The sequence below is a fragment of the Mesorhizobium sp. C089B genome (assembly GCF_030323125.1).
Taxonomy (GTDB): Bacteria; Pseudomonadota; Alphaproteobacteria; order Rhizobiales; family Rhizobiaceae; genus Mesorhizobium.
In genome coordinates this window covers 3548971-3603651 of record NZ_CP100469.1, presented here as the reverse complement: position 1 = coordinate 3603651, position 54681 = coordinate 3548971, and the positions used below count along the sequence as shown (strand labels likewise).

Below are 54681 nucleotides of genomic sequence, written 5' to 3'. Positions count from 1 at the left end.
CCGACTGCCGCAAGGCCGCCGAATGGCTGGTGGCGGACCTCAAGCTGATCGGCTTCGACGCTTCGGTGCGCGACACGCCGGGACACCCGATGGTGGTTGCGCACCATGAAGGCCCCGCCGGTTCGCCGCATGTGCTGTTTTACGGCCATTACGACGTGCAGCCGGTCGATCCGATCGAGCTTTGGGAGAACGACCCGTTTGCGCCGGCGGTCAAGGAGATCGAGCCCGGTCACAAGGTAATCACCGGCCGTGGCTCGGCCGACGACAAGGGGCAGCTGATGACCTTCGTCGAGGCCTGCCGCGCCTGGAAGCAGGTGCATGGCAATCTGCCCTGCCGCATCACCATCCTGTTCGAGGGCGAGGAGGAGTCCGGTTCGCCGTCGCTGAAGCCGTTCCTCGAGGCCAATGCCGATGAGCTGAAGGCCGATTTCGCGCTGGTCTGCGACACCGGCATGTGGGACCGCGAGACGCCGTCGATCTGCGTTTCGCTGCGCGGAATGGTCGGCGAGGAGGTCACCGTCAAGGCCGCCGATCGCGACCTGCATTCGGGCCTCTATGGCGGCGCCGCCGCCAACCCGATTCGCATCCTGGCGAAAATCCTCGCTGACATCCATGACGAGAACGGCCACATCACCATTCCCGGCTTCTATGACGGGGTCGAGGAGACGCCGTCGCAGATCCTGAAATCCTGGGAGACATTGGGCGAGACAGCCGAGACCTTCCTCGGACCGATCGGCCTCTCGATCCCGTCGGGCGAAAAAGGCCGCTCGGTGATGGAACTGACCTGGGCGCGGCCGACGGCCGAGTTCAACGGCATCATCGGCGGCTATACCGGCAAGGGGTTCAAGACGGTGATCGCCGCGGAAGCATCATCGAAAATCTCCTTCCGTCTTGTCCACAAGCAGGACCCCGAGAAGATCCGCGCCGCGTTCCGGGAATTCGTCGAGGCGCGCATTCCCAGGGACTGTTCGGTCGAATTCCACCCGCATGGCGGCGGGCCGGCAATTCAGCTTTCCTACGACTCGCCATTCCTGGCCAAGGCCAAGACTGCGCTGTCGGATGAATGGCCGAAGCCAGCGGTGACGACGGGCAGCGGAGGCTCGATACCGGTGGTCGGCGACTTCCAGACCTATCTCGGCATGGAATCGCTGCTGGTCGGGTTCGGCCTCGACGACGACCGCATCCACTCGCCCAACGAGAAATACGAGCTGACCTCCTTCCACAAGGGCCAGCGCTCGTGGGCGCGCATTCTCGATGCGCTGACGCGCTGAGGAGGCTGGGAAGTTTTCTTGTTGATTTTTCAGCGGATCGCGGCGAGGACGAGTTACGCCGCGATCCGGAGACAACCATGGCCGACATCCGCTTCCACAAGAACGATCTGCCCGACCTCGCCCACTACAATGTCGACGCGGTGGCCATCGATACCGAGACGCTGGGGTTGAACCCGCACCGCGACCGGCTGTGCGTGGTGCAGATCTCGCCCGGCGATGGCTCGGCCGACGTGATCCAGATCGCGCCCGGCCAGAAGAAAGCGCCGAACCTCGTCAGCCTGCTCCGCAACCGCGGCATATCGAAACTGTTCCACTACGGCCGTTTCGACCTCGCCGTGCTCTACAACGCCTTCGGCGTCATGCCGGAGCCGGTGTTCTGCACCAAGATCGCCTCGCGGCTGACCCGCACTTATACCGACCGGCACGGCTTGAAGGACATCTGCTTCGAACTGCTTGGCGTCGGCCTGTCGAAGGCGCAGCAATCGTCGGACTGGGCGGCCGAGACCCTGTCGCCCGAACAGCTCGAATATGCCGCTTCCGACGTTCTCTATCTGCACCGTCTGCGGGAGGTGCTGGCTGGACGCCTGGCGCGGGACGGGCGCACCAAGGAAGCCGACGCCTGCTTCCGCTTCCTGCCGACGCGTGCCAAGCTCGATTTGATGGGTTGGGACGAAGAGGATATTTTTGCCCACAGCTGATGGCCTTCGGATAACGCTTCCGGCAGCCTTGCAACCAGACACGCGTCGTGGCGTTCTGTCGACTCAATGAGGGGGATGACGTGGCAGACCGCAAACCGATAGCGACCGCCCCGACGGATGGATCCAAGGTCACTGTTCTGTGGAAGGACGGCGCCGGCGTCGTCAGCGAATCCGTCGGGCAATATCGCGACGGCGCCTGGTGGGTCTACACCGACAGCGATACCCAGAAAAAGGTCGACCCGACCAGCTGGCGGCCAGTCTCCAGCGACGATGACGACGATCAATGAGCGCCGCTGGCGGGTGCAACTGCTTTCGCATAGCCTGAAGTCGTTGATATCGAGGCCGATTCGGGGCCTTCCGCTCCGTAGCCTCTCTTCCTGGAGGAACGCGTCATGGGCATCGAAAGCCTTCTCATCTTCATCATAATCGGCGCCATTGCCGGCTGGCTCGCCGGCCTCATCGTCTCGGGCTTCGGCTTCGGCCTCATCGGCAACATCATCGTCGGCATTATCGGCGCCCTGATCGCCGGCTGGCTATTTCCAAGGCTCGGTTTCGCTATCGGCGGCGGCATTCTGGCTGCCATCATCAACGCCACGATCGGCGCCGTCATCCTGCTGGTGCTGGTCAAGGTTCTGAAGCGAGCTTGACGCTCTAAGTTCATTCAACGCAATTCCTCAGGAGAAAGCCTGTGCTTTCCTGGAATTGCTGCCAAAGGAGCGCGCCGTGAAACAGAACACTCTCTATCTCCTTGTCGGCGCGCTCGTTGTCGTGGTCATCGCGCTCGGTGCATATGTCTATCACGAACAGACCAAGCCCAAGGGCGTCGAACTGAAGATCGACGACAAGGGCATTTCGATCCAGCAGAATTGAAATATTCGGGGTAGCCAGGGCCTCTGCCTTTTGCGGCAGACAGGCCGCGAGGATGCGGCTTTCGGACCCAGTTGGCGGCAGCGGATTTTAGAAATTCTTAAGGAATTTCAGAAGGGTGCATAAACCCTGCTTTAACGCGCCCTTAAACCGCCGCATCTACCCTCCAACCCGAGCGCCATTGACACCGGGAAGACAGCGCAACGCATGGCGAACCGCAGAGACAGTCGCATCGAACCCAGCTTCGAGGGATCGCCAAAGGCGAAATCCGCGGCCGGTTTTTCGGTGAACGAGGAGGATCGGGTCGTGCCGGCCAATCGCAAATCATCTTCGGCGCGCAAAACCTCCAAGGCAAAATCATCGTCACGCGGCAAGCGCGGCAAACCGCGGCGCGGGCTGTTCGGCGTGATGGCGCGGATGTTCTACTGGTGCTTCGTGCTCTGCATCTGGGGCGGCATCGCCGTGGCCGGCATCGTCGTCTATTACGGCGCCAAGATGCCGGCGGCCACCACCTGGTCGATCCCCGACCGCGCGCCCAACATCAAGATCGTCTCGGTCGACGGGCAACTGCTTGCCAACCGCGGCATGAGCGGCGGGGAGGCGGTCGGCCTGCACGAAATGTCGCCCTACATTCCGGAAGCCGTCATCGCCATCGAGGATCGCCGCTTTTATTCGCATTTCGGCATCGACCCGATCGGCCTATCGCGCGCCATGGTGACCAACGTTCTGGGCCGGCGTTTCTCGCAGGGCGGCTCGACGCTGACCCAGCAGCTGGCCAAGAACCTGTTCCTGAAGCCCGACCGCACGCTGGAGCGCAAGGTGCAGGAAGTGCTGCTGTCGCTCTGGCTGGAGCACAAGCATACCAAGGACCAGATCCTCGAAATGTACCTCAACCGGGTTTATTTCGGCTCCGGCGCCTATGGCGTCGAGGCGGCCTCGCGTCGCTATTTCGGCAAGAGCGCGCGCGATGTCACTCTGTCGGAGGCGGCCCTTCTCGCCGGCCTCTTGAAGGCGCCGTCGCGACTGTCGCCGGCGCGGGATCCGAAGGCGGCGGAGGAGCGCTCGCAACTGGTGCTGGCCGCCATGCGCGACGAAGGCAAGATCAGCGCCAAGGAACTGGCCTCGGCGATGAGCGCGCCGGCAACGCGCGCGCCATCCTATTGGACCGGCTCGGAAAACTATGTCGCCGACACCATCATGGAAGAATTGCCCGATTTGATTGGTGACGTGCGCAGCGACATCGTCGTCGACACCACCGTCGACCTCAACCTGCAGAAGCTCGCCGAACAGTCGATCCGCCGGCTGATCGACGAGAGCGGCAAGAAGCTCAATGTCAGCCAAGGCGCGCTGGTCTCGATCGACAATTCCGGCGCCGTGCGCGCCATGGTCGGCGGCTACGACTATTCGACCAGCCAGTTCGACCGCGCCTCCGAAGCACGCCGCCAGCCGGGCTCGGCGTTCAAGCCGTTCGTCTATATGGCCGCGCTGGAAGCCGGCCGCACGCCCGACAGCGTGCGCAACGACGCACCGATCAAGATCGGCAAATGGACACCGGACAATTACGGCGGCAAATATTTCGGCAAGGTGACGTTGGCGACCGCGCTGGCGAAATCGCTGAATTCTGTCGCGGCACAGCTGACCATGGAGGTCGGCCCCGACGCGGTGGTCGAGGCGGCGCACCGCATGGGCATCCAGTCCGATCTGATCGCCAACACCTCGATCGCGCTCGGCACTTCGGAAGTGACGCCGCTGGAGCTGACATCGGCCTATGTGCCGTTCGCCAATGGCGGCTACAAGCCCGACATCCATTTCATCCGCCGCATCACCACGACCGAAGGCAAGGTGCTCTATGACGACAATGGCGGCAGCGCGCCGCGCGTCGTCAAGCAGAACATTGTCGGCATGATGAACTCGATGATGACTGGCACGGTCGAGATCGGCACGGCGAAGAAGGCGGCCTTCGCCTGGCCGTCTGCCGGCAAGACCGGAACCAGCCAGAATTCGCGCGACGCCTGGTTCGTCGGTTACACCGCAAACCTCACCACCGGCGTATGGTTCGGCAATGATGACGGCACGCCGATGAAGAAGGTCACCGGTGGCGCGTTGCCGGCACAGGCCTGGCACGAATTCATGGTGGCGGCGCATGAAGGCGTGCCGGTCAGGCCGCTGCCCGGGACCTGGAAATCGACGCCTCCAGATACCATCGTGCCCGACGATATTCCGTCAGTCGATAACAATCAGGCAGCGCCGTTGCCTGCCGTGGCCGTCAGCCGTTCTGAGCCTGCTGCCGCGCCGGCACCTGCTGCTGTACCCGCACAAGCACCGGTCCGCCGTCCGGCCGAAACCGTCGATGCCGACGGTTTCGACATGCCGGGCGACGGCGGCACCACGGCCTCGATCAAGCATCCGGTACCGCCGGGCAGCGTCGGCGGCCCGACCAAGAAGCGGAAAACCTCAATCCTGGATATTCTCGGCGGCGGCTGAGCGGCTCGTCATTCTAGCTTCGAATCAAATGCGAGCTGGCAATCCGTTCCTCATATGAGAGCTGCGGTGACAATTCGGCCTCTCGCCACCTTCGCGGCATTCGGCTACATCTCCGGCCGGAGTGACAGACATGGCTGAGACCGACATCAGAAAAACCATCGTGCTGACCGGAGCCAGCCGCGGCATCGGCCATGCCACGGTCAAGCGCTTTTCGCGTGAGGGCTGGCGGGTCATCACCTGTTCGCGCCAGGCTTTTGCCGAGGATTGCCCGTGGCCGGCCGGCCCGGAGGACCACATCAAGGTCGATCTCGCCGACCAGGAGGATGTCGGCATCGCCGTCTCGGAGATCCGTCACCGGCTGGAAGCGCATGGCGGGCAATTACACGCGCTGGTCAACAATGCCGGCATTTCGCCGAAGCTCAAGGACGGCAACAGCCGCATGGATTCGATCGACACGCCGATGCATGTCTGGCGCGATGTGTTCCAGGTAAATTTCTTCGCGCCGATCATGCTCGCGCGTGGTCTCTTCAAGGAGCTTGCGGCAGCAAAAGGTTCGATCGTCAACGTCACCTCGATCGCCGGCACGCGCGTGCATCCTTTCGCCGGCACCGCCTATGCGACCTCGAAGGCGGCACTCGGCTCGCTGACGCGCGAGATGGCGCATGATTTCGGCCCGCACGGCATCCGCGTCAATGCGATTGCGCCGGGCGAGATCGACACCGCGATCCTGTCGCCTGGCACCGACAAGATCGTCGAGACGATCCCACTCAGGCGCCTTGGCGCCACCTCGGAAGTCGCCGACATCATCTTCTTCCTGTGCTCGCAGCAGGCGTCCTATGTGACGGGCTCGGAAATCCACATCAATGGCGGCCAGCACGTCTGAGCGCTGACAGACTGCTCATTCGGCGATGGTGAGAACAGCCTTGCCGCTGAAGCTGCGCTGTCGCAGGGCGTCCAGAGCCTGGGCGATGTCTGTCCACGGCACGGTCATGGACACGCGGGTTTCCAGCCGGCCAGCCGCGACCAGAGCGCGCAGCGAGGCGATGTCCGCGCCAATGGCTGGACCGGATGTGTAGTAGGCGAAAGTCTGAAGCCTCGCTCCCTCATGGCCTGGAACGAATTGTCTGAAACCAACCGGCGTGAGTTCGCCGCTGCTCGAACCGAACATGACGATGGTGCCGCCGGGGGCGACGCGTTCGATGGCATGGGCGAGGCTTTGGCCGCCGACCGACTCGGTGATCAGAGAGAATGGCCCTTCGGCCAGTTCGATCGACTCGACGACTTCGTGAGCACCAAGACCGCGGAGATCCTCGGCGTGCCGGGCGGCGGCGATTGCAGTCACCGCGGCGCCTTGCTCGCGGGCGATCTGGATCTGGAAACCGCCGACCGCGCCGCTGGCGCCGGTGATCAACACCTGCTGTCCCGCGAGGTCGCCGCCATGGCGCAAGACCCTGAGCGCCGTCGTGCCCGCGACCGGAAGCGTGGCGGCGGACCCGAAGCTGACCTCGTCCGGGATGACTGCGAGACGGTCGGTCGGAACGGCGACCCGTTCGGCCCAGCCGGCCTCGTCCACCAAAGCCACAACCCGGGCGCCGACGGCAGGCCCGGAGCCATCGGCTGCCGCCCGCTTGATTACTCCAACCACGTCCTGGCCAGGTATCCAGCCTTCCGGGCGTATGGTGAGCAGGCGCAATTCACCGCGGTTCAACGAGGTTGCGTGGACGCAGACAAGCGCCTCGTTGGGAAGGGGCCGAGGGTCCTCGACCTCGGCGAGACTGATCCGGGTGATGCTCTCGGGAGAGATGACAAGCGCGCGCATGGGAAGCCTTCCTGCCGGTTTGTGACATGCCAGCCACGAACCAGAGTCTAGCGACTCCCCGCATCAAAGAATTTAGCTATCACGGCGAATAGTCGCTAAAAGCCATCAATCATGAGACAGCCGCTCCGCTACCCCTGGGTCAATTTCGATGTCGATGATGTGCAGGCACCTGCGATTGCCGTGCGCGTCGACGTTACCGAAACCAAAGCGGAAGTGGCTGCCCATTGGCATCGGAAGGGCCAGCTCGTCTTCGCGCTCGGCGGTGGCGTCACCTGCCGCGTCCAAAGCGGTCTGTGGATGGTGCCGCCGCATTGCGGGGTGTGGATTCCCGGTGGCATGGGACACAGCAATATCGCCACCGCCAATGCGCGGATTTTCTTCGTCTATATCGAGCCGGGAGCCGCCGATCTGCCGGACCGCTGCTGCACGCTGTCGATCTCGCCATTGTTGCGCGAACTGATCATCGAGCTGGCCGATCGCGTGGAGGAGGATGAGGCGAGGGACGTGCTGCTGACCACGATCCTGCTCTCCGAACTGCCGCGCATGCCGGTCCAGCAGCTGCATCTGCCGATCTCCGCCGAGCCGCGCTTGCGGCGGATCGCCGAAGCGTTGGCGCAGAACCCTGCCGATCGCAGCACGCTTGCCGAGTGGGCCAACCGTGTTGCGCTCTCAGAAAGCAGCCTCGCCCGTCTCATCGTGAAGCAGACCGGCCTGAGCTTCGGCCGCTGGCGCCAGCAATTCCACCTGATCGTCGCCATACGGGAGCTGGCCTCCGGTGCGAGTGTCCAGCAGGTTTCGGGCGATCTCGGTTACGGCTCCGTCACCGCCTTCATCACAATGTTCAAGAAGGCGCTTGGCAAGCCGCCGGCAAAATATCTCGCCAGCGTCGCGCGAAATGGCGGCTCCGCCTTCGTGGCGTGATGGGATCGGCGGTACAAGCCTCAGGCCGGAGAGGGTTCAATGGCTTCGTGGCGCGGCATTGGCTTTGGCCCCAGCACTTCTTCGACAATGCCGCGGGCGATTTCGCGTTCACCCATGATGACGGTGTCGGCGCCGAGCCCCTTCAGGTGCTCGACCTCGGCATCGGAATGGGCTCGCGCGATGACGTTGATGCCGGGGTTGGCGGCGCGTGCCCTGAGTACGATCTGCCCGGCCTCGAAGGCGTTGGGTATGGCAAGGATCAATCGCCTGGCGCCCTGCGGATTCGCGGCGGCGAATACACCTGCATTGGCCGCGTTGCCGGAGACGATTTCGGCGCCGTCGTCTCTCAGCCTCGCCAGCGTCTTGTCGGCGTCCTCGATGACCAGGAAGGGCAGCGATGCCTGTTTCAGCGCCGCACCTACCAGGCTGCCGACGCGGCCGTAGCCGATCAGGATGGTGTGGCCCGAAAGCGTTGTGCGTGGCGGTGGGCCATTCTCTTTTGCCGCGGCGGCCACCGAGGCCACTTGTCCGGGCTGCGTCGCCGGGCCGACCGGCTTGGCCTCTTCCGGTGGTGCTGCCTTGGCGGCGCGCGCGTCCAGCCACGGCTTCATCCAGTCGAGGGCAAGGAACATCAGCGGATTGACCAGGATCGACAGGATGGCGCCTGCCAGGATCAGGTCGCGTCCCTGTTCGGGCAACAGTTTCAGCCCGACGCCGAGCTCGGCCAGGATGAACGAAAACTCCCCGATCTGCGCGAGGCTGGCCGAGATCATCAAGGCGGTTCCCAGCGGATAGCGGAAGGCGATGACGATGACGAAGGCGGCCAGCGACTTGCCGATGACGATGATGGCCAGCGTCGCCAGGATCGGCCAGCCATTGCTCATCAGGCTGAACGGATCGAACAGCATGCCGACCGAGACGAAGAACAGCACCGAGAAGGCGTCGCGCAGCGGCAGTGATTCCTCCGCCGCGCGGTGGCTGAGCTCGGATTCGCTCATGATCATGCCGGCGAAGAAGGCACCGAGCGCCAGCGAGACGCCGAACAGTTTGGCGGCGCCGAAGGCGACGCCGAGCGCGATCGCCAGCACCGCCAGCCGGAACAGTTCGCGCGAGCCGGTATGGGCGACGTAATGCAGGATCCACGGAATGACGCGGCGGCCAACCACCAGCATGACGATGACGAAGGCGACGACCTTGGCCAGCGTGAGGCCGACGACGCCCCAGATGCCGAAGCTGGCCGGCAGCGACAAAAGGCTCGCATGGTCATCGACCTGCGGCTGGCCGCCGAGCACGCCGGCCAACGCCGGCAAAAGCACCAGCGCCAGCACCATGGCGAGGTCCTCGACGATCAGCCAGCCGACGGCGATGCGGCCGCGCTCGGTCTCGATCAGCCGTCGCTCCTGCAACGCGCGCAACAGCACCACTGTGGACGCGACGGAAAGCGCTAGGCCGAAGACGAGGCCTGCGCCCATCGACCAGCCGAGCATCCAGGCAAGGCCGGCGCCCAGCGCGGTGGCAAAGCCGATCTGGAAGATGGCGCCGGGTACGGCGATGGCGCGGACGGAGAGAAGATCCTTCAGGGAGAAATGCAGGCCGACGCCGAACATGAGCAGGATGACGCCGATTTCGGCCAACTCATTGGCAAGACTGGCATCGGCGACGAAACCCGGCGTGTTCGGTCCGACCAGCACGCCGGCGACGAGGTAGCCGACCAGCGGCGGGATGCGAAAACGGTTGGCGAGCGCCCCGAAGATGAATGCCAGCCCCAGACCGGCGACGATGGTGGCGATAAGGGGCGTGTCATGCGGCATTGTCTATGGAGCGCCTTTCGGGAAATGTCGGGTGTGCGCCGCCCGAAGCCGCCGCCTTTTTCAATATGGTGGAGGGGGTGCGGGCGACGCAACCCGCAAGACGTAAATTGGTGGCCAGAGGCACCGAAAACGAAAGGCACGCGCAGCAAAACCGCTGCGCGCGCCAATACCGAATGATCGATGAGCGTCACGCCGCGTGCAGCATGGCCTCGATGTCGATCAGCGGGCGGTTGGTCAGTGTCTTTGGGATCTCCGCCTGCACCTTGTCGGTGACTTCCTTGTGCAGTTTCTTGCGCATGGTGCCGAGCACCAGCGGTGGCGCGACCAGCACGATGTCGTCGAAGATGCCGTGATGGGCGAGCTTGTAGAGCCGGTCTGCGATCTCTTCGGCAAAGCGTTCCTTGCCCTGCCGGTGCCAGTCGGTTTCCTCAACCGCGCTGCGATGCACGGAGGGGCCGTCATTGTAGCGGCCGGGACTGTCGCTGCCTTGTTCGCGCGTTGCCGGATTGTCCTGTTTCATCTCCTGGAAGAGCTGCAGGTTCGGATAGAGATTGTCGCCCTCGTTCTTCAGGAACAGCGCTTTCTCGCCATCGGCCACCATGACCAAAAGGCCATGTTTCAGGTTGATCTTGCTCATTTGCGGGCTCCTGTTTGAAGGTTCAAATCCAGCCGACGATTGTCTGTTACGGCAGGGGCAGAACGCGTGGCGAAGCGGGAACGTTCCACTTCGTTCGCCGAGATCGCACGCAGCCATATCAAGCCCGATCTATCGTCCATCGGAGCAATGTCCGAGGTGACGGCTTTAATCTACTAGATTGGTAGAATTTAGAAAAAATAATTTTGCAGCTTGGCCGGCTCCCGGATAAAAGAGCCGCAGAACAAAGCCTGCGGCAGCAGCTTGAATCCGCCTGATATGCGGATGTGGAATATTTTTCTCTTGGCCCCTTGGCTTGCGGAAAACCGATTGCCTCCCGTCAGGGGATGCGCGAGTGGGTTCCTTCAGCTTTTTCGCGTCCGCGCCTAAAACTGCCGAATTGTTCCGGAATCTGTTCGTCATGCCGCACGCCAATCCCAAGCTCACCGCGTTCCCGGTCTTCATGCGGGTCGAAGGCGAAGCCGTGGCCATCGTCGGCGGCGGAGGCGAAGCATTGGCCAAGGCGCGGCTGCTCGATCAGTCAAGTGCTGTGCTTCGCATCATCGCCGATGTTGCCGACGCCGAATTGCTGAGCTTCATCGCCGCGACCGGCGCCATCCGTATCGACGCCCCCTACGACGCCGCGCATCTCGAAGGCGCGATCCTGGTGTTTGCCGCCAGCGGCGACGAGAGGCTCGACCGCCGCGTCGCCGACGATGCGCGCCGCCTTGGCATTCCGGTCAATGCCGTCGACCGGCCGGAGCTGTGCGATTTCTTCACCCCGGCGCTGGTCAACCGCGCCCCGGTCGCCATCGCCATCGGCACGGAAGGCGCGGGTCCGGTGCTGGCGCAGATGCTGCGCAGCCGCATCGACCGCATGCTGTCGCCGTCGCTCGGGCCGCTGGCAGCGCTTGCCGCCTCGTTCCGGGGTGCCGCCGAAAAGCTGCTGCCGAAAGGCAACGCCCGCCGCCAGTTCTGGAGCAGTTTTTTCCAGGGTGCACCGGCGCGCGCCGTCGAAGCCGGCGAGCTTTCGCAGGCGCATGACGCCGCCGCCGATCTGTTGCTGTCGAAGGCTCCGGCTTCGGGCCATATCGCCCTGGTCGGCGCCGGGCCAGGTGCTGAGGATCTTCTGACGCTGCGCGCGCATCGGCTTTTGATGGAAGCCGACGTCATCGTCTATGACGCGTTGGTGCCGGAGGCGATCGTCGCCATGGGCCGCCGCGACGCCGAGCGGCTGCCGGTCGGAAAACGCAAGGGATGCCACACCAAGAGCCAGGCCGAGATCAATGCGCTGCTGGTCGATCTCGGCAGGCAGGGCAAGCGCGTCGTGCGGCTGAAGTCGGGCGACCCGCTGGTGTTCGGCCGCGCCGGCGAGGAGATGGCCGCACTGCGCGATGCCGGCATCGCCTATGATGTCGTTCCCGGGGTCACCGCCGCCTTTGCCGCCGCCGCCGATTTCGAGCTGCCGCTGACGCTGCGCGGCGTCTCCTCGTCGATGGTGTTCACCACCGGCCATGATCTGAAGGGCAATTCGCTGCCGGATTGGGCCAAGCTCGCCATTTCCGGCGCCACCGTAGCCGTCTATATGGGCCGCTCGGTCGCCGCCGAAGTCGCCGGACGGCTGATCGAGGCCGGCCTGTCGCCGGACACGGCGGTTGCCGTGGTCGAGAATGCCAGCTTGCAGAACCGCCGCCGTTTCCACGGCACACTGGCCGATTTGCCGTCGCTGGAAGAGCGCGCCGATCTGGCCGGTCCGGTGATGACCATCATCGGCGACGCGGTTGCCGGCGCCAACTTTGAACGTTCCGAGCCGCTCGCGGCACATAACTATGAGGGCGCCGCCAACGCGGCCGACGCAGAGGTCGAGCCATGAAGATACTGACCGCAAACCGCCTCTCCGACGGCATCGCCGTCTGGTATGCCGATGGCGGCTGGGCCGAGACGGTCGACCATGCCGACCTTGCCCATGACCAAGCGGCAGAGGACAGGCTGGAAGCAATCGGCGCCAAGGCCAACGCCAACAATCAGGTTGTCGACGTGAATCTGATCGACGCTGAAGTCGTCAATGGCGTCGTCGTGCCGGTGCGGCTGCGCGAAAAGATCCGCGCCGCCGGCCCGACCATCCGGGAAGATCTGGGCAAGCAGGCTGCGCGGGCAGCTTAACAAAATACGGGCGGACGCGCCCTGAAAGACGAAACATGTACCGCTACGATGAGTTCGACCACGATTTTGTCCAGGCCCGCGTCGCCGAGTTCAGCGACCAGGTCGAACGCCGCCTGTCCGGCGAGATCACCGAGGATCAGTTCCGGCCGCTGCGGCTGATGAACGGCGTCTACCTGCAGCTGCACGCCTACATGCTGCGCATCGCGGTGCCCTATGGCACGCTGAACAGCGCGCAACTGCGCATGCTCGGCCACATCGCGCGCAAATACGACAAGGGCTACGGCCACTTCACCACGCGCCAGAACATCCAGTTCAACTGGCCGGCGCTGTCCGACATTCCGGCGATCCTGGCCGATCTCGCCAGCGTCGAGATGCATGCCATCCAGACCAGCGGCAATTGCATCCGCAACGTCACCGCCGACCATTTCGCCGGCGCCGCCGCCGACGAGGTCGCCGATCCGCGCCCCTATGCCGAGATCCTGCGGCAATGGTCGTCTGTGCATCCGGAATTCTCGTTCCTGCCGCGCAAGTTCAAGATCGCGGTGACCGGGGCCGAGCGCGACCGCGCCGCCATCCAGACGCATGATATCGGTCTGCATCTGAAGAAGAACGCCGCCGGCGAGCTCGGCTTTGCCGTCTATGTCGGTGGCGGCCAGGGCCGCACGCCGATGGTGGCGCGCAAGATCCGCGACTTCCTGCCGGAAGCCGACCTGCTTTCCTACTGCACGGCGATCCTGCGCGTGTACAACCTCTATGGCCGCCGCGACAACAAGTACAAGGCGCGCATCAAGATCCTCGTCCACGAGACAGGCGTCGAGGAAATCACCCGCCAGGTCGAGGCCGAATGGCAGGAGCTGAAGGACGCCGAGCTGAAGCTGCCGGAAGCCGACATCCGTGCCATCGACGCCTATTTCGCGCCGCCGGCACTGACCGCCCGGCCGGAAGGCGACGCGGCGATCAAGCTGGCGCGGCTCGATTCCAAAAGCTTCTCGGATTGGCTCGACCAGAATGTCGTGACGCATCGCCATCCTGACTATGCCGCGGTGACGATCTCGCTGAAAGGCATCGGCGAGGTGCCGGGCGATGCCACCGACAGCCAGATGGAAGCGGTCGCCGACATCGCCGAGAAATACGCGTTCGACGAACTGCGCGTCAGCCATGAGCAGAACCTGATCCTGCCGCATGTGGCGCGCGCCGATCTCAAGGCTGTCTATGATGCGCTGGTCGATATTGGTCTGGCGACGGCCAATTCCAACCTGATCAGCGATATTATCGCGTGCCCTGGCCTCGACTATTGCGCGCTGGCGACGGCGCGCTCGATCCCGATCGCGCAGGAGATTTCGCTTCGCTTCGCCTCGCTGGAGCGGCAGCGCGAGATCGGCGAATTGAAGCTGAAGATTTCCGGCTGCATCAATGCCTGCGGACATCACCATGTCGGCCATATCGGTATCCTCGGCGTCGAGAAGAAAGGCTCCGAACTCTACCAGGTGACGCTTGGCGGATCGGCCGACGAGAACACCTCGGTTGGCGAAATCATCGGCCGCGGCTTCTCATCGGAAGAGATCACGGACGCCATCGAGCAGATCGTCGACACCTATCTCGGCCTTCGGCTCGGTCCCAGTGAACGTTTTATCGACGCCTACCGCCGTGTCGGTCCCGCGCCGTTCAAGGAGGCGCTCTATGCTGGCGAAACCAAGGCCGCTTGACCGCATCGTCGACGTCGACGACAGCATCGCCGCCAAAGCGGCGGGCTTCGACGCGCTGTATGGACATCTGAGCCCGCTCGACATCATCGAACGCGCGGCGAGCGAATTGTTTCATGACGAGATCGCCGCCGTGTCGTCCTTCGGCGCGGATTCCGCCGTCCTGCTGCATATGATCGCCAAGGTCGACCGCACGCTGCCGGTCATCTTCCTGGACACCGGCAAGCATTTCGGAGAGACGCTGGGCTATCGCGATGCGCTGGTCGCCGATTTCGGGCTGACCAACATCAGGGTGATCAAGCCCGAAGACGCGGCGCTCGAGCGGGTCGATCCGACCGGCAATCTGCACCAGAGCAATACCGATGCCTGCTGCGACGTGCGCAAGGTCGAGCCGCTGGCGCGCGGCGTCGCCCCCTTCCGCGCCTGGCTGACCGGCCGGAAGCGCTTCCAGGCGGCGACGCGAGCCGCGCTGCCGGTGTTCGAGGCGGTCGGCCCGCGCGTACGCGTCAATCCGCTGGCGCACTGGACGACATCCGACCAGGCTGACTACATGCGCGCGCATGCGCTGCGCGAAAATCCGCTGGTTGCGTACGGCTATCTGTCGATCGGCTGCTTCCCATGCACGCAGCCGGTGCAGCCGGGCGAGGATGCGCGAAGCGGACGCTGGGCCGGTCATGCCAAGACCGAGTGCGGCATCCATCTGTCGGGACTGGAAGTATCGCTGACCGACGCATCCCTTTAAGCTATGGTGATATTCAGGTGAGGCTGGCCTGCAACGGCGGCTTCCGCTCGGAGGCCGCCGGTTTCGTGTGGACCGGCTTTCGCGGACTTTCGATTTTTAGGGCTTTAGGAATTTTCTATGACTGAACAGACCACAGCGGAGACCCGCCTCTGGACCCGGACGGGGTTTCGCGAAGACGAGTGGACACATGCCGAAAGTGCGGATGCACTGGCGGGCAATGGCCGCTTCATCCTGCCGTTGCAGGCATTTCTCGGCCTTGATGCCGAGGTGCGGCGCTCGGCCAAGGAGCGGCTGGGCGTCGCATTGCTGCCGGGCGACCAGCTGGAAAAGATCGTGGATCTGCTCGACCAGCTGTCGCTGGTGGCGCTGGCCTTTCCGGCCTTCAGCGACGGCCGCTCGTTTTCCAAGGGCGAATTGCTGCGCAGCCGCTACGATTTCGAGGGCGCGGTCCGCGCCACGGGCCAGGTGCTCGTCGACCAGCTGCCGCATATGCTGCGCCTCGGCTTCGACGAGTTCGAGATCTCCAACCCGGTTCTGCTGAAGCGCCTCGAAGAAGGCCGCACAGGCGGGCTGGGCCTTTACTATCAGCCGACCGAAGCGTCGGAGCCGAAGGGGCCGAAATACTCCTGGCGGCGCGTTCGCAACAGCTGACGCGACGGTAATTCCGCCTGTCTTTACAAAGACTGTGATCGGGCCTTCTCCTGGCTCTCCGGACGGAAATATCCGCCGGCCGCGAGGGAGGAATCGGCGCTCATCGGCGGCAACACCAATGCACCGTCCATCATGATCGCCGAAAAGGCGCCTGACATGATCAGGGCTGCAAGGTCTGGATGCGCGAGGAGCGCAAGGCTGCCTGAGCCGGTTTTTGGAAGATGCCGCCGCGCCTTCGGTGCGGCGGTTTTTTTCTTTGTCTTACGGCATTCCCAAGCGAAAGCCCGGAAAACCGCCTCACACTTTGCTGGAATTGCTTTTAGGCCAAGGCCCGCGCTTCGCGAAACGAGATCAGCTTGCGGCGGTTCTCGTCCCACAACGCCAGCTTGACGCAGCGCAGGCTGTCGAGAAGCGTGACGCGGCCGATGCCGCGCAGTTCGGGATAGTCGCGCAGCACTTCCTGCAGCCGGTAGCCCGGCACCTTGGCCGAGAGATGGTGCACGTGATGGACGCCGATATTGCCGGTGAACCAGTTCAGCACCGGCGGCAAATCATAATAGGACGAGCCGTGCAGGGCGGCACGCTGGAATTCCCACTCTTCGTCCTTCGCCCATTCCGTCTCCTCGAACTGGTGCTGGACGTAGAACAGCCAGATTCCGGCCGATCCGGCCAGGATCACGATCGGCAAATGGACGATCAGGAAAGCGCCGGGGCCGACCAGCCAGATAAGCAGCGCTGCCGCGACCGCGATGCCGAGATTGGTGGTCATCGACGACACCCAGGGCGTCAGGCCGCCGCGCATCATGCCGACCGGCAGCCTCTGCTCGAAGATGAACAGCCAGATCGGGCCAAGGCCGAACATCACCAGGGGATGGCGGTAGAGACGATAGGCAAGGCGTCCCCGCCAAGACAGCTGCCGGTATTCAGCAACCGTCAACGTCCTGATATCGCCCATGCCGCGCTCGTCAAGATTGCCGGCGCTGGCGTGATGGGTGGCGTGCGCGCGCCGCCAGCAATCGTAAGGGGTCAGCGTCAGCACGCCGAGCGCGCGGCCGATCCAGTCGTCGGCAGTGCGGTTGGCGAAGAAGGAGCCGTGGCCGCAATCGTGCTGGATCATGAAGATCCGCACCAGAAAACCGGCGGCGGGAAGGATCAGGATCAAGCCCCACCAGTGGCCATAGGAATAGGCTGCCGAAGACAGCGCCCACAGCGTAACGAAAGGAATAAGGGTGATGGCGAGTTCAAGAGTGCTGCGTCGCCGGTCGGGCTTCTTGTAGCGCGCCAGGATCTTCAACCAGGCGCGCTTGCTGTTGGCGGCCGTCTCGGGGGAAATCATGTTCATCAGGAAGCATAGGCGGGGCGTCCCGCTGCCGCAAGGAAAAGCTCACGCAAAATTACTGCGCGTAATTGTCGCGCGATAGCATCGCTATTGACGGCGTTGGCCGCCGGCCATGCTGGCTTCTATGCCGTCCAGCCGGTCGAGCAGGTCCCGGAAACGGGCGGGAATGTCGGCCTCGGTGCGGAAGGCCGGCAAGGTGCGCAAGAAGCGCGTCGTCGCCTCGGTGCCGAACTGGCGCCTGATGTCGGCGGCGAGCTCTTCGCTTCTGTTGGCAGTATTGCGGTCCATTGTCTCAAATCCTGTGTCGGTTTCAAAACTCCTCCAAGCTTTGAATGGTTCCCCATAGCGGGGTATTGGCAAGCAAAGGCTGCCGTTACGGTAAAGTTTGAATTAATTTTGAACGTCCTTGCGCCTCGCACCAAGTCCGACGGGCTGCCCGCAACATTGCCTGCTGTGGGGCGTCCTCCTGGGCTTGCCCCTTGATTTTTGGCCGCCAAACCTCGATATCGGGCGCAAATCCAAACCATTCGAATGACGGGAAATGGCGATGAGCGACCAGACAAAAGACGAACGCGCGCCCGAGGATATCGAAACGGCCGAGGCCGAGCGCACGCAAGGCGGCATCGACGGCGACTATGAAGCGCTGGTGCGGTTGCTGAAGGAAAACGAGGAGCTGAAGGACCGCGCGCTGCGCGTCGCAGCCGAGATGGAGAATCTGCGCCGCCGCACCGCCCGCGACGTGCATGATGCGCGCGCCTATGCGGTGGCCAATTTCGCCCGCGACATGCTGTCGGTGTCGGACAATCTGCGCCGCGCGCTCGATGCTATCCCCGCCGAGGCGAAAGCGGCCGGAGATGCCGGCTTCAAGGCGCTGATCGACGGCGTCGAGATCACCGAGCGCGCCATGCTGTCGACGCTGGAACGGCATGGGGTGAAGAAGCTTGAGCCAGAAGGTGAGAAGTTCGACCCGAATTTCCACCAGGCGATGTTCGAAGTGCCCAATCCCGATGTGCCGGCCAACACCGTCGTCCAGGTCGTGCAGCCGGGCTATTCGATCGGCGAGCGCGTGCTGCGGCCGGCCATGGTCGGGGTCGCCAAGGGCGGCCCCAAGATCGCGGCCACCGAAGCGCCGGTCGAGCCGGGGCCGGTGAACGAGCAGGCCGAGAAGGATGCGTGAGTAGGGTAGGCAGTAGGGAATAGGGAATAGGGAATAGGGAATAGGGAATAGGGAATAGGGAATAGGGAATAGGCAGGCGTATCAATCGCGCGGCTTCGTGTTATTCATACTTTCCCTAATTCCCAATCCCTACTACCTCATGTCCCTGACACCCATCGACCTCCTCGACTATGCCGGCGTCGCCGTCTTTGCCGCGACCGGGGCGTTGGCGGCTTCGCGCAAGCAGCTCGACATTATCGGCTTCCTGTTTCTGGCCAGCGTCACCGGCATTGGCGGCGGCACGCTTCGCGACGTCATCCTCAACCTGCCCGTCTTTTGGGTCGCCAACTCCGGCTATGTGCTGGTTTGCGCGGCGGTTGCGGTGCTGGTCTTCTTCATCGCCCACCGCGTCGAATCCCGCTGGAAATGGCTGCTCTGGCTCGACGCCATCGGATTGGCGGCCTTTTCCGTAATGGGCGCGGCCAAGGGGCTGGCCATCACCGGCTCGCCGGTCGTCTCCGTTGTTATGGGCGTGTTGACCGCCACATTTGGCGGCATCCTGCGCGATCTGCTGGCCGGCGAGCCATCGGTGCTGCTCAGGCCCGAAATCTACGTCACCGCCGCACTCGCGGGCGCCGGCCTCTACACACTTGGCGATCTTGCCGGCCTGCCGCCGCTCGCCTCGGATATCGCCGGCTTCGTCGCGGCTTTCCTGGTGCGCGGCGGCGCGCTGAAATTCGGCTGGACCTTTCCGTCCTACAAGAGCCGCCCGGGACGGCGACCGGAGGATATTCCGTAGGGAGAGGGATTAGGGAATAGGGAATAGGGAATAGGGAATAGGGAATAGGGAATAGTCGGTAGTCAGCAATTCGCGGCAGCCTTCACTACTGCCTACTGCCTACTGCCTACTGCCTACTGCCTACTGCCTCACGCCGCAAAGCGCTGCGCTTCCCCGCCATAATAGTTGACGTAGCGGGCGCCGATTTCCTTGACCGGCATCACCACGAACACATCGACGGTGGAGAACTCACGGTCGATGACGCAGCCGTCGCCGATGCGGGCGCCGACGCGCAGATAGCCCTTGACCAACGGCGGCATGGCCGCAATCGCCGCCTTGGCGTTGACCGCCTCGATCGGCATAAGGTCCATCGAGCAATAGCGCCCGGAGACCGCCCGCACATCCCAGGCGGAGTTGGTCCGGCAGTGATGGGCAAGGTAGGTGAGCGCCTCGGCATGCGCAGCCGGCACCGTGCCAGGGAACGAGGCACAACCGGTCATCACGCCGATCTCATAGTGGTTGATGTAGGCCCAGATGCCTTGCCACAGCGCCTCGATGGTGCGCTTCGAGCGGTATTCCGGCAGCACGCAGGAGCGGCCGAGCTCAAGGAAGCGCTGGCCGGGATGGCGGGCGATCAGCTTGGTCAGTTCGAACTCGCCTTCGGAATAGAAGCCGCCGGCGGTCGCCGCAATCTCTTGCCGCAGCAGGCGGTAAGTGCCGACGATGCGGCGATGCTCGGGGCCGGAGATCGAAGTGTCCAGCACGAGGAGATGGTCGCACAGCGGGTCGAAGCGGTCGGCGTCGCGCCGGTCCTGCGCCTGGAACAGGTCCTTCCTGGCGCCAAGCTCGTCATAAAACACCCGGTAGCGCACTTCCTGCGCGGCGGCGATCTCGGCCTCATTGCGGGCAAGCCGCACTTCGAGATTGCCGATACGGCCCAGCGGTGCGCCTGTTGCGACGGCATCGGCGTTCCGCGCGGCGAGCAAAGCGCCGCCTGCGCTGGGCCGAGTGTCACATTCCGGCATAACTGTATGCACGAGTGATTCTCCTTCGAGCCATCCCTCTTGGCACGGGGATACGGTGTAGGTGCAACAGGATTGTGACAGTACCGTGATACGGCGCGACGGGCAATACTTCGTCGGCTGGCGAAAACCCTCATTCGGCTACCTACGTGACGCGAGGATTGCGCCAGCGTCACCTTGAAGCGCGTCGCGCTGGGACGATTCACGCGACGCGCTTCAAGTCTTTGTTTTGTGCATGTCGTCTTCTCAAAACCGGGGCCATTTTCGAGCGACATGAATTCAGGCGGCCACCTGGCCCTCGACGGCATGGACCAGCGCGTCGGGATCGAGCGGCTTGGTGACAAAGCCGCTGGCGCCATGGGCGAGCACGGTGTGGCGGGTCTTTTCCTGGCTGTCGGCCGAAAGCACCATGATCGGAACCGGCGGCACAGCCATTTCCTCCTCGTGGCGGCGGATGGCGGCGATCGCGTCCAGCCCGTCCATGACCGGCATGTGCAGATCCATCAGCACCACATCGAAGCGGTTTTTCAGCCCGGCTTCGGTCACCGCCTCGACCGCGGCCTTGCCATTGCCGACCACTTTCACGCGATGTCCCGCCTTCAAAAGCGTGGCGCGGGCAAGCATGGCGTTGATGTCGTTGTCTTCGGCGATCAGCACCGACAAACCTTGCTGGCGCCCGCCATGGGCACGAAGCGAGGACGCGCCGGTCTTTTCCGGCTTGGGCGGCGGCAAGGCAGGGGCATGACTGGTCAGCAGCACGCGCAGCAGGGTTTCGCCGCGCACCGGCCTCGCCAAGAAGGTGGCGTAGCCGCTGGTGCGGAATTCGCCAAGCATGCCGCGGTCGGTCGGCGCGATCAGCGTGATCGCCTCGCAATCGGCAAAGCCACTCTGGCGCAGGCGCTTGAGCAGTCTGCCGTCGCCGTCCTCCAGGGCCGCGTCGATCAACAGCACATCGCAATGTTCGGCGAAGGGCGTCGCCTGGGAAGCGGTTGCGGCGACGTCGACGGCGCCGCCATGGGCGCGGATGGTGCGGGCGATGGCGTCCGCCTCGACGGCGTTCTTCGACACGATCACGGCGCGCCGGCCGGCCAGGATGTTCTGCCGGTTCTGCGGTGCTTCGGTTGCTCCTGCGGCCGGGATCTCGAAGACGAATTCCGATCCCTCGCCAAGCCGGCTCGACACCGAAATGGCACCGCCCATGGCGGCGACCAGGCGCCTCGATATGGCCAGACCGAGGCCGGCGCCGCCATGGGTGCGGGTCGAGGTGCCGTCGGACTGTTCGAACTCCTCGAAGATGCGCTCCATATCCTCTTCGCGCAGGCCAGGGCCGGTGTCGGCGACGGTGAAGCAGATGCGGTCGCTGGTCTCGGTGCGGGCCCGTGCAACCGAAACCAGCACGCCGCCGGTGTCGGTGAACTTGATCGCATTGCCGATCAGGTTGAGCAGCACCTGCCTGACTCTTCCCGGATCGGCCATGATCATCTGTGGCACGTCGGGCTCGACATGACAGCCGAGGCCGATGTTCTTGGCGAACGCTTTCGCCGCCATCAGTTCGATGATGTTGTCGGCAATTTCACGCAACGATGTCGGCTGCGGTTCCGGGTCGAAGCGGCCGGCCTCGATCTTGGAATAGTCGAGCAGGTCTTCGATGAGCGCCAAAAGCGCGCTGGCCGAGGTCGAGACGGCGCCGACATAGGTGCGCTGCTCGGGCGACAGATTGGTGTCGGCCAGTAGCTTGGCCATGCCCATGATGCCGTTCATCGGCGTGCGGATCTCATGGCTGACGGTGGCGAGGAAGCGCGACTTGGCCTGGCTGGCATATTCGGCGCGCTCGCGCGCGGTGATCAACGAGGATTCGGCGCGCTTGCGGGCGGTGATGTCACGGGCAATCGCCCGGTGCGAGACGGCGCCGCTATCCTTGTCGCGCACCGACAGTTCGATCCACGAGAACCAGCGCGGACCGTTCGGCGTGCGGATGGAGACGTCGGTGGAACTCAGGCATTCGTGATCCGAAAAGGCGGCGTCGGGAACGATACCGACATCGATGCCGAGGTCGGCCAGAGTCCTGCCGGCAAGGTCGCGCTGATCGGTTCCGACGAGGCCGGCGAAAACCATGTTGGCATAGACGATGTGGCCGTCGCGGTCGCGGTGGACGACGAGATCGCCGAGCGCATCGATCAGCCCGCGAAAACGCTCCTCGCTCTCCTGCATCTCCCACATGCGGTCGGCCAGCGTCTCGATCTCGGCGCGGCTGCGCGCGGCGGTTTCGTCGAGCAAGGCCGTCGCGCGGTGGACGGTGCGGCGGTTGCGCAGGTGCATGGCGACGCCGGCAACGCCTGTAGCCAGCAGGCCGAACGTGATGAAGATCGGCGCGCCGGTGAGGTGGGAGAGGCCCGCCAGCACGACACTGGCGACCACCGTCAGGAACGGCAGGCCCTCGGACGTGGGGCGCGGCAAATCCGGCGCCAGCGGCGGCGCGGCAACATGCTGCCGCTTGGGCGTCGCCGGGTTCGGCCCGTCGATGCTTTCGGCGCGGCTCTTCTCTTTCCTGGCGGACTCCGCGATCATGCGGAACTCCTTGCCAGATAGAGATTATGGAAAAGCGCGGCGGATCGTTCGAATTTTAGCGGTCATGCATTTTTGGCGGTTTTCCGCATCGCCTGATCTTTTCCGAAACCTGATTCCCTTTCGGGATCATGCTTCGGGAGCCTCACATATCGACAACCACGCGGCCCCTGATCTTGCCCTCGACGATGTCATGGGCGGCGGTGATGATGCCGTCGAAGCCGATCGTCGTCGACAGGCCGGCGAGCTTCTTGAGATCAAGATCGCTGCCGATGCGGCGCCAGGCTTCCAGCCGCACAGCCTTTGGCGCCATCACTGAATCGATGCCGAGCAGCGAGACGCCGCGCAGGATGAACGGGGCGACGCTCGACGGCAGATCCATGCCACCGGCCAGGCCGCAGGCGGCGACCGCGCCGCCATAGGCGGTCATCGACAGCACATTGGCCAGCGTGTGGCTGCCGACGGCATCGATGCCGCCGGCCCAGCGCTCCTTGGCCAGCGGCTTGGCCGGCTGGGAGAGTTCCTCGCGCGAAATCACTTCGGCGGCGCCGAGGCCGATCAGATAGGGGCTTTCGGCGTTGCGGCCGGTCGAGGCGATGACGTGATAGCCAAGGCTGGACAGGATCGAGACCGCGACCGACCCAACGCCGCCGGCCGCACCCGTCACTACCACCGGGCCGCGATCCGGCAGGATGCCGTGCCGCTCCAGCGCCATGACGCTGAGCATGGCCGTATAGCCGGCGGTGCCGACCGCCATCGCATCGTGCGCGCTGATGCCGTCGGGCAACGGCACCAGCCAGTCGCCGTTGACGCGCGCGCGCCCGGCATAGGCGCCGAAATGCGTCTCGCCGACGCCCCAGCCATTGAGGATGACCTTGTCGCCCTTGCGCCAGTCGGCATGCGATGAGGAGAGGACGGTTCCGGCGAAATCAATGCCCGGCACCAGCGGCCAGCGGCGGATCACTGGCGCTTTCCCAGTGATGGCCAGCCCGTCCTTGTAGTTGACCGTCGTCGCCTCGACCGCGACAGTTACATCGCCTTCCATCAGATCGGCTTCGCTGAAATCGACGATCTCGACCGATTGCTTCTTTTCGGCGTCGCGCGAAACGAGGATGGCTTTGAAGGTTTCAGGCATCTCTTCTCCTCGGCTTCGCAAAGGCTGGCGGTCGGCATTGGCTGGCTCTGGCCGAACTGTGCGGCGACCGTCCGGCGAGGTCAATTGGTCAAAAGAGTCGGGCCGTCAGGCTTCTGGGCCTTGCGGCTTGGCCTCGCGCCGCCAGCCGATGAACTCGTCGAAGACGACCAGCGCCGCGCCGACCGAAATGAAGGCATCGGCAAGGTTGAAGACGGCGAAGGACCATACCGGCGTGTGGAACAATATATAGTCGATGACGTGGCCGTAGACGGCGCGGTCGATCAGATTGCCGATCGCGCCGCCGATGATCAGGGCAAAGCCGATGCGGGCCAGCACATGGCCGGAGGGCGTGCGCGTCGCCAGATAAAGCACGAAGGCAACGACCACGACCGCGATGACGACCAGGCCGGTGTCGCCGAAGGACGAGAACATCGAGAAGGCGATCCCGGTATTGTAGGTGCGAAACAGCGCCAGGAATGGCACCAGGTCGAGCTTTTCCTGGAAGACGAGGCCGGTCTCGATCAGATGCTTTATCCACTGGTCGAGCGCGATTGCCACCACCACCAGCAGCGCATAGGGAGACCATGATTTCACGATGTGGCGTCCTCGGGGGCAAGTTTCAGCGCGCCGCGCCGGATCTCGAACAGCATGATTCCGGTGGCGACCGCCAAATTGAGTGAATCGGCGCGGCCGGCCTGCGGAATCCGCAGCAGCCGGTCGCAGCTTTCCGCCAGATAGTCGGGCAGGCCCTGCTGCTCATTGCCCATCATCAAGAGCACCGGTCCTCGGGAGAAATCGACCGAGCGGTAGTCGACCGCACCCTTCAGATGGGTGCCGACCACCAGGCCCGAGAAGCTGTTTCGCCAAGCCAGAAATGCTTCCGGCGTCGCCTTGGTCACCGGCACGGCGAAGATCGAGCCCATGGTGGCGCGCACGGTCTCGACAGAAAAAGGATCGGTAGTCTCGCCGACCAGGATGACGCCCTTGGCGCCGACGGCATCGACGGTGCGGATGACGGTGCCGAGATTGCCGGGATCGCGCACCCGGTCGAGCGCCACCCAGACGTCGCCGTCGTGAGCGCGGATGTCTCTTAGCGGCAGCAGTTTTTGCCGGAAGACGCCGACCACCATTTGCGGATTGTCGCGGCGGGTGATGGCGACCAGCACTTTTTCGGACACTTCCAGCACGGTGCCGCCGGCTGCGACCGTGCGCGCCGCCACCTTTTCGACCGCCGCATTGCCGCGTCCGGCCTTGGCGAAAACCAGCGTCCTGATCGACCAGCCGAGGTCGAGGGCGTCGATGACCAGCTTCAGCCCTTCGGCCATGAAGGCGTTCTGCTGGTCGCGGAATTTCTTCTGGGCGAGCGCCTTGATGTCCTTGATCAGCGGATTGGCAAGGCTGGTGACTTCCTTGACCTGCCCGGGCGCACCTGCGTGCCGCTCATTCATTCGGGACTCCCGGGCATTCAGGTCTCCCGGGCATTCAGGCCACCCAGCGCGAAAACAGCGATGTCGACAGCGCCCGGCCGGCGGATTGCTCGCGGATGATCAGTTCGCCTGATTCAACGGTGCCGCCCATGCCGGCAAAGGTGTCGCGCATCAAGGCATGGATGGCGAAGAAGGAGGCGCGGATGGAATAGGCGGTCAGCACCACGGTGAGCGGTTTCGGCGTCAGGATCGCGCGGCAAAGATCGGTCAGGCCCGGCAGGTCCTCGAACAACTGCCAGACCTCGCCCTTGGGGCCGCGGCCATAGGCGGGCGGGTCGAACAGGATGATGTCGTAGCGGCTGCCGCGGCGCTCTTCGCGCTCGGCGAATTTCACAGCATCGTCGACGATCCAGCGGATCGGCTTGCTGCCGAGACCGGCCATTTCCTGGTTTTCGCGCGCCCAGCCGATCGCCTTCTTGGAGGCATCGACATGGGTGACCTCGGCACCGGCGCGGGCGGCTACGAGAGACGCGAGCCCGGTATAGCCGAACAGGTTCAGCACCTTGACCGGGCGGTTGGCCGCCGCGATCAGGCTGGCCATATGGTCCCAGTGCGAAGCCTGCTCGGGGAAGACGCCGACATGGCGAAACGAGGTGAAGCGGCCGAGATAGTCGATGCCGTCATGCTTCATCGGCCAGGTCTCGCCCATCGCTACCTTCGGGAACCGCCAGCGGCCGATGCCTTCCTCGTCGGTGTCGCCGGTGAAGATGGCGTCGGCGCGGTCCCAGTCCCTGGCGGGCAAGGCCTTTTGCCAGATCGCCTGTCCCTCGGGCCGCACGATGCGGTAGGGGCCGTATTGTTCGAGCTTTTCGCCGGCGCCGCTGTCGAGCAGTGCATAATCCTGATTGGGCGCAACTTCGAGGATCACCGGCAGGCGCTCAGTGGGCAGGACGCCTTCGCGACGCGCCAGGATACGGGGGGCGGGCTTCGGATCAGACCGGTCGTCCGGTTTTGTTTCGCGGCGTGGCTGTCTGGCTTCGGGTCGGACTGGTACGGTGCCCGGCTGCGGCCGCGCGTGTTCGGTCCTGCCCTTTGAGGGCGGACGGTTGTCGCGGCGTTTGTCGCGAAAGGACTTCAAGCAGGAGCGTCTCCGGAGGCGGCAGGCCGCTTTTGACATAGGGTCACCGGCTGCGCAAACAAAATGGTCCAGCGTGCGAATGTCTGAGGTGGTGGACCTCGCTGAGGAAACAGGCAAATCTGGAATCATGTCCCGTTCCGAACGCCTGCTCGACTTGATCCAGATCCTGCGCCGGCATCGCCGGCCGGTGAGCGGTCGCACTCTTGCCGGCGAGATGGACGTTTCGATCCGAACGCTCTACCGCGACATTGCCACGCTGCAGGGGCAAGGCGCGCCGATCGAGGGCGAGGCTGGGCTGGGATATGTGCTGAAACCCGGCTTCATGCTGCCGCCGCTGATGTTCACCGACGAGGAGATCGAGGCCATCGTTCTGGGGTCGCGTTGGGTTGCCAGACAACCGGACACGCGGCTGTCGGCCGCCGCCACCGACGCGCTGGCCAAGATCGCCGCTGTGCTGCCGGACGATCTGCGCGAGGACCTCGATGCGACCGCGCTTTTGGTCGGGCCGCACGGCGATGCTGTCGAAAGCATCGACCTTGGTCTGGTGCGCCAGGCGATCCGCAACGAGAGAAAACTCGGCTTTCTTTACCGCGACGCCGGCGGCGCCGCCTCCGAGCGCTTGATCTGGCCATTCGCGCTCGGCTTTTTCGACAAGGTGCGGGTGGTGGTGGCCTGGTGCGAGACGCGGCAGGATTTCAGACATTTTCGCTCCGACCGGATGTCGGGGCTCAACACCACGGATATCCGCTATCCGCGTCGTCGGCAGGCGCTGCTGAAGGAATGGCGCGCGACGCTGGACGCACCGAAGCGCCAGCCTGGCGCTTAATGCTCCTTTCCACGCGCCCACAAGACGCTGCTGCCAGAATCTGACAGTGGGGTCACCTATGCTCCTCCAATCGAAACCCTGGAGAGCAGACATGAACACCCCCAATTTCGTCATCCTTTATGTCGACAGCCCCGAGCGGAGCGGCGCCTTCTACGGTGCGCTGCTGGGACACCAGCCGGTGGAGACGTCGCCGACCTTCGTGCTGTTCGTGCTCGACAATGGGTTCAAGCTCGGCCTGTGGTCGCGCCACACGGTGGAGCCGCCGCCCGCGGCCGCGGGCGGCGGTGCGGAGCTCGTCTTCGCGTTGGACCGGCCTGATGCGGTGGACGCCGCCTACACGGACTGGGCAGGACGCGGCTTGACCATCCTGCAGACGCCGACCGACATGGACTTCGGCCGCACCTTCGTTGCGCTCGATCCCGACAAGCACCGGCTGCGCGTCTACTGGCTGAACGACGGAGAACAGGCCAATGGGGAACAGGCCAATGGAGAACAGAAATGAGTGCGCACTGGATCGCGGTCGCTTCCGCCGAACATGTCCGGCGCGGCCGCGAGGCCGGCTTCATGCAGGTCAACCACGGCAAGGCGGCACCTTTGCGCCGCATCAAGCCCGGCGACGGCATCATCTACTACTCGCCGACCACAATTCTGCGCGAGAAGGACGGCCTGCAGGCCTTCACGGCAATCGGCACCGTGCGAGAAGGCGAGCCTTACCAGGGCGACATGGGCGGTGGCTTCACGCCGTTCCGCAGGGATGTCGAATGGGCCAAGGCCGAGGAAGCGCCGATCAAGCCGCTGCTCGAGCAGCTCGACTTCACCGCGGGCAAATCGAACTGGGGTTATCAACTGCGCTTTGGGCTGTTCGAAATTACGGCGCATGATTTCGCGCTGATCGCCGAGGCGATGGGCGCTGCCATGAAGGCAGGCTGAAGCATCCAGCCGCCGGATCGGCAAGGCACCGTGACAAGGCTGCTGACAGCAAGTTGTCAGCAGCCTTAGCCTTGTGCGACAAGCGATTGTCTTCAGATAGCGTCGCGCTTGCCCCAGGAGAATAAGATGGACTTCGTCTCGATCCGCATCATTACCGATCAGATCAAGCCCTTGGTGGCATTCTACGACACGATCACCGGGCTTACCGCAACCTGGTTCACAGACGATTTCGCCGAACTGGCAACGCCGTCCTGCACACTGGCGATCGGCAGCACCCGCACGCTGGCCCTGTTCGGAACTGATGTGGCGCAGCCGGCCGCCAATCGCTCAGCGATCATCGAGTTTCGCGTCGCCGATGTTGATGCTGAGTACAGCAGGCTGGCGAAAATCATCGGCGATTTCGTACAGACGCCGACGACGATGCCATGGGGTAACCGGTCGCTGCTGCTGCGCGATCCCGATGGCAATCTGGTGAACTTCTTCACCCCGGTCAGCGCGGAAGCGATCCGGAAGTTCGATCGCAGAACCGGCGCAGACGCTACTGCTTGAGCGCGTTGTAGACGGCAATGCCGGCGGCAAGGTCCTCAAGCGCGGCGCCGACCGACTTGAACAGCGTGACCTCAGTGGGGCTCTGCCGGCCCTGTTTTTCCCCGCGCGCCAGCTCATGCAGATCGGCGACGATGGCTTCCGGCTTCAGCACGCCGGAGGCGAGCGGCTGGACGATGTCGCCGGCTTCCTTGGTGGCGCCGGCGCGGGTGTCGACATAGACGCGGGCGCGCGCGATCGCGTCGTCGTCGCTCTCGCGCATGGTCGGCGTGAAGCCGCCGACCAGATCGACATGCGCGCCCGGCTTGAGCAGCGCACCCTTGACCAGCGGCGTCGTCGTGATCGTCGCCGATGAGACGATGTCGGCCTCGGCGAGTTCGGCGTCGAGATCGCTTGCCGCCTCGGCGTTGAAACCGTCCGCGCGCAAATCGGACGCGACCTTTTCGGCATTGATGGGCGTGCGGTTCCAGATGCGGATGGTCTTAATCGGCCGCACCGCGGAGTGCGCCTTGGCGAGGAACGGCGACAGCGCGCCGGCGCCGACCACCAGAAGCCGCGATGCGTCCTCGCGGGCGAGATAGGAGGCCGCCACCGCCGAGGCGCAAGCGGTGCGCCACTGTGTCAGCCGTTGGCCGTCGATCAGCGCTTCGGGCTCGCCGGTGGCGCCGTTGAGCAGGAGGTAGAGCCCCATTACCGCCGGTTTGCCGATGGCGTTGTTGTCGGGCGATACGGTGACGATCTTGACGCCGATATGACCCCCGACCGACGTGCCGGCCGCATGGAAGTCGGTCCACGCCGGCATCAAAAGCAGCGTGGATGTGGCACCGTCGGGCCGCTCGACCCCGTGATGATGGCGGACGGGTTGCACAGCACCCTCGCGGAAGGCCGCGCGCAATGTCTCGACCAGCCCGGGAAAGGTCAGCGCCTGGTCGACAGCGTCGGCCGAAATGGTCAGCATGCAAAACTCCGCGAAGATAAAAGCGCCGGCTTCAGGCCGTTGGCTTCGGCAGCGCCGGCCCCCGGCCCGAGCCTTGCGGTGCGGCGGGTACCCGGCTGACCGCCTGGCGCAAATTCTCGGCCTCGACGCCGCGCTGGCGCGCCAGCTTGCGGTAGCGGCCCTGCTTGACCCAGGTCGCCAGGCTGCCGACGACCATGCCGATGGCGAGCGCCACGAACAGGAAGATGAACAGCGGCAAGGTCAGCGTCAGTTTCGGATTGCCGGGGTTGAACGGGTCGAGCGTGAAGGCGACCAGCTCGCGGTTGGCGACGGCCAGCGCAATCAGGATGACGGCGAGCGGCACGAAGACCACGATAAGTATGAAGCGGTTCAACATAGAAATTCCCTGGAGAAGGCAGGCCTTGATAACGCCGGCGCGTTGGTCCGCGCCTACTTGCCGCCATTCAGCCTTTCACGCAATTCCTTGCCGGTCTTGAAGAACGGCACCCACTTCTCCTCGACCTCGACGGATTCGCCGGTGCGCGGGTTGCGGCCGGTGCGGGCAGGGCGATTTTTCACCGAAAAAGCGCCGAAGCCACGCAACTCGACCCGATTGCCTTCCGCCAGGGCATCGGTGATCTCGTCGAAGATCGCTCCCACGATGTTTTCGACGTCGCGCAGGAAAAGATGCGGGTTGCGCGTGGCAATGATCTGCACAAGCTCGGATTTGATCATCAGAAAGGTCCCCGTGAAAGCGCTGCGGTCAAATTATCAGGATGATTTTATTTGCTTTTTTACTCGCCCCAACCGGCAGATCAAGGGTGCCAGACGGAAACGAGACCGTCAAGAAACAAGCGATCCGCGCCAATTTCGTGAAGCACGTCGCTGCCGGCCTCCGACAGGCCGAGCGCGCTGCCGACGCTGCGCGCTATTGCTTTCGAGAACAGGAAGCCGCCACGCCGCTCGGTGTCCTTCCATTCCACCACCTTGAGCTTGGCGTCGACACCCTTGGTCGCCAGCCAGTCGATCGCCACGCTCTCGCCGCCGACAGCGTCGATCAGACCGTTGGCAAGGCCCTGGCGGCCGGTGAAGATCGAGCCGTCGGCAAGGGCCAGTGCCTGATCGCGGGTCATTTTGCGGCGCTCGGCGACGATGCCGACGAACCAGTCATAGCTGTCGAGGATGAGCTTGCGGACCATGGCTCGCTCGTCTTCATTGGTCGGCTTGAAGGGCGAGGGCGATGCCTTCAGCGGCGAGGATTTCACTTCCTCGAGCTTGATGCCGACCTTGTCCATCAGACCGCTGACATCGGGATACTGGATGAGCACACCGATCGAGCCGACGATCGACGTCTTGCGGGCAACGATATGGTCGCTGGCACTGGCGATCATGTAGCCGGCCGATGCGGCCAGCGTGCCGACCTCGGCCACCACCGGCTTGTCGGCGGCAAGCTTGCGCACCTCCTCGTAGATCGATTCGCCGCCGACCGTGGTGCCGCCGGGCGAATCGATCGCCAGGATGACGCCCTTGACCTGCGGGGATGTGCGGATGGTTTCCAGCCGCTTGATCAGTTCCTCGTCCTCGGTGATGGTGCCTTCGATCCTGACCTTGGCGATGTGGTCGACGGAAGAACCGCCGAGGTCGCCCCCATAGAACCAGCTTGCAAGCGCAATCACCCCAAGGGCCACGATGGCAATGGCGGCGCCGCGCCAGAAGGTCAGCTTGCGCCGCAAACGGCGGCGGTCGATCAGGTCGTCGGCTCTCAGTGCCATGGTCTGCCTCACAGTCGGTGGGAAGCGATGCTTTTAAAGCAAGCGTCCGCGCCCGGCTACCTCTTCCTCAAGAGCCTGCGACGAAGCGACCTTCACGACGGAGGCATTTCAGGAAAAAATGACGCGGCGCGTTCGTTTCTGCTATGAAGCGACGAAATTTGTGTCGCCTGAGTTCCGTCTGTAAAACAGCGGCCGTCACATTTTTGCGGTTTTCCTCCGCTTGTGCTTGCTTGCGGGGGCCGGCAACCCACCTATAGCAGGTGTTTTGGCGGACAAGGGTTTATTAGAAGTCAGTCATGCTTGCGCGATCGAACGAACCGACCAATGCCGATGCGGCCTTGGCGCCCACGGCGCCAGCGGGCACGCGCGGCGACGCCTTCGACCGCGCCCAGCGCCACTCGCGCCGCGTGCGCGTGCTTAAGTTTGCCGTGCCGGTGCTTGCCGCCGGGATCGCGGTTGCGTTTCCGGTCTATTCCTATCTGGCGGCGCCGATCAACATTTCGATACAGGCAGACGGCACCGCTTTCGCGGATGGCAAGCTGGTGATGGCCAATCCGAAGCTCAACGGCTTCACCAAGGACAAGCTGCCCTATTCGCTGACGGCCTTGCGCGCCATCCAGGATGTCGGCAAGCAGGACATCATCGAACTCGAAGGCATCCATGCCAAATTGCCGCTGACGGCCGACAATGTGGCGACCGTCGACGCCAAGCGCGGGATCTACAACAGAAACGCCAACACGATGGACATGACCAGCGACGTTACCGTCACCACCACCGACGGCGTCGCTGCCATCTTCAAATCGGTCTTCCTCGATATGGGCAAAGGCTCTATGAAGACAGGTGATGCGGTCGATGTCAGCCGTAACGGCTCGCGGATCACCGCGGGTTCAATGTCGGTCGAAGACAATGGCAAGGTCATCGTTTTCGAGAACAAGGTAAGCGTTCACATCGATCCGGCCACTATGAAGGCGGCAGAGGCAAAGAGCGGAGAAACGAATGCGTCCCAGTAATTCGGCACGGCTTGTCGCCGCAGCTTCGGCCTTGCTGTTGCTGGGTATGGCGCCGTCCTGGGCTCAGTCCAGCGCCAGCAGCCAGTCCGGGCTCAAACTGTCGGGCGACCAGCCGATCCAGATCGAGAGCGACAAACTTGAGGTCCGCCAGGCCGACAGCATGGCGCTGTTCAGCGGCAACGTCACCGTCACGCAAGGGCCAACGCTGCTCAAGGCCGGCAGCATGGAGGTCTACTACGTCAAGGACCCCAACGCCGCCAAAGGTGCTGCCGCCGCCGCTTCGGCGATGACCGGTTCGGCCAATATCGACCATCTGGTGGTCAAGAACAAAGTCTACATCAAGTCGAATGACCAGATCGCCACCGGCGACAACGCCACGTTCGACATGAAGACGCAGGTGCTAGTTCTGTCGGGCAAGGAGGTCGTCTTGTCCCAAGGACCCAACGTCCTCAAGGGCTGCAAGCTCACCGTGCAGATGAAAAGCGGCCTTGCTCAGGTCGATGGCTGCGGCGGGCGCGTCATCATGTCGATGACGCCGCCACCGAAATCCGAGGCCCCGAAGCCCGAATGACTGGCGTGTCTTCGCTGCTGACCCGCCTTCCGGGACGGGCGGCCAGTAAACTTGCAGCACCGGCCACAGTCACCGTTGATTCCTCGAAGTTCAAGGGCACCCTGATCGCCAAGGGTCTGACCAAGAGCTACAAGGGCCGCAAGGTGGTCAGCGGTGTCACCATCGGCGTGCGCGCCGGCGAGGCTGTCGGGCTGCTCGGGCCAAACGGCGCCGGCAAGACCACCTGTTTCTACATGGTCACCGGCTTGGTGCCGGTCGATGAGGGCACGATCGAGATCGACGGTTTCGACGTCACCTCGATGCCGATGTACCGCCGCGCCCGCCTCGGCATCGGCTATTTGCCGCAGGAAGCCTCGATCTTCCGCGGCCTGAATGTCGAGCAGAACATCCGCGCCGTGCTCGAAGTGGTTGAGAAGGACCGCAAGGTGCGCGAGCGCAATCTCGACGAACTGCTCGAGGAATTTCACATCAGCCACCTGCGGAAGTCGCCGTCCATGTCGCTGTCGGGTGGCGAGCGGCGGCGTCTTGAGATCGCCCGAGCTTTGGCGACGCGCCCGGCCTACATGCTGCTCGACGAGCCGTTCGCCGGCATCGACCCGATTGCCGTCGCCGACATCCAGCAGCTGGTTCGTCATCTAACGGCGCGCGGCATCGGCGTGCTGATTACCGACCACAATGTGCGCGAAACGCTCGGCCTCATCGACCGCGCCTACATCATCCATGCCGGCCAGGTGCTGACTCATGGCCGTGCCGACGAGGTGGTGGCGAACCCCGATGTGCGCCGGCTCTACCTCGGCGAAGGTTTCACGCTCTGAGCGTGAAATTTGTTTCCTGACGTGATTTTTGCCGCCCCGCCGGGCTTTTTTCTCCGATTTTGCGTGAGATAATGCTTCGGTAGGGGCCTTTTGCCATCGTTCGCCTTGACAAGCAAAAGCCGGGCCAGTTTCTATGGAAGGTCGGAAAAATTCATTTTCCGGCAGCTTCTGATGTGTAGGCTTCCGGGTGCAGAAGGGCGTTTGAAACCGAACCATGGCGTTGGCGGCGAAACTACAGCTACGACAATCCCAGTCGCTGGTGATGACGCCGCAGCTGATGCAGTCGATCAGGCTGTTGCAGCTCACCCATGTCGAGCTCGACCACTTCATCGACGACGAGATCGAGCGCAATCCGCTGCTGGAGCGCGCCGAGCCCCAGGATGACGCCGCAAGCGACCAGGTGCAGAAGGGCGATGCCGCTCCTGAGCCTGCCGCCGATGGCGACTGGTTCGAAAACGAGACGGCGTGGAGCGCCGAAGCGATCTCCGACAAGCTCGACAGCTCGCTGGAAAATCTGTTCCCCGACGATCCCGGCACCAGCGAGCGGCTCGGCCCGGACCTGACGGCGCAGTGGAAGTCGGCCACCGGCAATAGTTCGTCCGGTTCTTCCGAAGGCTTCGACGTCGGCGACATGGCAGCCGCGGCGATCACGCTGCGCCAGCATGTTGGCGAGCAGATCGCGCTTGCCTTTGCCGATCCGGCCGCAAGGCTGATCGCAGCCGAACTGGCCGACGGCCTGGACGAGGCCGGCTACCTGCGCGCCGATCCCGCCGAGATCGCCAAACGGCTCGGCGCCGATCAGGCGATGGTGGCCAATGTGCTGGCAGCCTGCCACACATTCGAGCCGGTCGGCCTGTTTGCGCGCGACCTTGCCGAATGCCTGTCGCTGCAGCTTGCCATGCGCGATCGTCTCGATCCGGCGATGAAGACGCTGATCGGCAACCTAGAACTGTTGGCGCGGCGCGATTTCCAGACGCTGAAGCGGCTTTGCGGGGTCGACGAGGAGGATCTCCTCGACATGCTGGCCGAAATCCGCGCGCTCGACCCGCGCCCGGGCATGGCGTTTTCGGGCGGCGCCAGCGACGCCATCGTCGCCGATGTCGAAGTCCGCGCCGCCAATGACGGCAGCTGGACGGTCGAGCTCAATGCCGAGACGCTGCCGCGCGTGCTTGTCGATCACATCTATTTCGCCCAGGTCTCGCCGCATGCGAAGAATCAGGCGGAGAAGGATTTCCTGGCCGAGTGCCTGCAGAATGCCAACTGGCTGACGCGCAGTCTCGACCAGCGGGCAAAGACGATCCTGAAAGTGGCGTCGGAAATCGTGCGCCAGCAGGACGCTTTTCTCGTCCATGGCGTGCGTCAGCTCAGGCCGCTCAACCTGCGCACGGTGGCCGATGCCATCGGCATGCATGAATCGACCGTCAGCCGGGTGACGGCCAACAAATACATGCTGACGCCGCGTGGCGTGTTCGAGCTGCGTTATTTCTTCACGGCTTCGATCGCGGCGTCGGGCGGCGGTGATGCGCATTCCTCGGAAGCGGTGCGCGACCGCATCAAGCAGCTGATCGACGAGGAAAAGCCCGCCGATGTGCTGTCCGATGACGCAATCGTCGATATGTTGAAGGAAAGCGGCGTCGATATTGCCCGGCGCACGGTGGCCAAGTACCGGGAGGGTATGAATATTCCCTCGTCGGTGCAGCGGCGGCGTGAAAAGCGCGCTCTGGCGAGCGCGGGGCGCTAGGTCTGCTTGCCCGGCAAGGCTTTTGCTATGGCTGGATTCCACAACTTTCCGACCTTAAAGCGCATCGCGCTGAAACGGATTCATACGACGCGCTTTAAGTCTTTGTTTTGATGCATGTCGTTGTCCCAGAACCGCAGCGCACTTCTGGGCGACATGCATTAATTGACAAGCTGCAATGAAGTGTCTAGAAGCCCGCCCGCATGAGACGGGCTCGCGGCCCGCATGCGGATGGTCCGTCACGATGAAGGCCACGGGACGGCCAAGAAGGCGGATTGTGATCAACCGGAAAGTTCGGATCTAAAATCGGCGCGAGTTGACGCCGCAAAGCTTGTGCGCACGGATCACGAGTATAAACTCTGGCCAGTTTGAAGCCTGAGCAAGGAAGGTCAGTTTTCAGATGAAATTGCGCATATCGGGTAAACACATGGATATCGGCGATGCGTTGCGTACGCGCATTACCGATCGTGTCGGCGAGGCGATTGGAAAATATTTCGATCGCGGTTTTTCAGGGCACGTCACGGTCATCAAATCGGGGTCGCGTTACTCGGCCGATTGCATGATCAGGCTGGATTCCGGCGCTTCGCTGCAGGCAACCGGCGATTCCCAGGATCCGACACTTGCCTTCGAGGCGGCCGCGGACCGCCTCGAAACCAGGCTGCGGCGCTACAAACGCCGTCTGAAATCGCACAATTCAGGCACTGGAAATGGTGAAATCACCGACATCGCCTATACGGTGATGGCGCCGCTGACCGATGATGATGAGGACATTCCGGAGGACTACGCCCCGGCCATCGTCGCCGAATCAACCATGACGCTGCAGACCATGTCGGTGGCGTCGGCGGTTATCGAACTCGACACCAAGGACAGCCCGGTTTTCGTATTCCGCAACGCCGGAAACGACCACCTCAACATCGTCTATCGGCGGCCGGACGGAAATATCGGCTGGATCGACCCGTCGACGACCAAAGTCGCACAGGCGTGACGACAACGACAATGGTCGCACAGGTGACGACAATGGTCGCACAGGGATAATAGCCAGCCGCGCGAGGGGCGAGGACTGGCGACGGCAGGCGAATAAGGGATTTCAAACATGGATCTGAGCGATCTTCTCAACGTTCCGGCGATCTTGCCGGCGTTGAAGGCGAACTCCAAAAAGCAGCTTTTGCAGTTGCTGTCCGAGAGAGCGGCGGCGATTTCCGGCATTCCGGAGCGCGAAGTGTTCGACACCATCCTGCAGCGCGAACGGCTGGGCTCCACCGGCGTCGGCAACGGCATCGCCATTCCGCACGGCAAGCTCGCCGGGGTGAAGCGCATCGCCGGCGTCTTTGCCCGGCTGGAGACGCCGGTCGATTTCGAGGCCCTGGATGACCAGCCGGTCGATCTGGTGTTCTTGCTGCTGGCCCCGGAAGGCGCCGGCGCCGATCACCTCAAGGCACTGTCGCGCATCGCCAGGGTTTTGCGCGACGCCGACACGGTGGCCAAGATCAGGGGCACGCGCGACGCGGTCGCCATCCACGCTCTGCTGTCGGACACGCAAGCCTCGCACGCCGCCTGAAGTTCTTTGGAATTAAGTCTTCCAGGGGCCGCCGAAGGCGGCCCTCTCCATTTCAACCGCCAGCAGTCGCCTTAGTGAATGGCGACAGTGGTCAGGTCGTTTTCCATGGCGCCGGCCAAAGCCCGGTCTTTCGCATCCGAAAGCAGGATCGGCTGGCCGTTGGCGGCAAACAGGGCCCACAGGACCATACCAGGCGCTATTTCGCCGAGGTTGGGGAAGCGCCCGAGCAGCTCGTCGCTCGAGACCTTCCGGAGATAAGCGACCGAGCCTTCGCCGAGATGGGCGAATTCGCCGCTGGTCATGGTGATGGTTTCGTCAGTTCTGGTCATTTCAAGCCTCCTTGGCGCGAGGACGCCGCTCAAGGCCATCCCGCATGAGAGCCATCGGTAAAGATCAGTCTTTCACCGATATATTTATTTTCCGTACCAGCCGTTCGGTATCCGGCCGATCGAGATCGATCGACAAAAGGCCGTTCTTCAGTTCCGCTGCGATCACCCGCATGCCGTCGGCCAGCACGAAACAGCGCTGGAATTGGCGCGCGGCGATGCCGCGATGGAGGAATTCGCGCTCGGTGTCGTCGGTTTGACGGCCGCGCACGACCAACTGGTTTTCCTCCGTGGTGACATCGAGATCGCTTTCGGCGAAACCCGCGACAGCCAGCGTAATGCGCAGCCTTTCGGCCTTGCCGTCAGCACCGCTGAGGCGCTCGATGTTGTAGGGAGGATAACTGTCACCGGATTTCGCCAGTCGTTCCAGGGTCTTTTCCATGGCATCGAAACCAAGGAGAAGCGGGCTGGAGAAGGGCGTCATTCGGCGCATGTTACACTGTCCTCTTTGGAGCGACATAAACTGGAAAAACCCGGATGGCATTTTTCCCGATGGTCTTGATATGGTCCGCGCCGCGGCCAAGTTCAAGCCGCCGAACACCCCCGCCAAAAAGACTCCCCCGCATAAGGAAATGAAATGCCCCAGACCCGCAAGATCATCATCGACACGGATCCCGGCCAGGACGATGCCGTCGCCATATTGCTGGCGCTCGGCAGCGCCGAGCTGGAGATCGTCGGCATCTCTGCTGTTGCCGGCAACGTGCCGCTGAAATTGACCGAAAAGAACGCCAGGAAAATCTGCGAACTGGCCGGCCGGCCCGACATCAAGGTCTATGCAGGCGCCATCCGCCCGTTGGCGCGCGAGCTGGTCACCGCCGAGGAAGTGCATGGCAAGACCGGCCTCAACGGCCCGCAACTGCCCGATCCGAAGATGAAGCTGCAGGGCCAGTATGCGGTCGACTTCATCGTCGAGACGCTGATGAAGGAAGAGGCCGGCACGATCACGCTGTGCGCGCTCGGCCCGCTCACCAATGTCGCGCTGGCGCTGATCCGTGAGCCGAAGATCGCGCCGCGCATCAAGGAAATCGTACTGATGGGCGGCGGTTTCTTCGAAGGCGGCAATGTCACGCCGACCGCAGAATTCAACATCTATGTCGATCCGCAAGCCGCCGACCTGGTGTTCAAATCCGGCATTCCGATCGTCATGATGCCGCTCGACGTTACCCACAAGGCGCTGACCACGGCCAAGCGCACGCAGGCCATCCGCCAGCTCGGCACCCGGGTCGGCACCGCGACGGCCGAGATGCTGGAGTTCTTCGAGCGCTTCGACGAGGAGAAATACGGCACCGATGGCGGCCCGCTGCACGACCCCTGCGTCATCGCCTATCTGTTGAAGCCGGAGCTGTTCAAGGGCCGCAACTGCAACGTCACCGTCGAAACCGCCTCCGAACTCACCATGGGCATGACCGTGATCGACTGGTGGGGCGTGACCAAGCGGCCGAAGAACGCCATGGTGATGCGCGACATCGACCATGACGCGTTCTTTGCGCTGCTGGTGGAGCGGTTGGCTCGGCTTTAAGCCTGCCTTGATACAGATCGTTCGCCCAGGGGCTTAGCGCTTCTGGGCGATACCTGTGCACTTATTCGCGAAGCAGGCGGTATGTTTCGGTATCGTTGCGGCGACGCTGCCGCTCGATCGAAACCTTGGAGCCAATGGCTCTCGGCACTGTCGTGTTGTCATATGCAAACACCAGGCCGTCATTTTCATCGAGGCGAATTCCATACAAGTAACGGAACCCGCTGCCGATCGCGACCTCGGGACTTGCAGGAGCGTTGAGAACGTTGACCACTGTACCGGTCAGGCGTTCGACATTGACGATGGGGCTGCTTTGCCTCGCAATCGGGATGCCAATTGCAAGGGCGCAAACGCCCACGACGAGGATGGTGATGAGGATGCCCCTGAGGTTCTCCTGCAGGGTCATCCAGGCAAGGGATGCCGAGCCTTGGCCAATGCGTATCACCTGACAGCAAGGACGCTGCGTTTCATTGGTATCGTGACCGGCGGTAGTTCAATTTGCGAACCTGTAGAAGGTCGATCCATTCTCGCGCGTGACGCGCTCCAATCTTGCCGGCGCGCCGATCAGATGCGGGAGGTCGTCTTCGACAAGAATGGACGAACCGGTTTCGAGTGCAACCAGATAAAGCGTGCGGCCGTTGTCTGAATGGGTACTTTTGACCGTTGCGTCGATTGGCTCGACCGACCGGATGGGGCTCGCATCATTCGTCCATTTGTAGAGAGCCGAAGGAACCATCACCGCAAACAGGACGACGATCAGGATCACGCCGGGCGCGTCCCTTTTTATGCCAGCGTAAGTCCATGACATCGACGTGAATCCCCCCACGCCGATTCATGTGGTGGCGTGAAGACTGACTTTCAATCAGCCTTCACGTACCGGCTCCGTTGGGAACGACCGTTGGCGGTCGTCACTTCGCCTTGGAAAACGCCAGCCACAGGCCGCCGCCGACCAGAAAGCTGCCGCTGATCCTGGACATCAGCTTGATGCGGCTGGCCGAGAGCAGGCGGCCGGCGCGGCTGGCGGCGAGCGCGTAGGTCGAGTCCGAGACGGCGGCAAAGATCATGGCGGTAAGGCCCATGACGACGATCTGCAGGGTGTAATTGCCCTGCGGGGCGATGAATTGCGGGAAGAAGGCGCCGAAGAACACCAGGGTCTTGGGGTTGCTCAGCGCCACGAGCAGGCCCTGCAGGAAGAAGCCGCCGCGCGGCTTTCTCGCGGTGCCGTCGGCATTCAGCGCGCCCTTGGAACGGAACATCTGCACCCCCATCCAGATCAGATAGGCGGCGCCGATCAGGCGTACCCATTCGAACCAGTGGCCCATGCCCGATATCAGCGTGTTGAGGCCGATGCCGACAATGGCGATCATCACGGCGAGCCCAGCCTGCGTGCCGGCGACATTGGCAAGGCCGGCGCGGTAGCCATGGCGGATGCTGTTGGCGATGATCAGCGTGACAGTCGGACCGGGCACCAGGATGATGACGATGCAGGCAAGGACATAGGCGGCGTAGAGTTCCAGCGACATGGGGATTTCCTCGAGGATGCGCTTAGGCGGCTGGCTGCAATCAATGCATGGCGGCGGGGCTGGTGCAAGCCGGTCGCAGACCGTGCCGCCCCTCGCGTCAGGACGCCCCCACCTGCCAAGGCAGGGTCGCCTCATAGGCCGCTCCGGCCCTGAGCGCGGCGAGGTCGCCGCGCGGCCGGCCGATCAGCTGCATGCCCAAGGGGCGGCCTTTGTCGTCGAAGCCGACGGGCACGTTGAGCGCCGGACAGCCGCCGAGCGTGGCGAAGGCCGAAACCTGCATCCAGCGATGGTAGCTGTCCATCGTCCGTCCGGCGACCTCACTTGGCCAATGCGTGCCGACTTCGAAAGGAAAGACCTGCGCCGTCGGCAGCGCGATGAGATCGAAGTGCTCGAACAGCGACAGCAGCGTCCGGTGCCAGGAGGTGCGGATGACCGAGGCCGCGCGGATCTGCGGCGCCGTCAGCCGCATGGCGTTCTCCACCTCCCAGACGGCTTCCGGCTTCAGCAGGGCGCGCTTGTGCGGGTCGTCATAATGGACTTTCAGCGCCGAGCCGCTGCTCGCCTGCCGCAGCGTCACGAAGGCTTGCCACAGTGCCTCGAAATCGAAATCCGGCAGCAAGGGCTCGGTCAGGAAGGATGCCTCCGCGAAGCGGCCGAGTGCGGCCTCGCACAGATCGAGGATGCCAGGCTCTACCGGCAGGTGACCGCCGAGATCACCGAGCCAGCCGACGCGGCCGCCGCTTGCCGGCGTTGCCAGCCCTTCGAGGAATGAACCAGGCTTTTCCCAGGACAAGGGCGCATGCGGATGGTAGCCCGCCTGCACGTCGAGCAGCAGCGCCATGTCGCTGATGCTGCGGCCCATCGGCCCGTCTATGCCCATCTGAGCATGAAAGACTTCCAGGTCCGGCCCTCCGGGGACAAGGCCCTGCGACGGGCGGAAGCCATAGACATTGTTCCACGCCGCCGGATTGCGCAGCGAGCCGCCGAAATCGCTGCCGTCGGCGACCGGAACCATGTCGAGTGCAAGGGCGACCGCAGCGCCGCCGCTCGACCCGCCTGCGGTGAGCGCCGGATCGAAGGCGTTCAGCGTCGGGCCGAACACGTTGTTGTAGGTGTTGGATCCCAGCCCGAATTCGGGAACATTGGTCTTGCCGATGATGATGGCGCCGGCCTTGCGGATGCGCTCGACGAAGAAATCGTCCTCCTGCGGCACGAAATCGGCAAAGATCGGCGAGCCGAAACTGGTCCTCAAGCCGCGCGTCATGGCGAGGTCTTTTATCGCCATCGGCAGGCCAAACAGCGAGCCGGCCGGCCCGCCTTGCGCTAGATGCGCGTCCGCCGCGTCGGCCTCGCGCAGGATGTCGGAGCGCTCGCGCAACGAGACGATGGCGTTGACCAGCGGGTTTACCGCGTCGATGCGGTCGAGGAATGCGGCGACCAACTCGCGCACGGACAGGCGGCGCAGCCGGATCGCCTCGGCCAGGTCGACAGCGGACATCCGGCAGATGTCGCCGGCGGGGGGCACGGCGTGCTTCGTTGTAGGGCGCAGGGCAGTCATCCGGCGTTGTTGCGCAGGGCGGTGTCCACATCCGCGGCCAGCGGGATGGCCGGCTGGGCGCCGGGCTTCAGGCAGGCGAGTGAGCCGGCGGCTGCGGCGCGGGTGAGAGCCTGCTCCAGCGGCAGGTTGGACGCCAGCCCGGCAGCGAGATAACCGCAAAAAGTATCGCCAGCCCCGACCGTGTCGACCGGCGTGATTTTCAGCGCCGGCACGGTCAGGAAATCCTCCGGGGTCGCCGCCAGCACGCCGTCGCCGCCGAGCGTGACGACGATGGTGCGGCCGGTTTTGCCGGCGAAGTCGCGCATGCGCGCCGGGCGGTCGCGGCCTTTCAGCGACAGCGCCTCGCCGTAAAGGTCGAATTCGGTTTCGTTGGCGACGGCGTAGTCGGCCTTGCCGAGCAACGCTGCCGCCTCGCTACGGAACGGCGCGGTGTTGAGCACGGTGACGGCGCCGGCGGCGCGTGCGGCGTCAAGCGCTGCATCGACGGTCTGCAGCGGGATCTCGTGCTGCAGCAGGACGACGTCGCCCTTCGCAAGGAAAGCCTTGGCGAGATCGCCGGGCAGCACCGAATCATTGGCGCCCGGCACCACGGCAATGACATTCTCGCCATCGGCGCCGACGAGGATCAGCGCCGTGCCGGTGGAGGCGAAGCTCTGGCCGACGCCGGAGAGATCGACCTTGCCGGCCACGAGCAAAGCCAGGGCTTCGGTTGCGAAATTGTCCTTGCCGACGGCGCCGACCATGCGCACCTTGGCGCCGGCGCGCGCCGCAGCCAGCGCCTGGTTGGCGCCCTTGCCGCCGGGCGCGGTGGTGAAGCCGGAGCCGCGGACCGTCTCGCCCGGCGAAGGCAGGCGGTCGACATTGGCGATAAGGTCGAGGTTGATCGAGCCGACAACGATGATCAAGAAAGCCTCCTGCGGAATGCGCGGGAAGCTAACCTGTAAGCCGGCGGCTTGCCAGAGCGTGCGGATGTTTTGCGCCGGGAGCTCGCAAAAAGAAAAACACCGGCGAAGGGATTTCGCCGGTGTTGTTTGATGCGGGCAGCTTCAGGACGCGGTCTGGCCCGCTTCCCAACCGAGGATGGCGCGTTTGCGGGTCAGGCCCCAGTGGTAGCCGGTGAGTGCGCCGGACTTGCCCAGCGCCCGATGGCAAGGGACGACGAAGGACAATGGGTTGGCGCCGACCGCCGCCCCCACCGCCCGGCTGGCGTTTGGCGCGCCGATCCTGGAGGCGATCGAGGAATAAGTGCAGGCCTTGCCCATCGGGATCCTGAGCAGCGCGTCCCAGACGCGCAGCTGGAAGTCGGAGCCGATCATCACCACGCGCAGCGGCTGGTCGGCGCGCCACAATGTCGGATCGAAGATGCGCGCCGCATAGGGCTGGGTGGCGCTCATGTCCTCGACATAGGTGGCGTTCGGCCAGCGGCCCGACATGTCGGCGAAAGCCGCCCGCTCGCCGCCCGGATCGTTGAAGGCGAGCCCCGCAAGGCCACGGTCGGTGACCATGATCAGGGCGATGCCGAAGGGCGAGATGTGGTAGCCGTAGCGGATGGTCAGGCCGGCGCCGCGCGTCTTGTAGTCGCCCGGCGACATCGCCTCGTGGGTGACGAACAAATCGTGCAGCCGGCCGGGCCGGACATGCCGAGTTCGAACGATGTTTCGAGGAGCGGCATGCCGGAATCGAGCAGTTTGCGGGCATGGTCGAGGGTGACCGCCTGCAGGAAGGCTTTTGGCGACAGGCCGGCCCAGCGGGTGAACAGTTTTTGCAGGCCCGTGGGTGTCTCGCCGACATCGGCTGCCAGGGCTTCCAGCGAGGGCTGGTCGCGATAGTCGAGGCTGATCTTCTCGATGGCGCGGCGCACGACCTCGTAGTCGCTGCCCTCGGGGGTGATGTCGTGCTGCAGGATCGCTGTCGGTTTCATCTGCGTATTCATGGTCATCTGGGCGTTCATGGCAATATCTCCTTGACCGCGAATGTCGGTCTTTCCGCCCCTTGCAACCACCCGAAACTTGCCTTGTTGCCGCCTGTTCCCAGATAAATACTGGATTGCGCCCCGGGAGATGCCAATGGCCGGCGAAAGGGTGAATCTGAGCGGAGCAAGGGAGACCTTGCTGATGACGCTTTATGGCAAGGCACTGGAAAGCCGGCTGCCGCATTCGCTGCTCGGGGATCGCTTCGCCGACGAGGCCGTGCGCAAGATCGACTATGATTTCTCGCGCCTCAAGGTCGACACCAATCTCGGCATCGGCCTGGCGATCCGGGCCAAGACGTATGATGTCCGCGTTCAGGACTTCATCGCCAAAAATCCCGGCGCCATCGTGCTGCATCTCGGCTGCGGGCTCGATACGCGCATTTTCCGTGTCGATCCACCCGAAGGCGTGGAGTGGTTCGATGTCGATTTTCCGGATGTCATCGCGCTCCGGCGCAAGCTTTACCCGTCCCGGGACCACTACCACCTCGTCGGCTCTTCGGTAACCGACCCAGACTGGCTGGCAGAAGTGCCGAGCAATCGTCCGGCCGTCGTGGTGATGGAGGGGTTGACGCCTTATCTCCCGGTAGAGGAGGGGCCACGGCTGCTGTCACGCCTTGTCGCGCATCTTGCCGGCGGCGAGCTGATGTTCGACGCCTACAGCCACTTCGGCCTGAAGATGCTGCGCCTCAATCCGACCATCAGGGCGACGGGCGCCGAGGTTCACTGGGCGATCGACGACCCGCAGGTACTGGAGCGTGCCGTTCCGAAGCTGCGCTTTGTCGACGATATCTCGGCCTACAGCGCGGAACGCACAGCGCATATGAGCTGGTCCGCAAAACTGTTCATCGGGCTCTGGAGACACATTCCCGCATTGCGCAAGGTCGGCAGGATTTTACGCTACCGGTTCTGACGCGCCGGCTCTAATGCGTCCTGGCTTTTGTCAGAGCACGTGAAAATGCAGTGGCAAAACTCTCGCGGGAGTCAGGGTCCAGGAATGACCCGATCGGCACATTCTGTCCTTGTGCTTCCACCGTCATCCTGGTGATGCCGATCTCGGCATGGCGAGCGACGGAAAAGCGCGCCCAGAACGGGTTGAAGCTATGCGCTTCCGACCGGCCCGAGGGCGCCGTCTTGCGGATGTCGAGGCTGGTGCGCGACACCGACACTTCCTCGCGGGCACGGGCGGCGCGATAGTTGGCGCGGAAGGCGACGTAGACGGCGATGACGTCGAGGCCGAAGAAGCCGAACACCGGCCAAGCGCCGCGCGACAGGAAAAACGCCCCGGTCACCACCCAGCCGAACAGCAGCGCGCCCATCAGCACGGCAAAGCCGGTGCGGCCCAGCGAGCGGTGCGGTGTCAGCAGCGCCTGGAAGAATGGCTCGTCGGCCTGAAACGAGGCGTTTGTGTCGCTCATCCCAGGATATTATAGGAGGGAAATGGCCAGCCCCAAGTCCAAAAATCTTTCCCTATCCAAAAGTGAACTGCCGCCCGGGCGGCGCGACGGCTCGAATGCCAAGCCGCGACCGCGGCCGGCGCGGCTCCGTTCGCTCTACAGCGCCGCCGAGGTGCATGAGATCTTCCGGCGGTTTTCGGTGCAGCGGCCCGAGCCGAAGGGCGAGCTCGAGCACGTCAACGCCTTCACGCTGCTGGTGGCCGTGGTGCTGTCGGCGCAGGCGACCGATGCCGGCGTCAACAAGGCGACGCGGGCGTTGTTCAAGGTCGCCGACACACCTGAAAAGATGCTGGCGCTGGGCGGAGCCAGGGTCGGCGAGTACATCCGCACCATCGGACTCTGGCGCAACAAGGCCAAGAATGTCGTGGCGCTCTCGGAGGCGCTGATACGCGATTACGGCGGCGAGGTGCCCAGCGAGCGCGATGAGTTGGTCAAGCTGCCGGGGGTCGGGCGCAAGACCGCCAATGTCGTGCTCAACATGGCGTTCGGCCAGCACACGATGGCGGTCGACACCCATATTTTCCGCATCGGCAACCGCCTCGGCCTGGCGCCAGGCAAGACGCCGGAGCAGGTCGAGCAAGGGCTGCTGCGGATCATTCCGGATGAGTATATGCGCCACGCGCATCACTGGCTGATCCTGCATGGCCGCTATGTCTGCAAGGCGCGCAAACCCGATTGCCCGGCCTGCGTCATCGCCGATCTCTGCAAGGCCGAAGTGAAGACGACCGATGTGCCGGCGCCGCTGGTGGAAATCGCGGCGCCCGGCGTCCCGACAACTAGCTTTCCTCCACGAACACCTCTTCGCGCTTCTTCTTGACCGACGGCAGGAAGACGACGACGAGCACGGCCAGTGCGACGAGCAGCAGGCCGGCGCTGATCGGCCGCGTCACGAAGGTCGAGGGGTCGCCGCGCGACAGGATCATGGCGCGGCGCAGGTTTTCCTCGAGCAGCGGGCCAAGCACGAAGCCGAGCAGCAGGGGTGCGGGTTCGCAGCGCAGCTTGGTCAGGATGTAGCCGAGCAGGCCGAAGAATGCGACCGCGTAGAGATCGAAGGCGTTGGTGTTGACGCTGTAAACGCCGATCGAGCAGAACGCCATGATGATCGGGAAGAGCACATAATAGGGGATCGTCAGCAGCTTCACCCACAGCCCGATCAGCGGCAGGTTCAGCACGATCAGCATCAGATTGCCGATCCACATCGAGGCGATGATGCCCCAGAACAGCGCCGGCTGCTCGATCGCGACATTGGGGCCGGGCACGATGCCCTGGATGATCATGGCGCCGATCATCAGCGCCATGACCGGATTGGCCGGAATGCCCAGCGTCAGCATCGGAATGAAGGAGGTCTGGGCGCCGGCATTGTTGGCCGATTCCGGGCCGGCGACGCCGGCGATGGCGCCCTTGCCGAACTCCTCCGGGTGTTTCGACACGCGCTTTTCGACCGTGTAGGAGGCAAAGGCCGCAAGCACCGCGCCGCCGCCGGGCAGGATGCCGAGCGCCGAACCGATGATCGTGCCGCGCACGATGGGCGCGGCCATCGCCTTGAAGTCGTCGCGGGTCGGCATCAGGCCGGAGACCTTTTTGATCATCACCGAGCGCTCGTGCTCGTTTTCGAGATTGCGCAGGATCTCGGCAACGCCGAAGACGCCGACCGCCACCGCGACGAAGTTCAGCCCGTCGGCATATTCGCGGATGCCGAGCGTGAAGCGCGGCGTGCCGGTGTAGATGTCGGTGCCGACAATGCCGAGCAGCAGGCCGAGCACGACCATCGCCAGCGCCTTGACGATCGAGCCGTGGGCGAGCGCGATGGACGAGACGAGGCCGACGATCATCAGCGAAAAATATTCGGCCGCGCCGAATTGCAGGGCTATTGCCGTCAGCGGCGGGGCAAAGACGGCGACGAGAAAGGTCGACACCGTGCCGGCGCAGAACGAGCCGATCGCGGCGATCGCCAGAGCCGCCCCGGCGCGACCGTTCCTGGCCATCTGGTAGCCGTCGATGGCGGTCACGGCCGAGGAGGATTCGCCGGGCATGTTGATGAGAATGGCGGTGGTCGAACCGCCATACTGGGCGCCGTAGTAGATGCCGGCCAGCATGATGAGGGACGAAACCGGGTCGCCGATCTGAAAGGTGATCGGCAGCAGCATGGCGATGGTTGCGGTGGCGCCGATGCCGGGCAGGACGCCGATCAGCGTGCCGAGCAGAACGCCGATGAGGCAAAAACCCAGATTGGCCGGCGTGGTGGCCGTCGAAAAGCCGAGTTCGAGGTTCCTGAGGAGGTCCATCTCAGCGCCTCACAATGCCAGCCATTGGGGCAACCAGGGGCCGAAGCGCTGGAATGGCAGCCCGAGCGCGTAGCTGAAGACCAGCACCGAAAACAGCGTCAGGCCGGCCGACAGCAGAAGTGCCGTCAGCGGCTTCATGCGGGCGCTGGCAAAAGAGGCGATCAGCGCCGTCAGGAAGATCGACGGGACGAAGCCGAGGCCGCGCACGGTCATGCCGAAAAAGATCGGCGCCGGCAGGATGAAGAGCATGCCGCGCCAGGCAATGGGGCCGATCGGCTCGCCCTCGACGCGCACCGCCTGGACGAGGATGATGGCGCCGAGCACGATCAGCACGATCGCAAGCACCAGCGGGAAATAGCCCGGTCCCATGCGGAAGGCGGTGCCGATTTCGAGGCCGAGCGATTGTATCGCGAAAAAGGCGCCGAAAAGATGAACAGCGCGGCGCACAGGCCGTTTGTCCTGTCGATGGCGAAAGGTTTCATGGCGGTCCTCCCCTGACCTTGCGACGGGCTGCCGTTGCAAATGTGAAACGGATGTCAAAGCGAAAACGGGCGCCGGCAGCGCCCCGTTCAAGCCTCAGTCGGCGTATTGGCCGGCGGCTTCGATGATCGGCTTCCAGCGCGTGATCTCGCCTTCCAGCTTGGCCTTCAGCGCTGCCGGCGTCGCGTCGGACTCGGACGACGGCTTGGTGCCGAGTTCGGCAAAGCGGGCGATGACGTTGGGGTCCTTCAGCGCGACCTGGAGCGATTTCGACAGTCGGCCGGTGATCTCGGCCGGCGTGCCCTTCGGCGCATAGAGGCCGTGCCAGATGCCGACCTGCACCGCGGGCAGGCCGGCTTCGATGGTCGTCGGCACGTCCTTCAGCACGTCGAGGCGCTCCGGCGTGGTGACGGCATAGGCCTTGATCGTGCCGCCCTGGATCTGCTTGGTGGTGTTGGTGGTCTGGTCGCACATAATGTCGACCTGGCCGCCGAGAAGGTCGGTCATGGCCGGACCGGTGCCCTTGTAGGGCACGGTGACCAGCGGCGTGCCGATGGCGCTCATGAACAGCATGCCGCACAGATGCGAGGCAGCGCCGATGCCGGCATTGGCGACGGTGATGGTGTCCTTGTTGGTCTTGGCGTATTCGACCAGCCCTTTCAGGTCGGCCGGCTCCAGGTCCTTGCGGGCGACGATCGCCATCGGCACCTCGGTGACGAGGCCGACATACTCGAAGGCGTTCAGCGTGTCGTAGGCGAGTTTTCTGTAGAGGGTCGCGCTGGTCGCCATGCCGATGTGATGGAGGAGCAGCGTGTAGCCATCCGGGTCGGCGTTGGCGACGCGGCCGGCGCCCAGCGTGCCGCCGGCGCCGCCGACATTTTCGACGATGATCTGCTGGCCGAGATCCTTCGACATGGCTTCGGCGACGAGCCGGGTAACCGTGTCGGTCGGACCGCCGGCCGCAAACGGCACGACGACGGTGATGGTGCGCTCGGGATAGGTCTGTGCGCTGGCGGTGAACGAATAAAGCGTGACGGCCGCGACGGCGGCCAGGGCGGCTACAATTTTCCTCATCGTAATTCTCCTCCCAGGATATCAATCTCCGATCGCTGTGCAGGTCAGGCAGCGAGGGTGCAACAAAGGCAAGCTAACAGATTGTCGCCTGACGCAAACTGCAAAATACAGTCGTGCGCAACCATGGCGATCAGTGGGGAGTATGCCCGGAGGAGATGGGTTTGGTGTTGGCGTTGCTTCAATAACCGTAGCCGCGCGCCATCGCCGCCGCGAAGATCGGGATCAGCAGGAAGATGAAGGCTTCGGCGCGCACATAGGTCTTCACCGAGGCGAGTTCCGCCACCGGCACCTGAAAGCCGGGATTTGCACTGGCCTGCCGGTTCCAGGAGATGAAGCGGATGGTCGGGATGATCGACAGCAGGCCAACGATGCCGAATGCCGCCATCTTGGCCCAGAACACCCAGTTGTAGACGTAGAATTCCCAGCCCTTCAGGCCGTAGATGACGCGGCAGATGCCGATGATGATGATCAGCATGGCGATGATGCCATAATGGCGGTCGATGCCGGCAAGCCGCTTGAGCGTGGCGGCGGAGAGGTCGCCGCGGATCAGGACAAATTCGGCGCCGACGATGCCGGCCAGCGAGAACACCAGCAGATGATGGAAAATGGCAAGCACGAGATCGGTGGTGTCCATGGCGTTCTCCTCCCATTGGCGGTATCGAGACCGGCCCTTGCCGGACCGGTTGCGAAAGGTAGCATCGTTCGGCAGAATTCCCAGAGGCGGACCTGGGTTGGACCATCGGCGTCGCCATCCTGACAGCTGGGGTTTTCTGAAATGACCGGACTGAAGCGCGCCCTGAACCCGATGCCGGACGACATCCGCATCGCCCTGACCGAAAAAGGACTGACAGCGGCCTACGAGGCGCGGCCGGACTACCAGAAGAACGATTATCTCGGCTGGGTCGCCCGCGCCAAACGCAGCGACACCAGGCAGAAGCGGCTCGACCAGATGCTGGACGAATTGCGGCGCGGTGGGCTCTACATGAAGATGGTCTGGCACGGCTGAAAGTAAGCCGACGCTGTTCGCTTCGACCGCCTGGTCGCGCCAGGCCGTTCGGAAGCTTCCCTGGCTGAATGATGATCCGGCTTGGCCCTTGTCCGGGCGCGCTGGTTTGCTAAGCGCTGACCGTCAACGGAGGCAGAGTTTCATGGGCAGTCCAAAAACAGCCGGCGTCCCGGTTCTCGAAACGGAACGGACCATCATGCGGGCGCACCGGATCGAAGATTTCGACGACTATGCTGTCATGTGGGCCGACCCCGTCACCACCCGTTTCATCGGCGGCAAGCCGCGGACGCGGGAGGAAAGCTGGATGCGGTTCCTGCGGCATGCCGGCCTGTGGTCGCTGCTCGGCTACGGCTTCTGGGCGGTCGAGGACAAGGCCAGCGGTCGCTTCATCGGCGAGGCCGGATTCCACGATCTGAAGCGCGACATCGAGCCGTCGCTCGAGGGCATTCCGGAAGCCGGCTGGGCGCTGGCGCCGCAAGCGCATGGCAAGGGTCTTGCCAGCGAAGTCGTCAGAAGGGCCCTGGCCTGGGGCGACGAAACCTTTGCCGGCGCGAGAACCGTCTGCATCATCGATCCGGAAAACACCGGTTCGTTGAACGTTGCGGCAAAGTGCGGCTACACCAAGGTCCTGGAAACCACCTATCACGACGGGCTGACGATCCTGCTCGAACGGCGGGTGTGAAGCGCTTCATCGACGCAATTTCCACGTTCTGCTAGGGTTGGCTATTCTAATCTAGCTACGCAATTCCTGTGGGAAAACCGCTCACACTTTTCCTGGAATTGCTCTTTGGGGGAGCCGACCATGCGTGCGATCAATGCGATATTTCTGAAGCTTTTCTGGGCGGGGCTGCTGCTCCTGGCGGCCGTGCAACTGGCGGGCGCCGATGCGACGGTGCCGACCGCCGACATCGAGGGCGGTGCCGACAATCATCTGGCCAAGCGCTACGAGGGGTCGTTCATCGTCTCCTACGAAAAATTCGCCTATACCGATTTTACAGTGCCGCTGTCGCCGCTGAAGCCGAGCGCCGATCCGGATGCCCGTGACACGATGAACAACCGTGTGTTCGCGCCGGACAAGAAGGCTGAGGTCGAAGGCGCGCTGACCCGCATCGCCTATGTGCTGCCGGCCGAGCGCTCCCCGCTCGAAGTGCTGCGCAACTACCAGGATGTGATCGCGGCCGCCGGCGGCGAAGTCCTGTTCGAATGCAAGAAGGAAGAGTGCGGCGGCGCCGCCGACCGGTCGTCGAGCGGTGGCGGCGGCGACATGAGCCTGATGATGTATTTCTTCCATGAAAGCGACGTCAAGGACGCGGCCTTTTCCAATGGCGCCTGTGCGGTAACCACCGGTATCAACGACCAGCGCTTCTTCGCTGCCAAGGTGCCGCAGGATGGCGGCGACGCCTATGTCACTGTTCAGGCCTATTCGCTGATCGACGACCTCTACTGCAAGGAACTCAACGGCCGCACCATCGCCGTCGTTCAGGTGCTGGAGCCCAAGGCGCGCGACAAGAAGATGGTGGTGGTCGAAGCGGCCAAGATGGCGGATTCGCTGTCGGCCACCGGCTCCATCTCGCTCTACGGCATCTTATTCGACACCGACAAGGCCGACATCAAGCCGGAATCGGAACCGACGCTGAAGGAGATCTCGACGCTTCTGACCAACGAGCCCGGTATGGCGGTGATCGTCGTCGGTCATACCGACAACCAGGGCGCCTTCGACTACAATATCGATCTGTCGTCGCGGCGGGCGCAGTCGGTGAAGGCGGCGCTGGTCTCGAAATACGGCATCGATGGCGGCCGGCTGACCGCCGCCGGCGCCGGCATGATGGCGCCCGTCGCCAGCAATGACGGCGAAACCGGCCGCGCCAAGAACCGCCGTGTGGTGCTGGTCAAGGCGAACTGAGGCCGATCACGGTTTCAGCGCCGGCTAGGCGCGCTGCCTGCTCCAGCATCGAGGCATCCTCGCCGAAGGCGCGGGTGGCGCGAGCGGCGGCCTCCAGCAGGTCCGGTGTCATGCGGCGCAGGAACGCCGTGTCGACGCGTGTCGACGGGCCGGCGAGCGTCAAGGCGCCGAGCAGAACGCGGCCCGGTCCGAACACCGGCACCGAGACGCCCGCCGTCTCAGGGTCGCGGTCGCCGATCGACAGATAGTGGCAGGCGTTGCGGATGGTCTCGTATGGTTCGCCCGGCTGGCCTGAAAACGCTGCCAGCACGCGGCCGCCAGAGCCGGTGAGCAACGGCAGCAGGTCGCCTTCCCGGATCGTGTAGCGGATCGGGTGCTTGGATTCGACGCGGTAGAGACAGGTGCGGGCGTCGCCCGAGCGGACATAGAACGCCACGCTTTCCCAGCTGCGTTCGGCAAGATCGCGCATGATCGGCAGCAAGATGTCGACCGCCACGACCGAGCGCTGGTAAAGCGCGCCAAGCCGGAAGGTGGCGGGTCCGATGCGGTAGCGGCCATCGTCGAGCCGCTCCAGCAACTGCCCACGCAGCAATGAGTTCGCTAGCCTCAAAATGGTGCTTTTGTAGAGCCCGGTGCGCGCCGCGATCTCGGCCAGGCTGAGCGAGCGGTCGGCGGTCGCGAACGCGTCGAGAATGGCGATCGCGCGGTCGAGCGCCGCAACACCATCGGCCGGCAACGGCTGGGATCGCGCTTCGGTCATCTCACGAACAGTTTCATTCCAGTTTACCTGCTCGGACAAAGGCCGGCCGAAGCGATTGTGCCGCACATCCATGGTTCTGTCTAGTAGAACAGCGTTCCTGTTGACAGAACGTACCGAAATCGGCATGAATTTTTGCCGAGCGGGTCTGTTTTCAGGCTACGTTTCTGGCAGGCACCGGAGGAGGTGTCGTGATTTGGAGGAATCCCATGCTGAACAGACGCAGATTTTTGATGAGCACCGCGGCCGCAGGCGCTGCCGGATTCGTTGCAACGCATTTGACGCCCGCCCTCGCTCAGGATGCACCGCAGATCCAGATCTTCGTGCCGGCCGCGCCCGGCGGCGGCTGGGACCAGACGGGGCGCACCATCGACCAGGTGCTGCGCAGTGAAAAACTGATCTCCGGCTCGCAGATCACCAATGTCGGCGGCGCCGGCGGCACGGTCGGCCTGCCGCAGTTCATCAGCCAATGGAAGGGCAAGGGCAATTCGCTGATGGTGGCCGGCATGGTCATGGTCGGCGCCATCATCGCCAACAAATCGGCCAACAACCTCTCCGAAGTGACGCCCATCGCTCGCCTCACCGGCGAGTTCGAGGCGCTGGTGGTGCCGGCGGATTCGCCGTTCAAGACGGCCGGCGATTTCGTCGCCGCGCTCAAAGCGGATCCGACCAAGGTTCCGGTGGCCGGCGGCTCGGCCGGTGGCTCCGACCACATCCTGTTCGGGCTGATCGCCAAGACGGTCGGCGTTCCGGCAACCAACCTCTCCTATGTGCCTTTCGCCGGCGGCGGCGAGGCGCTGTCGGCGCTGCTCGGCAACCAGGTGGCGGCCGGCATTTCCGGCTTCGGCGAGTTCTCCGAGCAGGTCAAGGCGGGCGCGCTTCGGCTGTTGGCGATCTCCGCCGACAAGCGCCAGGACGGCATCGACGCACCGACGATGAAGGAAGCCGGCATTGACGTCGAACTGTTCAACTGGCGCGGCGTATTCGCACCGCCAGGCGTCTCCGACGCCGACAAGGCGGCGATGGTCACGATGATCGAGACCATGGCCAAGAGCGATGCCTGGGCAGCCGAATGCAAGAACCGCAACTGGACCCCCATCCTTCTGACCGGCGACGATTATGCGAAATTCCTCGTCGACGACACCGCCCGCATCACCGCGATCCTCAAGGATCTCGGCCTCGCCTGATGTCTTCACCTGATGTCTTCAGGGGCGGCCACGGCCGCCCCTTCCGACATTAGCCTGCGGCATGGACATATCATGCGCTGGGAGTGAAACTGCGGATGCGGCCGGCGGGAGGATGCCGGCCATCTCGGGAGGACATCGATGAGCACCAGCGACCAGCAGCCGGCGCCCCCGCGCCTTGCCATGCCCGAATTGTTGATCGGCATCGGGCTTCTCGCCTGTGCCGCGGCCGTGGCGTGGCAGACCCTGGCCATCCCGGTTTCGCCGCTCTATTCCAAGGTCGGGCCGACCGTCTTCCCCTACATCACCATGACAGGCATGATCGTGCTTTCGCTGCTGCTCATCGTCGCCGCGCTGCGCGGCGGCTGGCAGCCGCAGGAGGAAAAGGAAACGCCGACCGACTGGAAGGCCATGGGCATCGTCGTTGCCGGCCTGGTCGCCAATCTGGTGCTGATCCAGCCGCTCGGCTTCACCGCCGCCTCGGTCATCATGTTCGTGCTCGTCTGTTATGGCTTCGGCAGCAAGCACACGCTGCGCGATGCGCTGACCGGCCTGA

General features: G+C 63.8%; 60 protein-coding genes and 2 pseudogenes (2 of these 62 cut by a window edge). 33 read left to right on the top strand and 29 right to left on the bottom strand.

Going from position 1 to position 54681, the window contains the following annotated elements; translation table 11 throughout:
- From NLY44_RS17880 to NLY44_RS17850, 7 genes are all read left to right on the top strand, one after another.
- On the top strand, positions 1-1271 hold the 3' portion of the coding sequence (locus NLY44_RS17880) for a M20/M25/M40 family metallo-hydrolase (RefSeq protein WP_023804607.1). It extends 115 nt beyond the left edge of the window; 1271 of the gene's 1386 nt are visible here — the last part of the coding sequence; its start codon lies off the left edge, out of view; it ends in the stop codon at positions 1269-1271.
- A 77-nt stretch (positions 1272-1348) separates the two neighbouring features.
- The gene (locus NLY44_RS17875; protein ID WP_031199652.1) at positions 1349-1969 is read left to right on the top strand and encodes a ribonuclease D; all 621 of its coding nucleotides are present in this window, start codon (positions 1349-1351) and stop codon (positions 1967-1969) included.
- 80 nt (positions 1970-2049) lie between these two features.
- Positions 2050-2256, top strand: coding sequence for a hypothetical protein (locus NLY44_RS17870; RefSeq protein WP_023683046.1), 207 nt, complete (start codon positions 2050-2052; stop codon positions 2254-2256).
- Positions 2257-2361: 105 nt separating this feature from the next.
- The gene (locus tag NLY44_RS17865) at positions 2362-2616 is read left to right on the top strand and encodes a GlsB/YeaQ/YmgE family stress response membrane protein (RefSeq protein WP_023704219.1); all 255 of its coding nucleotides are present in this window, start codon (positions 2362-2364) and stop codon (positions 2614-2616) included.
- A gap of 76 nt (positions 2617-2692) precedes the next feature.
- Positions 2693-2839, top strand: coding sequence for a hypothetical protein (locus NLY44_RS17860; RefSeq protein ID WP_023686592.1), 147 nt, complete (start codon positions 2693-2695; stop codon positions 2837-2839).
- A gap of 204 nt (positions 2840-3043) precedes the next feature.
- A complete protein-coding gene (locus NLY44_RS17855; protein ID WP_023804608.1) occupies positions 3044-5320 on the top strand; it encodes a transglycosylase domain-containing protein in 2277 nt (758 codons plus the stop codon).
- Positions 5321-5450: 130 nt separating this feature from the next.
- On the top strand, positions 5451-6203 hold the full coding sequence (locus tag NLY44_RS17850; RefSeq protein ID WP_023686590.1) for an SDR family NAD(P)-dependent oxidoreductase: 753 nt from the start codon (positions 5451-5453) through the stop codon (positions 6201-6203).
- A 15-nt stretch (positions 6204-6218) separates the two neighbouring features.
- Here the strand turns inward: NLY44_RS17850 and NLY44_RS17845 are convergent, their stop codons facing one another.
- Positions 6219-7139, bottom strand: coding sequence for a zinc-binding dehydrogenase (locus NLY44_RS17845; RefSeq protein WP_023804609.1), 921 nt, complete (start codon positions 7137-7139; stop codon positions 6219-6221).
- A gap of 111 nt (positions 7140-7250) precedes the next feature.
- Here NLY44_RS17845 and NLY44_RS17840 point away from each other — a divergent pair, with 111 nt between their 5' ends.
- Positions 7251-8060, top strand: a complete 810-nt coding sequence (locus NLY44_RS17840; RefSeq protein WP_023726451.1) for an AraC family transcriptional regulator — start codon at positions 7251-7253, stop codon at positions 8058-8060.
- Positions 8061-8080: 20 nt separating this feature from the next.
- Here the strand turns inward: NLY44_RS17840 and NLY44_RS17835 are convergent, their stop codons facing one another.
- Entirely contained in the window at positions 8081-9871 is a 1791-nt protein-coding gene (locus tag NLY44_RS17835; protein WP_023726452.1) for a cation:proton antiporter domain-containing protein, read from the bottom strand.
- Between the two features lie 187 nt (positions 9872-10058).
- Positions 10059-10508: a baeRF12 domain-containing protein gene (locus NLY44_RS17830; RefSeq protein ID WP_023726453.1), complete on the bottom strand. Its 450-nt coding sequence runs from the start codon at positions 10506-10508 to the stop codon at positions 10059-10061.
- A 418-nt stretch (positions 10509-10926) separates the two neighbouring features.
- Between NLY44_RS17830 and cysG the strand changes: the two genes are divergently transcribed.
- The 5 genes from cysG to NLY44_RS17805 all read left to right on the top strand — a co-directional run bounded on the left by cysG (position 10927) and on the right by NLY44_RS17805 (position 15764).
- The gene (gene cysG, locus NLY44_RS17825) at positions 10927-12378 is read left to right on the top strand and encodes a siroheme synthase CysG (protein WP_023804610.1); all 1452 of its coding nucleotides are present in this window, start codon (positions 10927-10929) and stop codon (positions 12376-12378) included.
- Positions 12375-12668 (top strand): DUF2849 domain-containing protein, encoded by a 294-nt coding sequence (locus NLY44_RS17820; protein ID WP_023737532.1) that lies wholly within the window; start codon positions 12375-12377, stop codon positions 12666-12668. Before cysG ends, NLY44_RS17820 begins: the two co-directional genes overlap by 4 nt.
- Positions 12669-12703: 35 nt before the next feature.
- Positions 12704-14374, top strand: coding sequence for a nitrite/sulfite reductase (locus tag NLY44_RS17815; protein WP_023683051.1), 1671 nt, complete (start codon positions 12704-12706; stop codon positions 14372-14374).
- Positions 14349-15113: a phosphoadenylyl-sulfate reductase gene (locus NLY44_RS17810; RefSeq protein WP_023669769.1), complete on the top strand. Its 765-nt coding sequence runs from the start codon at positions 14349-14351 to the stop codon at positions 15111-15113. Before NLY44_RS17815 ends, NLY44_RS17810 begins: the two co-directional genes overlap by 26 nt.
- 117 nt (positions 15114-15230) lie before the next feature.
- Positions 15231-15764, top strand: a complete 534-nt coding sequence (locus NLY44_RS17805; RefSeq protein ID WP_023669768.1) for a DUF934 domain-containing protein — start codon at positions 15231-15233, stop codon at positions 15762-15764.
- 319 nt (positions 15765-16083) lie between these two features.
- Here NLY44_RS17805 and NLY44_RS17800 read toward each other — a convergent pair whose 3' ends face one another.
- Both NLY44_RS17800 and NLY44_RS17795 read right to left on the bottom strand, forming a co-directional pair.
- Complete coding sequence (locus tag NLY44_RS17800) at positions 16084-17106, bottom strand: fatty acid desaturase (protein ID WP_023691976.1); 1023 nt, start codon at positions 17104-17106, stop codon at positions 16084-16086.
- An 84-nt stretch (positions 17107-17190) separates the two neighbouring features.
- On the bottom strand, positions 17191-17391 hold the full coding sequence (locus tag NLY44_RS17795) for a hypothetical protein (protein WP_023804611.1): 201 nt from the start codon (positions 17389-17391) through the stop codon (positions 17191-17193).
- Positions 17392-17650: 259 nt separating this feature from the next.
- Here NLY44_RS17795 and grpE point away from each other — a divergent pair, with 259 nt between their 5' ends.
- Together grpE and NLY44_RS17785 are read left to right on the top strand one after the other, a co-directional pair.
- Positions 17651-18280 (top strand): nucleotide exchange factor GrpE, encoded by a 630-nt coding sequence (gene grpE, locus NLY44_RS17790; protein ID WP_023691975.1) that lies wholly within the window; start codon positions 17651-17653, stop codon positions 18278-18280.
- A gap of 145 nt (positions 18281-18425) precedes the next feature.
- Positions 18426-19058 (top strand): trimeric intracellular cation channel family protein, encoded by a 633-nt coding sequence (locus NLY44_RS17785; protein ID WP_023683056.1) that lies wholly within the window; start codon positions 18426-18428, stop codon positions 19056-19058.
- Positions 19059-19186: 128 nt separating this feature from the next.
- Here NLY44_RS17785 and olsB read toward each other — a convergent pair whose 3' ends face one another.
- From olsB to NLY44_RS17755, 6 genes are all read right to left on the bottom strand, one after another.
- Complete coding sequence (olsB, locus tag NLY44_RS17780) at positions 19187-20062, bottom strand: l-ornithine N(alpha)-acyltransferase (RefSeq protein ID WP_023683057.1); 876 nt, start codon at positions 20060-20062, stop codon at positions 19187-19189.
- 276 nt (positions 20063-20338) lie between these two features.
- Complete coding sequence (locus NLY44_RS17775) at positions 20339-22627, bottom strand: response regulator (RefSeq protein ID WP_023804612.1); 2289 nt, start codon at positions 22625-22627, stop codon at positions 20339-20341.
- A gap of 142 nt (positions 22628-22769) precedes the next feature.
- On the bottom strand, positions 22770-23759 hold the full coding sequence (acuI, locus tag NLY44_RS17770) for an acrylyl-CoA reductase (NADPH) (protein WP_023804613.1): 990 nt from the start codon (positions 23757-23759) through the stop codon (positions 22770-22772).
- Between the two features lie 105 nt (positions 23760-23864).
- Complete coding sequence (lspA, locus tag NLY44_RS17765) at positions 23865-24353, bottom strand: signal peptidase II (protein ID WP_023669760.1); 489 nt, start codon at positions 24351-24353, stop codon at positions 23865-23867.
- Positions 24350-25207, bottom strand: coding sequence for a TrmH family RNA methyltransferase (locus NLY44_RS17760; protein WP_023669759.1), 858 nt, complete (start codon positions 25205-25207; stop codon positions 24350-24352). Before NLY44_RS17760 ends, lspA begins: the two co-directional genes overlap by 4 nt.
- Before the next feature lie 34 nt (positions 25208-25241).
- Entirely contained in the window at positions 25242-26324 is a 1083-nt protein-coding gene (locus NLY44_RS17755; RefSeq protein WP_023804614.1) for an RsmD family RNA methyltransferase, read from the bottom strand.
- A gap of 127 nt (positions 26325-26451) precedes the next feature.
- Here NLY44_RS17755 and NLY44_RS17750 point away from each other — a divergent pair, with 127 nt between their 5' ends.
- From NLY44_RS17750 to NLY44_RS17735, 4 genes are all read left to right on the top strand, one after another.
- Positions 26452-27150, top strand: coding sequence for a helix-turn-helix transcriptional regulator (locus NLY44_RS17750; RefSeq protein ID WP_023804615.1), 699 nt, complete (start codon positions 26452-26454; stop codon positions 27148-27150).
- Between the two features lie 91 nt (positions 27151-27241).
- A complete protein-coding gene (locus NLY44_RS17745; RefSeq protein WP_023804616.1) occupies positions 27242-27652 on the top strand; it encodes a VOC family protein in 411 nt (136 codons plus the stop codon).
- Positions 27649-28080, top strand: coding sequence for an EVE domain-containing protein (locus tag NLY44_RS17740; protein WP_023714121.1), 432 nt, complete (start codon positions 27649-27651; stop codon positions 28078-28080). The genes NLY44_RS17745 and NLY44_RS17740 overlap by 4 nt, the downstream gene beginning before the upstream one ends.
- A gap of 126 nt (positions 28081-28206) precedes the next feature.
- Positions 28207-28629: a VOC family protein gene (locus tag NLY44_RS17735; RefSeq protein WP_023714120.1), complete on the top strand. Its 423-nt coding sequence runs from the start codon at positions 28207-28209 to the stop codon at positions 28627-28629.
- Here NLY44_RS17735 and lhpI read toward each other — a convergent pair.
- The 4 genes from lhpI to sppA form a co-directional block, all read right to left on the bottom strand.
- A complete protein-coding gene (lhpI, locus tag NLY44_RS17730; RefSeq protein ID WP_023804617.1) occupies positions 28619-29584 on the bottom strand; it encodes a bifunctional Delta(1)-pyrroline-2-carboxylate/Delta(1)-piperideine-2-carboxylate reductase in 966 nt (321 codons plus the stop codon). The two genes, NLY44_RS17735 and lhpI, sit on opposite strands and share 11 nt — an antisense overlap.
- A gap of 31 nt (positions 29585-29615) precedes the next feature.
- Entirely contained in the window at positions 29616-29960 is a 345-nt protein-coding gene (locus NLY44_RS17725; protein WP_023804618.1) for a lipopolysaccharide assembly protein LapA domain-containing protein, read from the bottom strand.
- 53 nt (positions 29961-30013) lie between these two features.
- The gene (locus NLY44_RS17720) at positions 30014-30298 is read right to left on the bottom strand and encodes an integration host factor subunit beta (RefSeq protein WP_006200394.1); all 285 of its coding nucleotides are present in this window, start codon (positions 30296-30298) and stop codon (positions 30014-30016) included.
- An 80-nt stretch (positions 30299-30378) separates the two neighbouring features.
- A complete protein-coding gene (gene sppA / locus NLY44_RS17715; protein ID WP_023686570.1) occupies positions 30379-31335 on the bottom strand; it encodes a signal peptide peptidase SppA in 957 nt (318 codons plus the stop codon).
- 296 nt (positions 31336-31631) lie between these two features.
- Between sppA and lptC the strand changes: the two genes are divergently transcribed.
- The 6 genes from lptC (at position 31632) to ptsN (ending at position 37027) form a co-directional block, all read left to right on the top strand.
- Positions 31632-32345: an LPS export ABC transporter periplasmic protein LptC gene (lptC, locus tag NLY44_RS17710; RefSeq protein ID WP_023669748.1), complete on the top strand. Its 714-nt coding sequence runs from the start codon at positions 31632-31634 to the stop codon at positions 32343-32345.
- On the top strand, positions 32332-32916 hold the full coding sequence (locus tag NLY44_RS17705) for an LptA/OstA family protein (protein ID WP_023804619.1): 585 nt from the start codon (positions 32332-32334) through the stop codon (positions 32914-32916). Before lptC ends, NLY44_RS17705 begins: the two co-directional genes overlap by 14 nt.
- A complete protein-coding gene (gene lptB, locus NLY44_RS17700; protein ID WP_023669746.1) occupies positions 32913-33731 on the top strand; it encodes an LPS export ABC transporter ATP-binding protein in 819 nt (272 codons plus the stop codon). Before NLY44_RS17705 ends, lptB begins: the two co-directional genes overlap by 4 nt.
- 214 nt (positions 33732-33945) lie before the next feature.
- Positions 33946-35472: an RNA polymerase factor sigma-54 gene (gene rpoN, locus NLY44_RS17695; RefSeq protein WP_023683070.1), complete on the top strand. Its 1527-nt coding sequence runs from the start codon at positions 33946-33948 to the stop codon at positions 35470-35472.
- 397 nt (positions 35473-35869) lie between these two features.
- Positions 35870-36454 (top strand): ribosome hibernation-promoting factor, HPF/YfiA family, encoded by a 585-nt coding sequence (gene hpf / locus NLY44_RS17690; protein WP_023683071.1) that lies wholly within the window; start codon positions 35870-35872, stop codon positions 36452-36454.
- A 108-nt stretch (positions 36455-36562) separates the two neighbouring features.
- Positions 36563-37027: a PTS IIA-like nitrogen regulatory protein PtsN gene (ptsN, locus tag NLY44_RS17685; RefSeq protein WP_023669743.1), complete on the top strand. Its 465-nt coding sequence runs from the start codon at positions 36563-36565 to the stop codon at positions 37025-37027.
- Positions 37028-37098: 71 nt separating this feature from the next.
- Here the strand turns inward: ptsN and NLY44_RS17680 are convergent, their stop codons facing one another.
- Both NLY44_RS17680 and NLY44_RS17675 read right to left on the bottom strand, forming a co-directional pair.
- A complete protein-coding gene (locus NLY44_RS17680; protein ID WP_023683072.1) occupies positions 37099-37356 on the bottom strand; it encodes a BQ00720 family protein in 258 nt (85 codons plus the stop codon).
- A 64-nt stretch (positions 37357-37420) separates the two neighbouring features.
- On the bottom strand, positions 37421-37846 hold the full coding sequence (locus tag NLY44_RS17675) for an Hsp20 family protein (RefSeq protein WP_023804620.1): 426 nt from the start codon (positions 37844-37846) through the stop codon (positions 37421-37423).
- 144 nt (positions 37847-37990) lie between these two features.
- Here NLY44_RS17675 and NLY44_RS17670 point away from each other — a divergent pair, with 144 nt between their 5' ends.
- On the top strand, positions 37991-38932 hold the full coding sequence (locus NLY44_RS17670; protein ID WP_023669740.1) for a nucleoside hydrolase: 942 nt from the start codon (positions 37991-37993) through the stop codon (positions 38930-38932).
- 61 nt (positions 38933-38993) lie between these two features.
- Here NLY44_RS17670 and NLY44_RS17665 read toward each other — a convergent pair whose 3' ends face one another.
- From NLY44_RS17665 to NLY44_RS17640, 6 genes and pseudogenes are all read right to left on the bottom strand, one after another.
- Entirely contained in the window at positions 38994-39335 is a 342-nt protein-coding gene (locus NLY44_RS17665; RefSeq protein WP_023669739.1) for a hypothetical protein, read from the bottom strand.
- Between the two features lie 87 nt (positions 39336-39422).
- On the bottom strand, positions 39423-39695 hold the full coding sequence (locus tag NLY44_RS17660; protein ID WP_023712342.1) for a hypothetical protein: 273 nt from the start codon (positions 39693-39695) through the stop codon (positions 39423-39425).
- Positions 39696-39837: 142 nt separating this feature from the next.
- On the bottom strand, positions 39838-40452 hold the full coding sequence (locus NLY44_RS17655; protein WP_023669737.1) for a LysE family translocator: 615 nt from the start codon (positions 40450-40452) through the stop codon (positions 39838-39840).
- Positions 40453-40549: 97 nt separating this feature from the next.
- Positions 40550-42010, bottom strand: coding sequence for an amidase (locus tag NLY44_RS17650; protein WP_031201317.1), 1461 nt, complete (start codon positions 42008-42010; stop codon positions 40550-40552).
- Positions 42007-42915 carry a ribokinase gene (locus NLY44_RS17645; protein WP_023704197.1) on the bottom strand — a complete coding sequence of 303 codons (909 nt, stop codon included), beginning with the start codon at positions 42913-42915 and terminating at the stop codon, positions 42007-42009. The genes NLY44_RS17650 and NLY44_RS17645 overlap by 4 nt, the downstream gene beginning before the upstream one ends.
- A 141-nt stretch (positions 42916-43056) precedes the next feature.
- Positions 43057-43961: pseudogene (locus NLY44_RS17640) on the bottom strand (methylated-DNA--[protein]-cysteine S-methyltransferase).
- 115 nt (positions 43962-44076) lie between these two features.
- On the opposite strand from NLY44_RS17640, the gene NLY44_RS17635 reads away from it, so the two are divergent.
- Positions 44077-44892, top strand: a complete 816-nt coding sequence (locus NLY44_RS17635; RefSeq protein ID WP_023804622.1) for a class I SAM-dependent methyltransferase — start codon at positions 44077-44079, stop codon at positions 44890-44892.
- A gap of 10 nt (positions 44893-44902) precedes the next feature.
- On the opposite strand, the gene NLY44_RS17630 is transcribed toward NLY44_RS17635, so the two are convergent.
- Entirely contained in the window at positions 44903-45397 is a 495-nt protein-coding gene (locus NLY44_RS17630; RefSeq protein ID WP_023699119.1) for a DUF2244 domain-containing protein, read from the bottom strand.
- A 22-nt stretch (positions 45398-45419) separates the two neighbouring features.
- Here NLY44_RS17630 and nth point away from each other — a divergent pair, with 22 nt between their 5' ends.
- Positions 45420-46253 carry an endonuclease III gene (nth, locus tag NLY44_RS17625; protein ID WP_023683078.1) on the top strand — a complete coding sequence of 278 codons (834 nt, stop codon included), beginning with the start codon at positions 45420-45422 and terminating at the stop codon, positions 46251-46253.
- Here the strand turns inward: nth and NLY44_RS17620 are convergent.
- The 4 genes and pseudogenes from NLY44_RS17620 to NLY44_RS17605 all read right to left on the bottom strand — a co-directional run bounded on the left by NLY44_RS17620 (position 46213) and on the right by NLY44_RS17605 (position 49909).
- Positions 46213-47721 (bottom strand): tripartite tricarboxylate transporter permease, encoded by a 1509-nt coding sequence (locus NLY44_RS17620; protein WP_023804623.1) that lies wholly within the window; start codon positions 47719-47721, stop codon positions 46213-46215. The genes nth and NLY44_RS17620 overlap by 41 nt on opposite strands.
- A gap of 9 nt (positions 47722-47730) precedes the next feature.
- Positions 47731-48203: pseudogene (locus NLY44_RS17615) on the bottom strand (tripartite tricarboxylate transporter TctB family protein).
- Positions 48204-48297: 94 nt separating this feature from the next.
- Complete coding sequence (locus NLY44_RS17610) at positions 48298-49275, bottom strand: tripartite tricarboxylate transporter substrate-binding protein (protein WP_023686557.1); 978 nt, start codon at positions 49273-49275, stop codon at positions 48298-48300.
- 178 nt (positions 49276-49453) lie between these two features.
- Positions 49454-49909, bottom strand: a complete 456-nt coding sequence (locus NLY44_RS17605) for a DUF2214 family protein (RefSeq protein ID WP_023686556.1) — start codon at positions 49907-49909, stop codon at positions 49454-49456.
- Positions 49910-50050: 141 nt separating this feature from the next.
- Between NLY44_RS17605 and NLY44_RS17600 the strand changes: the two genes are divergently transcribed.
- The 3 genes from NLY44_RS17600 (at position 50051) to NLY44_RS17590 (ending at position 52184) form a co-directional block, all read left to right on the top strand.
- On the top strand, positions 50051-50281 hold the full coding sequence (locus NLY44_RS17600) for a YdeI/OmpD-associated family protein (RefSeq protein WP_023683083.1): 231 nt from the start codon (positions 50051-50053) through the stop codon (positions 50279-50281).
- Positions 50282-50423: 142 nt separating this feature from the next.
- Positions 50424-50963, top strand: coding sequence for a GNAT family N-acetyltransferase (locus tag NLY44_RS17595; protein ID WP_023686555.1), 540 nt, complete (start codon positions 50424-50426; stop codon positions 50961-50963).
- 120 nt (positions 50964-51083) lie between these two features.
- Complete coding sequence (locus NLY44_RS17590; RefSeq protein WP_023686554.1) at positions 51084-52184, top strand: OmpA family protein; 1101 nt, start codon at positions 51084-51086, stop codon at positions 52182-52184.
- Here the strand turns inward: NLY44_RS17590 and NLY44_RS17585 are convergent.
- Entirely contained in the window at positions 52171-52944 is a 774-nt protein-coding gene (locus tag NLY44_RS17585; RefSeq protein WP_023686553.1) for an IclR family transcriptional regulator, read from the bottom strand. The genes NLY44_RS17590 and NLY44_RS17585 overlap by 14 nt on opposite strands.
- Positions 52945-53150: 206 nt before the next feature.
- Between NLY44_RS17585 and NLY44_RS17580 the strand changes: the two genes are divergently transcribed.
- Both NLY44_RS17580 and NLY44_RS17575 read left to right on the top strand, forming a co-directional pair.
- Complete coding sequence (locus NLY44_RS17580) at positions 53151-54128, top strand: Bug family tripartite tricarboxylate transporter substrate binding protein (RefSeq protein WP_023686552.1); 978 nt, start codon at positions 53151-53153, stop codon at positions 54126-54128.
- 138 nt (positions 54129-54266) lie between these two features.
- Positions 54267-54681, top strand: partial view of a tripartite tricarboxylate transporter TctB family protein gene (locus NLY44_RS17575; protein ID WP_023683087.1) — the 5' portion only. 122 nt of this gene lie beyond the right edge of the window; the window shows 415 of its 537 coding nt (coding positions 1-415); it begins with the start codon at positions 54267-54269; the stop codon falls past the right edge of the window.

Excerpts from the sequence above, each read along its gene's own strand:
- NLY44_RS17875 (WP_031199652.1), top strand. The coding sequence starts at position 1,349 with ATGGCCGACATCCGCTTCCACAAGAACGATCTGCCCGACCTCGCCCAC.
- NLY44_RS17865 (WP_023704219.1), top strand. The coding sequence starts at position 2,362 with ATGGGCATCGAAAGCCTTCTCATCTTCATCATAATCGGCGCCATTGCC.
- NLY44_RS17855 (WP_023804608.1), top strand. The coding sequence starts at position 3,044 with ATGGCGAACCGCAGAGACAGTCGCATCGAACCCAGCTTCGAGGGATCG.
- NLY44_RS17850 (WP_023686590.1), top strand. The coding sequence starts at position 5,451 with ATGGCTGAGACCGACATCAGAAAAACCATCGTGCTGACCGGAGCCAGC.
- NLY44_RS17845 (WP_023804609.1), bottom strand. The coding sequence starts at position 7,139 with ATGCGCGCGCTTGTCATCTCTCCCGAGAGCATCACCCGGATCAGTCTC.
- NLY44_RS17840 (WP_023726451.1), top strand. The coding sequence starts at position 7,251 with ATGAGACAGCCGCTCCGCTACCCCTGGGTCAATTTCGATGTCGATGAT.
- NLY44_RS17835 (WP_023726452.1), bottom strand. The coding sequence starts at position 9,871 with ATGCCGCATGACACGCCCCTTATCGCCACCATCGTCGCCGGTCTGGGG.
- NLY44_RS17830 (WP_023726453.1), bottom strand. The coding sequence starts at position 10,508 with ATGAGCAAGATCAACCTGAAACATGGCCTTTTGGTCATGGTGGCCGAT.
- cysG (WP_023804610.1), top strand. The coding sequence starts at position 10,927 with ATGCCGCACGCCAATCCCAAGCTCACCGCGTTCCCGGTCTTCATGCGG.
- NLY44_RS17820 (WP_023737532.1), top strand. The coding sequence starts at position 12,375 with ATGAAGATACTGACCGCAAACCGCCTCTCCGACGGCATCGCCGTCTGG.
- NLY44_RS17815 (WP_023683051.1), top strand. The coding sequence starts at position 12,704 with ATGTACCGCTACGATGAGTTCGACCACGATTTTGTCCAGGCCCGCGTC.
- NLY44_RS17810 (WP_023669769.1), top strand. The coding sequence starts at position 14,349 with ATGCTGGCGAAACCAAGGCCGCTTGACCGCATCGTCGACGTCGACGAC.
- NLY44_RS17805 (WP_023669768.1), top strand. The coding sequence starts at position 15,231 with ATGACTGAACAGACCACAGCGGAGACCCGCCTCTGGACCCGGACGGGG.
- NLY44_RS17800 (WP_023691976.1), bottom strand. The coding sequence starts at position 17,106 with ATGAACATGATTTCCCCCGAGACGGCCGCCAACAGCAAGCGCGCCTGG.
- NLY44_RS17795 (WP_023804611.1), bottom strand. The coding sequence starts at position 17,391 with ATGGACCGCAATACTGCCAACAGAAGCGAAGAGCTCGCCGCCGACATC.
- grpE (WP_023691975.1), top strand. The coding sequence starts at position 17,651 with ATGAGCGACCAGACAAAAGACGAACGCGCGCCCGAGGATATCGAAACG.
- olsB (WP_023683057.1), bottom strand. The coding sequence starts at position 20,062 with ATGCCGGAATGTGACACTCGGCCCAGCGCAGGCGGCGCTTTGCTCGCC.
- NLY44_RS17775 (WP_023804612.1), bottom strand. The coding sequence starts at position 22,627 with ATGATCGCGGAGTCCGCCAGGAAAGAGAAGAGCCGCGCCGAAAGCATC.
- acuI (WP_023804613.1), bottom strand. The coding sequence starts at position 23,759 with ATGCCTGAAACCTTCAAAGCCATCCTCGTTTCGCGCGACGCCGAAAAG.
- NLY44_RS17760 (WP_023669759.1), bottom strand. The coding sequence starts at position 25,207 with ATGAATGAGCGGCACGCAGGTGCGCCCGGGCAGGTCAAGGAAGTCACC.
- NLY44_RS17750 (WP_023804615.1), top strand. The coding sequence starts at position 26,452 with ATGTCCCGTTCCGAACGCCTGCTCGACTTGATCCAGATCCTGCGCCGG.
- NLY44_RS17745 (WP_023804616.1), top strand. The coding sequence starts at position 27,242 with ATGAACACCCCCAATTTCGTCATCCTTTATGTCGACAGCCCCGAGCGG.
- NLY44_RS17740 (WP_023714121.1), top strand. The coding sequence starts at position 27,649 with ATGAGTGCGCACTGGATCGCGGTCGCTTCCGCCGAACATGTCCGGCGC.
- NLY44_RS17735 (WP_023714120.1), top strand. The coding sequence starts at position 28,207 with ATGGACTTCGTCTCGATCCGCATCATTACCGATCAGATCAAGCCCTTG.
- lhpI (WP_023804617.1), bottom strand. The coding sequence starts at position 29,584 with ATGCTGACCATTTCGGCCGACGCTGTCGACCAGGCGCTGACCTTTCCC.
- NLY44_RS17725 (WP_023804618.1), bottom strand. The coding sequence starts at position 29,960 with ATGTTGAACCGCTTCATACTTATCGTGGTCTTCGTGCCGCTCGCCGTC.
- NLY44_RS17720 (WP_006200394.1), bottom strand. The coding sequence starts at position 30,298 with ATGATCAAATCCGAGCTTGTGCAGATCATTGCCACGCGCAACCCGCAT.
- sppA (WP_023686570.1), bottom strand. The coding sequence starts at position 31,335 with ATGGCACTGAGAGCCGACGACCTGATCGACCGCCGCCGTTTGCGGCGC.
- lptC (WP_023669748.1), top strand. The coding sequence starts at position 31,632 with ATGCTTGCGCGATCGAACGAACCGACCAATGCCGATGCGGCCTTGGCG.
- NLY44_RS17705 (WP_023804619.1), top strand. The coding sequence starts at position 32,332 with ATGCGTCCCAGTAATTCGGCACGGCTTGTCGCCGCAGCTTCGGCCTTG.
- lptB (WP_023669746.1), top strand. The coding sequence starts at position 32,913 with ATGACTGGCGTGTCTTCGCTGCTGACCCGCCTTCCGGGACGGGCGGCC.
- rpoN (WP_023683070.1), top strand. The coding sequence starts at position 33,946 with ATGGCGTTGGCGGCGAAACTACAGCTACGACAATCCCAGTCGCTGGTG.
- hpf (WP_023683071.1), top strand. The coding sequence starts at position 35,870 with ATGAAATTGCGCATATCGGGTAAACACATGGATATCGGCGATGCGTTG.
- ptsN (WP_023669743.1), top strand. The coding sequence starts at position 36,563 with ATGGATCTGAGCGATCTTCTCAACGTTCCGGCGATCTTGCCGGCGTTG.
- NLY44_RS17680 (WP_023683072.1), bottom strand. The coding sequence starts at position 37,356 with ATGACCAGAACTGACGAAACCATCACCATGACCAGCGGCGAATTCGCC.
- NLY44_RS17675 (WP_023804620.1), bottom strand. The coding sequence starts at position 37,846 with ATGCGCCGAATGACGCCCTTCTCCAGCCCGCTTCTCCTTGGTTTCGAT.
- NLY44_RS17670 (WP_023669740.1), top strand. The coding sequence starts at position 37,991 with ATGCCCCAGACCCGCAAGATCATCATCGACACGGATCCCGGCCAGGAC.
- NLY44_RS17665 (WP_023669739.1), bottom strand. The coding sequence starts at position 39,335 with ATGACCCTGCAGGAGAACCTCAGGGGCATCCTCATCACCATCCTCGTC.
- NLY44_RS17655 (WP_023669737.1), bottom strand. The coding sequence starts at position 40,452 with ATGTCGCTGGAACTCTACGCCGCCTATGTCCTTGCCTGCATCGTCATC.
- NLY44_RS17650 (WP_031201317.1), bottom strand. The coding sequence starts at position 42,010 with ATGACTGCCCTGCGCCCTACAACGAAGCACGCCGTGCCCCCCGCCGGC.
- NLY44_RS17635 (WP_023804622.1), top strand. The coding sequence starts at position 44,077 with ATGGCCGGCGAAAGGGTGAATCTGAGCGGAGCAAGGGAGACCTTGCTG.
- NLY44_RS17630 (WP_023699119.1), bottom strand. The coding sequence starts at position 45,397 with ATGAGCGACACAAACGCCTCGTTTCAGGCCGACGAGCCATTCTTCCAG.
- nth (WP_023683078.1), top strand. The coding sequence starts at position 45,420 with ATGGCCAGCCCCAAGTCCAAAAATCTTTCCCTATCCAAAAGTGAACTG.
- NLY44_RS17620 (WP_023804623.1), bottom strand. The coding sequence starts at position 47,721 with ATGGACCTCCTCAGGAACCTCGAACTCGGCTTTTCGACGGCCACCACG.
- NLY44_RS17610 (WP_023686557.1), bottom strand. The coding sequence starts at position 49,275 with ATGAGGAAAATTGTAGCCGCCCTGGCCGCCGTCGCGGCCGTCACGCTT.
- NLY44_RS17605 (WP_023686556.1), bottom strand. The coding sequence starts at position 49,909 with ATGGACACCACCGATCTCGTGCTTGCCATTTTCCATCATCTGCTGGTG.
- NLY44_RS17600 (WP_023683083.1), top strand. The coding sequence starts at position 50,051 with ATGACCGGACTGAAGCGCGCCCTGAACCCGATGCCGGACGACATCCGC.
- NLY44_RS17595 (WP_023686555.1), top strand. The coding sequence starts at position 50,424 with ATGGGCAGTCCAAAAACAGCCGGCGTCCCGGTTCTCGAAACGGAACGG.
- NLY44_RS17590 (WP_023686554.1), top strand. The coding sequence starts at position 51,084 with ATGCGTGCGATCAATGCGATATTTCTGAAGCTTTTCTGGGCGGGGCTG.
- NLY44_RS17585 (WP_023686553.1), bottom strand. The coding sequence starts at position 52,944 with ATGACCGAAGCGCGATCCCAGCCGTTGCCGGCCGATGGTGTTGCGGCG.
- NLY44_RS17580 (WP_023686552.1), top strand. The coding sequence starts at position 53,151 with ATGCTGAACAGACGCAGATTTTTGATGAGCACCGCGGCCGCAGGCGCT.